Raw genomic sequence first — 55,606 nt, 5'->3', positions numbered from 1 at the left:
CCGTCACGCCCGTCACCGCGTTCGCGCGGCTGTGCCGGCCGGGGGAGACCGGCCTGCTGCTGGAGAGCGTCGTCGGCACCGACAGCAGCGTCGCCCGCTACTCCTACATCGCCTGCCGCCCGCAGCCGGTCGACCTCGGTGACGGGGACCCGCTGGCCGCGCTGCAGCCGCTGGCGGACCGGGACGTGGCGCCGCTGCCCGGGCTGCCGCCGTTCCACGGCGGGGCGGTGGGCTACCTCGGCTACGAGAGCGCCCGCCACTTCGAGCGGCTGCCCGTGGCCCCGGAGCCCGGACCCGGGATGCCGGAGTCCTCGTTCCTGCGCGCGGACGACCTCGTCGTGTTCGACCACGCCACCCGCCGCCTGCTGATCACCACGCTGTACGACACGGCCGGCGAACGGTACGAGGACGCGGTCGCCCGCCTCACCGCCATGCGCGAGCGGCTGGTGGGCGAGCTGCCGGCCGGCGTGCTCGACGCCCGGCCGCTCGCGCCCGCCCGCACCGCCGACGAGCAGGACCGTTCCGCCTGGCGCGCGCACACCGGCGAGGAGCGGTTCCTGGAGATGGTGGAGCGGGCCCGCGAGTACATCCGGGCCGGCGACATCTTCCAGGTCGTCCTGTCGCAGCGGTTCAGCAAGCCGCTGCGCGCCGAGCCGTTCGACGTCTACCGGCACCTGCGCGCCGTCAACCCCTCCCCGTACATGTTCCACCTGGTGCTCGGTGGCGGCCGTCACGTCATCGGCGCCTCCCCGGAACTGCTGGTGAAGGCCGAGGACGGCCGGGCCGAGACCCGTCCGCTCGCCGGTACCCGGTGGCGCGGCGTCGACGCCGCGGCGGACCGGGCGCTGGAGGACGAGCTGCTGGCCGACGCGAAGGAGTGCGCCGAGCACGTCATGCTCGTCGACCTCGGCCGCAACGACATCGGCCGGGTGGCCGCGCCCGGCAGCGTGCGGGTGGAGCGGCTGATGGAGGTCGAGCGCTACTCGCACGTCATGCACCTGTCCTCCACGGTCAGCGGCGACCTCGCCGAGGACCGCACCCCGCTGGACGCGCTGCGGTCCACCTTCCCCGCCGGTACCGTCTCGGGCGCCCCGAAGATCCGCGCCATGGAGATCATCGCCGAGCTGGAGGAGGAGCGGCGCGGCGTCTACGGCGGCGCGCTCGGCTTCGTCGGCACGGGCGGGCGGCTGGACACGGCGATCGCCCTGCGCACCCTCGTCATCGCCGACGGACAGGCATACGTCCAGGCCGGCGCCGGCGTGGTCGCCGACTCGGACCCGGCGGCGGAGTACCGCGAGACGCTGAACAAGGCCCAGGCGCTGTTCGCCGCCGTGGAGAGAGCGGAGGCGCACGCGTGACCGTCCTCGCCACCGCTCCCGCGCCCCGGGCCGCCCGGGCCGGCGGCGCGCCCCGCGTCGTCGTCGTCGACAACTACGATTCCTTCACCTACAACCTCGTCCAGTACCTGTCCGAGGCGGGCGCCGAACCCGTCGTCCGCCGCAACGACGCCGTCACCGTCGAGGAGCTCGCCGAGCACGACGCCGTGCTGATCTCGCCCGGACCCGGGGCCCCCGGCCAGGCGGGCGTCAGCCTCGCCGCGGTCCGGGAACTCAGCGGGCGCATCCCGCTGCTCGGCGTGTGCCTGGGACACCAGACGATCGGGGAGGCGTTCGGCGCCGCGGTGGTCCGGGTCGGACCGGTCCACGGCAAGACCGACCGCGTCCGCCACGACGGCACCGGCGTCCTCGCCGGGCTGCCCGACCCGTTCACCGCGACCCGCTACCACTCGCTGGCGGTCGACCCGGACACGCTGCCCGCCGAACTCGTCGCCAACGCCTGGGCCCAGGACGGCACGGTCATGGGCCTGCGCCACCGCGAACACCCCACCTACGGGGTCCAGTTCCACCCCGAGTCCGTGCTGACCGAGCAGGGCCGGGACATCGTCGTCAACTTCCTGCAGGAGGCAGCCCGATGAAGACGGCCCTGCGCACGCTGGCCGACGGAGGCCGGCTCAGCCGGGAACAGGCGGGCCGGGCGATGGCCGCCGTGCTGGGCGGCGAGGCAACGCCCGCCCAGATCGCCGGTTTCGCCATGGCCCTGTCCGCCCGCCCCGCCGACGTCGAGGAGATCGTCGGACTGGTCGCCACCGCACGCGCCTTCGGCACCGTGCTGCCCGGCGACGGACACGTCCTCGACACCTGCGGCACCGGCGGCGACGGACACGACACCTTCAACATCTCCACCACCGCGGCCGTGGTGGCCGCCGCCTGCGGGGTGCCGGTCGCCAAGCACGGCAACCGCAGCGCCTCCTCGTCGTGCGGCAGCGCCGACGTGCTGGAGGCCCTGGGGGTGGGCATCGACCTCGGCCCCGACGAGGCGGCCGCGTGTCTGACCGCGACCGGCATCACGTTCCTGTTCGCCCCGGTCTTCCAGCCCGCGTTCCGCCACGCGGCGGGCCCGCGGCGGGAACTGGGCGTGCGGACCGTGTTCAACGTGCTCGGTCCGCTGTGCAACCCGGCCGGCGCCCGCTACCAGACCCTCGGTGTCTCCGACCCGGCGCTCATGGACGTCATGGCGGAGGTCCTGCACCGCCTCGGCACCGAACACGCCCTCGTCTTCTGCGCCGAGGACGGCCTGGACGAACTCAGCACCTGCTCCCCCTCCCAGGTCGTCGAACTCGTCCGCGGCCGCACCACCCGCTACCGCCTCGACCCCGCCGACCTGGGCATCGCCCCGGCCACCCTCGCCGACCTGCGCGGAGGCGACGCGGCGGAGAACGCCGAGACCGTCCGCCGGGTCCTGTCGGGGGAGCCCGGCCCGCGCCGGGACGTCGTCCTGCTCAACGCCGCCGCCGCCCTGCGCGCGGCGGGGGTGAGCGAGGACTGGCGGGAGGGCCTCGCCCTCGCCGCCGACGCCGTCGACGGCGGACGGGCCCGGGCACTGCTCGACGACTGGATCACCGCCACGGCGAAGCCGGCCCCGGCCGCCGTACGACGAGAAAGGACCACCTCATGACCGCGGTGTCCTCGCCCCCGGCACCGGGGACCGCTGCGGCGGCGCCCGCCGACCTCCTCGCGCGCCTGGTGGAGGCCGCGCACCGGCAGACCGAGGAGCGGCGCGCCGCCGTCCCCCTCGCCGAGGTCGAACGCCGGGCCGCCTGGGCCGCCCAGGCGGCACCGGTACGGGACTTCGGCGCGGCCCTGCGGGCGCCGGGGCTGTCGGTGATCGCCGAACTCAAGCCGCGCAGCCCGCTCAAGGGCCCGCTGACCGACGACTACCGCCCCGCGGAGCTCGCCCGCCGTTACGCGGCGGGCGGCGCCGCCGCGCTGTCGGTCCTCGCGCACACCGAGGGCTTCGGGGGCCGCCCCGAGGACCTCGCGACCGTCCGGGCCGCCGTCGGCCTGCCGGTCATGCGCAAGGACTTCATCGTCGACGAGTACCAGATCGCCGAGGCGCGGGCGTTCGGGGCGGACGCCGTCCTCCTGGTCGTCGCCGCCCTGGCGCCCGAGCGGCTGTCCGCACTCCACGCGTACGCCCTCGGTCTCGGCCTGCACACGCTGGTCGAGGTGCACAGCGTGGAGGAGGCCCGCGCCGCGCTGCTCCTCGACGCGCCCAACATCGGCGTCAACCACCGCGATCTGCGGGACTTCCGCATCGACCTCGGGCTCACCGCCCGGCTCCGCGCCGTGGTGCCGGACGACCGCGTCCTGATCGCCGAGAGCGGCGTGCGGGGCCCGGCCGACGCCCGCAGGCTCCACACCGACGGCGCGGACGCGGTGCTGGTGGGCGAGACGCTCATGCGCTCCGCGGACCCGGCGGCCGAGGTGGCCGCCCTCATCCAGGAAAGGTCATGACAGCCGTGACGACAGGAGGCTCCTTCCACCCCGACCCGGCGGGTCAGGTCCCGAGCGCCGAGGGCTACTTCGGCGCCTTCGGCGGCAAGTTCATCCCGGAGGCGCTGGTCGCCGCCGTGGACGAGGTCGCCGTGGAGTACGAGAAGGCGAAGGGCGATCCGGCGTTCGCGGCCCAGCTGGACGACCTTCTGGTGAACTACACGGGCCGGCCGAGCGCCCTCACGGAGGTGCCGCGGTTCGCCGAACACGCGGGCGGCGCCCGGGTCTTCCTCAAGCGCGAGGACCTGAACCACACCGGGTCGCACAAGATCAACAACGTGCTGGGCCAGGCCCTGCTGACCCGGCGGATGGGCAAGACGCGGGTGATCGCGGAGACCGGCGCGGGTCAGCACGGCGTGGCCACCGCCACCGCCTGCGCGCTGTTCGGCCTCGACTGCACCATCTACATGGGGGAGATCGACACCGAGCGCCAGGCGCTGAACGTGGCGCGGATGCGGATGCTGGGCGCCGAGGTGGTCCCGGTGGCCTCCGGCAGCCGGACGCTGAAGGACGCCATCAACGAGGCGTTCCGCGACTGGGTCGCCAACGTCGACAGCACCCACTACCTGTTCGGCACGGTGGCCGGCCCGCACCCCTTCCCGGCGATGGTGCGCGACTTCCACCGGGTGATCGGCGTCGAGGCGCGCCGGCAGATCCTGGCGCGCGCCGGACGGCTGCCGGACGCTGTGGTGGCGTGCGTCGGCGGCGGGTCGAACGCCATCGGCCTCTTCCACGCCTTCATCCCGGACCGCGGGGTGCGCCTGGTGGGCTGCGAGCCGGGCGGGCACGGCGTGGCGACCGGCGAGCACGCGGCGACGCTCACCGCGGGCGAGCCGGGCATCCTGCACGGGTCGCGGTCGTACGTGCTCCAGGACGAGGAGGGACAGATCACCGAGCCGTACTCCATCTCCGCGGGCCTCGACTACCCCGGCATCGGCCCGGAGCACTCCTACCTCAAGGACTCCGGACGCGGCGAGTACCGGGCCGTGACGGACGACGAGGCGATGCGGGCGCTGCGGCTGCTGTCCCGCACCGAGGGGATCATTCCGGCGATCGAGTCGGCGCACGCGCTGGCGGGGGCTCTGGAGGTGGGCAGGGAGCTCGGCCCCGATGGCCTGCTGATCATCAACCTGTCCGGCCGCGGCGACAAGGACATGGACACCGCCGCCCGCTGGTTCGGGCTGTACGACGAGAGGGAGGGGACCGGCTGAGCGGAGTCTCCCCGGCCGCCGAGGCCGCCGGGGCCGCCGATCGATGGCCTGCGAACCGTTCGCCCCGGTTCGCGGGCCATCCGTGGTACGGCCGGTGGGATTCGAACCCACATGGACTTCCGTCCACAACATCCTAAGTGTTGCGCGTCTGCCATTCCGCCACGGCCGCGGGGCGGTGCCCCGCCATCGTACTCGGCGTCAGAGGGTCGCCGTGGTGCCCCGGGAGAGGACACTGGTGTCGAAGCGCTGCGCCATCCGGCGGTAGCCCGCGTCGTTGAGGTGCAGGTGGTCTCCGGAGTCGAGGTGCCCGGCGAGGCGGTGCGGGGCGTAGGGGTCGCGCAGGGCCGCGTCGAGGTCGAGCACGGCGTCGAAGATCTCGCCGCGGCGGATCTCGGTGTTGACCGCCTGCCGGGCGCTCTCGCGGACCGCGTCGTAGCCCGCGTGGCCCTCGAACGGCATCAGCGTCGCCCCGACGACCGGGACGCCCCGCGCGTGGGCGCGGGAGACCAGCGAGCGCAGTCCGGCGGTGACGGCGGCGGGGTCGGGCGTGCCGTCGGGGTCGCGGAGGATGTCGTTGATGCCGAGGACCACGACGACCGCCTTGGTGTTGGGCCGCGACAGAGCGTCCCGCTCGAAGCGGTTCAGGCCGCTGGGGCTGTCGGCAGGGCGGCCGAGGCCGTCGGTGAGGAGCTGGTTGCCGCTGATGCCCGCGTTGGCGACGCCGTGGCGGAAGTCCAGACGTTCGGCCAGCACGTCGGTCCAGCGGGCGTCCTGGCCCGTCGTGGAGGTGATGCCGTCGGTGAGGGAGTCGCCGATGACCACCACGGTGCCCCGGGAGTCCTTGCTGAGGACGTCTACGGCGGTGACGTACCGCCAGTGCGGGGTGGGCTCGGTGTAGGCCAGGGCGCGCGGGTCGAGGACGTGGTCCCCGGTGGCGACGTACGAGATCTGGCGGGCGTGCCGGTGGTAGGTGACCGGGCCGGAGGGCGTCGGGGAGTAGGTGGTGACCAGCAGGTCGCTGTCCGCATGCACTCGCAGGGCCACCGCGTCGCTGACCACCTGGCCGCCCGGTGGGACGGTCACCGCGGGGGCGCCGGAGAAGGTCAGCGGGCGCAGCGTGTCCGGGACGGCCTCCGCGGCGTTGTCCTGGGCGGCGACGCCGACCGAGGCGGAGGTGATGCGCAGCGGCAGCTGCCCGTAGTGGTTGGACAGGGTCACCCGTGCGGCCGAACCGCCGGCGCTGGTGTGGACGATGTTGCGCACGGACCGTCCGGCGATCCCCGTCAGTTCCGTGCCCGGTTCGGCTCCGGAGGGCGCGGCGGCCCAGCTGCCGACCCACGTGCCGGTGGAGGCCGGCGCGGCGGGGTTGTGGGGCACGCGGCCCCCGGACAGGCTGGTGTCGCGGGCCTCGGGCCGGGCACTCGCCTGGCGGGCCACGAGATATATGCCGGCGCTGACGGCGATTATCAGGGCGGTGAAGGCCGCCAGCAGGGCGCAAGCGTGACGCCTGGTCATGCGGGGCTCGGCTCCTCGGGCTTTTCGAACGACAGAACGACTGGAACGGCGGAAGGTGCGAGACATCCCCGGCGGCTTCCTGAGCGTCCTCGAGGACAGACGTCGGGAACGTTTGTTGCGTTCCCGGAGTCGGTCAAGCAGGGACGTTTCTTTCCTGACGGGGCATGTGACACAGGTGGACGGGCGACGAATGGGACGACAGGACGACAACGGCGGGCACCCCGCCGACCTCGCCGGGACCGCCGACGGCGGCGACGGGCGCGGCGGCGGCGCCGGCGGCATCGGTGGCACCGGCGGCGTCGGCGGTGCCGGGAGCGACGGTGGGGGGCACGGCGAGCATGCCCGCCCGCCCGGAGGCGGCAATCGCGGCGTCCCCCGTTCGGCCGCACGCACCATGGATGGTTTCACCCTCGCCGACGAGGAACGCCAGCGGGGTGTCCGTCGGATGAAGGCCCTGGCCACGGGGCTGCTGCTGGTGGTCGCGGTGATCTACGCGCTGGCCACCTGGGCGGAGCACCAGGGCGCGGGCGCCTGGGCGGGCTACGTCGCGGCGGCCGCCGAGGCGGGCATGGTGGGCGCGCTGGCCGACTGGTTCGCCGTGACGGCCCTCTTCCGGCATCCGCTGGGGCTGCCCATCCCGCACACCGCGATCATCCCCACCAAGAAGGACCAGCTCGGCGAGTCCCTGGGCGAGTTCGTGGGGGAGAACTTCCTCTCCGCGGACGTGGTGCGGACCCGGCTGCGCGCCGTCGGCATCGGCAACCGGCTGGGCACCTGGCTGGCCGAACCGGAGCACGCAGACCGGGTGACGGCCGAACTGGCGACGGCACTGCGGGGCGCGCTGACCGTGCTGAAGGACCGTGACGTCCAGGACGTGGTGGGCGAGGCCGTCACCCGCCGGGCGGAGGCGGCGGAGATCGCCCCGGTGCTGGGCAAGACGCTGGAGCGGGTGGTCGCGGACCACGGGCACAACCGGACCGTCGACCTGGTGGTGGCGCGGGCCCACGACTGGCTGGAGCTGCACGGCGACCGGGTGATGAACGCGGTGCAGGGCGGCGCCCCCGGCTGGACGCCGCGGTTCGTCGACCGGAAGGTGGGCGAGCGGGTCTACAAGGAGCTGCTGCGGTTCGTCACCGAGATGCGGGACATGCCGACCCATCCGGCACGGGACGCGCTGGACCGGTTCCTCGCCGACTTCGCCGTCGACCTGCAGTCCGACACCGAGACCCGGGCGCGCGTGGAGCGGCTCAAGAACGAGGTCCTGAACCGGGACGAGGTCCAGGACCTGATCGCCTCGGCCTGGTCGGCGGTGCGCCGGATGATGGTGGCCGCCTCCGAGGACGAGCAGAGCCGGCTGCGGCTGAGGGTGCGCGCCGGGCTGCTGTCCCTGGGCGCCCGGATGAAGGCGGACCAGCGGCTCCAGGAGAAGGTCGACGGCTGGGTCGAGGGCGCGGTCACCTACGTGGTCACCACCTACCGGGGCGAGATCACCGCCCTGATCACCGACACGGTCGCCGGCTGGGACGCCGAGCACACCACCCGGAAGATCGAGGCGCACATCGGCCGCGATCTCCAGTTCATCCGCATCAACGGCACAGTGGTCGGCTCGCTCGCCGGGCTGCTGATCCACACCGTGTCCCGCATGCTGGGGGCATAGCCGTAACGGGCGGGGCAACAGGGAGGGGAACCGCCGCTCGCTCAACGGAGAGGGAGACCACGCGATGGCAGTTGCTGCGACACCCGAACCCTCGGAGATCCCGGAGGAGACAGGAACCGTCACCACCGCCGTGCCGGCCCGCCTGGACCGGCTCCCGTGGTCCCGCTGGCACTGGATGATCGTCATCGGGCTGGGAACCGTATGGATCCTGGACGGCCTGGAGGTCACCACGGTCGGCAACATCGCCGGCCGGCTGGCCGAGGAGGGCAGCGGACTGCCCATCACCTCCGCCCAGGTCACCGGAATGGCGGCGGCGCTGTACGTCGCGGGAGCGTGCGCCGGAGCGCTGTTCTTCGGCTGGCTCACCGACCGCTTCGGACGCAAGAAGCTCTTCATCACCACCCTGGCGGTCTATCTGGGGGCGACGGCCCTCACCGCGGTCTCGTTCGACGTCTGGTGGTTCTTCCTCTTCCGCTTCCTGACCGGGTTCGGCATCGGCGGCGAATACGCGGCCATCAACTCCGCCATCGACGAGCTGATCCCCTCCGAGTACCGCGGCCGGGTCGACCTGATCATCAACGGCAGCTACTGGCTCGGCGCGATCGGCGGCGCGCTGCTGTCCATCGTGATGCTGGACACCGACATCTTCGCCGCGAACATCGGCTGGCGGCTGACCTTCGCGCTCGGCGTCGTGCTCGGCCTGGTCATCCTGCTGGTGCGGCGAAACGTTCCGGAGAGTCCACGCTGGCAGTTCATCCACGGTCAGGGAGACAAGGCGGAGGCGCTCGTCTCCGACGTCGAGCGGCAGGTCGAGGAGGAGAAGGGCCACAAGCTGCCCCCGCCGGCCGGCGAGATCACCATCCACCAGCGCAAGTCCATCGGCTTCGGGCTGATCGCCCGGACGGTCTTCACCAAGTACCCCAAGCGCACGGTGCTGGGGCTGGCCCTCTTCATCGGCCAGGCCTTCCTCTACAACGCGATCACCTTCGGCTTCGGCGCGATCCTCACCAAGTTCTTCGACGTCCAGGTGGGGCACACCGGCTACTACTTCGCGGTGATCGCGGCGGGCAACTTCCTCGGCCCGCTGCTGCTGGGCAGGCTGTTCGACACGGTCGGCCGCCGGATCATGATCTCTTCCACGTACATCCTCTCGGGCCTGCTGCTGTTCGTGACGGCGTGGCTGTTCGGCCAGGAGGTGCTGACGGCGACGACGCTGACGGCGTGCTGGTGCGTGGTGCTGTTCTTCGCCTCCGCGGGCGCGAGCAGCGCGTACCTGACGGTCTCGGAGATCTTCCCGATGGAGACGCGCGCGATGGCGATCGCCTTCTTCTACGCGGTCGGCACGGCCGCGGGCGGCATCGCCGGTCCGCTGATCTTCGCTGACCTCACGGAGTCCGGGGTCATCGCGGACACGGTGCTGGCGTTCCAGATCGGCGCGGGCCTGATGTGCGCGGCGGGGCTCGTCGCGGTCTTCCTCGCCGTCAAGGCGGAGCGGCGCAGTCTCGAGGACATCGCGAAGCCCCTCTCCACCGTCGACACCCCCACGGCACCAGCCGGCTGACCCACCGCACCTCCCTCTCCGGTCGACACGAGGCCGCGCCGCAGCCCCCACTGCGCCGCGGCCTCGCGTCGTCGTGCCCCCGGCCGCGCTCCCGAAGACGCGCCCGCCGGCCCAACACCCCCGCGCGCCGCACGGTGGTGCGGGGCAGGGACGTGGAGCCGGCCACCGCCCGGCGGTCCCGACGGGCCGCCCCGGTCGCCGCTACCGCCTCGCGGCTCCGTCGCCAGGTCGCCCCTGCCCCGCCGCCGCACCGCGGGGGCCGTGCGTCGGCCCCTGGCCGGCGCACCCGAAGACGCGCCCGCGCGCCTGACGCGCCCGCCGGCCCGACACCCCCGCGCGCCGCACGGTGGTGGGGGGGCAGGGACGTGGAGCCGGCCACCGCCTGGCGGTCCCGACGGGCCGCACCGGTCCCGTCGTGCCGCGTACTGCGGGCCGCCGGGGTCGAGGGGTGGGGACAGCACCCCCGCCTCCCCGGCTGTCAGCACCAGTGACCGCCCCCGGCCGCGGAAGGGAGGCTGACCGGTGCAGTCGTGGAGAGCGGTTTTCGGGAAGGGCATGCGATGCCGGGCGAGGAATCTGTCATGGTGCGGACGGCGAGATGGGGTGCCCGGCACCCGGGGCGCGCCGTCCTCGGGTGGCTGCTGTTCGTCGCGCTGTGCGTGGGCGCGGCGGCCGTCGCCGGCACGAACAAGGGCACGTTCGAGGACTTCTGGATCGGGGAGGCCGGGCGGGCCGAGTCGCTGGCCGCCGGGAGCGGACTCACGCCACCGCCCGTGGAACACGTGCTGATCGAGGGCCAGGATCCCGGACCGGCCGCCCGCGAGACCGAGCAGCGGATGCGCCGGCTGCCCGCCGTCGTCGCCGTCGCGGAGCCCCGTCCGGCCGAGGACGGGTCCGCCCTCCTGGTCTCCGTCACCCTGCGGGGCGACCGGGAGACCGCCAAGGAGGACGTCGGAGCGCTGCTCGCCCAGACCGCCGCGGTGCGGGCCGCGCACCCGGACGTCCGCGTCGGCCAGACCGGCAGTGCCTCGATCTCCGTCGGGGTCAACGACAAGCAGGGCCGGGACCTGCAGCGCACCGAGATGATCAGCCTGCCGGTGACCTTCGTCATCCTCCTCGTGGTCTTCGGCACCCTGCTCGCGGCCGGTATCCCCGTCATGCTGGCGCTCACGGCCTTCGCGGGAGCCACCGGGCTCTACGGTCTCGCCTCCTGGGTGTTCCCCGACGCCGGAGGCGCCGTGCTCAGCACGACGTTCATGCTCGGCATGGCCGTGGGCGTCGACTACTCGCTCTTCTACCTCAAGCGCGTCCGCGAGGAACGTGAGCGTTCCGGCGGGGCGCTGAGCCACCCGGCGGCCGTCGAACTGGCGGCACGGACGTCAGGTCGCGCCGTGGTCCACTCGGGGCTGGCGGTCGCCGTGGCGCTGGGCGGGCTGTACCTGATGGAGGACGTCGTCTTCTCCTCGATCGCCACCGGCGCGATCCTGGTGACCTGCGTCGCCGTCGCCGGTTCCGTGACCGTCCTGCCGGCCCTGCTGGCGAAGCTGGGGCCGCGGATCGACCGGAAGGCGGACCGGGCGCGCGGCGGGCGGCCCGCGGCCGGCAGAGGGAACGGCGGCGGGGTGTGGGCCGCAGCGCTCCGGCCGGTGATGCGCCGTCCGCTCGTCACGCTCCTCGCCACGCTCACCGCCACGGCGGCCCTGGCCCTGCCGGCGCTGTCCATGAAGCTCGGCACCGAGGGCAAGGAGACCTTCCCCGACAGCGTCCCGGCGGTCGCCACCTACGACCGGCTGGTGGACGCCTTCCCGTCGGAGGGGCCGGCGCATCTGGTCGTCGTGCGCGGCGAGGACCCGGCTGCACCGCTGCGCCGGCTCGTGGAGCGGACCCGCGGGGACGCCCTCTTCGCCCAGGACCGGACCCCCCGGCCGCGGATCGCCGAGGACGGACGCACGGCTCTGCTGGCGCTGCCCGTGCCGTACGCCCAGAACTCGCCGGAGGCGGCACGTTCGCTGCGGCACCTCAGGGGCGAACTGCTGCCGGCGACGGTGGGGCCCGCCGACGGGCTCGAGGCCGCCGTCACCGGTGAGATCGCGGCGGGGGCGGACTACGCGGCCCACCAGGGCGAACGGCTGCCCTGGGTCGTCGGGTTCATCGCGCTCGCCGCTGCCGTGATCATGTACGTGGCGTTCCGGTCCGTCGTCATGGCCCTGCTGGGCACGCTTCTGAACATGTCCACCGTGCTGGTCTCCTGGGGCGTGCTGACCCTGGTCTTCCAGTACACCTGGGCGGAGGAACTGCTCGGGTTCGAGTCCCTGGGCTTCGTGGGTTCCCGCACGCCGCTGATGGTCCTCGCCATCCTGGTGGGTCTGTCCACCGACTACCAGATCTTCGTGGTCAGCCGGATCCGGGAGGCGGTGCGACGCGGTGTGCCCACCCGTCAGGCGGTCGTCGAAGGCATCGCGGGATCCGCGAGCGTGGTGACCAGCGCGGCCGTGATCATGGTCTCGGTCTTCGTCAGCTTCCTGTTCATCGACCGCGTCGAGATGAAGCAGATCGCCGTCGGCCTCACGGTCGCCGTGCTCTTCGACGCGTTCGTGCTGCGCGTCCTGCTCCTGCCCGCGGCGATGGCGCTGCTCGGGGAGCGGGCGTGGTGGCCGGGGCCGAGCGCGGGGCCGGGGCCCGCGGGGGTGCCGTCGCCGCCCCGGGCGGTACCGGACGGGGCGGCCCGGGCGGGTGCGCACCGGGTTTAGCGCCGGGGCAGCGCCGGGTGTACGCAGGGGACAGCACCGGGGACCGGCCCGCGGGCGGCCCCCGGTGGCGGGGTCGGGCGGGGGTCAGGCGGGGGGCAGGCGGCGCTTCTTGGAGCGCTTCGTGCGGACGCCGACACCGCCCCACAACGCGAACCCGGTGACGACGACCCGCGGCGCCCCCGGTTCGGGGCCCGTGTCGTCGCCCCGTGTGTCGTGGTCGAAGCCGCCCATGAGCCCCGTGCCGCGCATCACGACCTCGACACCCGGCGGGACGATGACGTCCACCCCGCCCATCACCGCGACGCAGTTGAGCACGACCTCACGGTCCGCGAAGTAGGCGTCGCGGAGGTCGATCACCCCGCCGCCCATCACCGCCACCGCGTTGAACCGCCGCGGCGCCACCCACCGTCCGACCCGCTGGAAGCCCGACATCACCGCGATCCCCCAGTCGGAGGAACCCTCGCCGCCGGTGATCCGCGACGCCAGGTCCAGTTCGCCCCCGGCGTTGGCGGCGGGCCGCTTCACCAGCGGGACGGCGGGCCCGCCGGGCGCCGGCAGGTCCCGCGTGACCGGCTCCAGTTCCCCGTACGTCTTCGCCCGGTACACGACGTCCAGCCGTTCCTGGAACTCGTCCATGTCGAGCCGCCCCTCCGCGAGGGCGTCCCGCAGCCGCTCCGCGACCCGTTCACGGTCGGCGTCACCCGCCCGGAGCTCGGGCAGCGGCACCTCCCGCCGTTTCCCCCGTGCTGCCCCGTCCCCGTCCCCCTCGTCCCGCTGGTCCCGCTCGTTCCGCTCGTTCGACGCGTCGGCCATGGCGCGCAGCATACGAGTTCGGGACGGCCCCGGTAACGGGGGACCGGGAGGTGGACGCGACGCCGCGGCCCCGACACAGCCCAATTCTGCGGGCGCGTATCGGTCATACCGGTACATAGTGGGCGCATAGGGTATCGGCGGAACGCGGAGGAACGGGAGCCGGAGCACGCGATGAAGAACGACCGCAGGAAAGAGCCGTTCCCGGGCTGGGGCCCCGAGCGGCCTCCGGACACGCCCGCCACCGCCCGGGACCCGGAGAGGCCCGCTCCCGCCGCCCGGCGGAAGGGCTGGCGCCGCGCCCTTCCCACCTGGCGTTTCACCCTCCTGGGTCTGGTCGCCGTCATCCTGCTCGGCGCGGCCTCCCTGGCGGCCGGCTACCACCTGGTCAAGATTCCCCGCGCCAACGCCGCCGCCACCATGCAGAGCAACGTGTTCCTCTACGCGGACGGCTCCCGCCTGGCCCGCGACGGGGACGTCAACCGGGAGAGCGTGGAGCTGTCCCAGGTCTCGGAGGACGCGCGGCACGCCGTGCTGGCCGCCGAGGACCGGGACTTCTACGACGGTTCCGGGGTGGACCCGCAGGCGATGGTCCGCGGCGCGTGGAACACCGTCACCGGCAAGGGCAGGCAGTCGGGTTCCACGATCACCCAGCAGTACGTGAAGAACTACTACCTCGGCCAGGAACAGACCCTCACCCGCAAGGGCAAGGAGTTCTTCATCGCCATCAAGCTGGACCGGGAGAAGTCCAAGGACGACATCCTCCAGGGCTACCTGAACACCAGCTACTTCGGCCGCAACACCTACGGCATCCAGGCCGCCGCCCAGGCCTACTACGGCATCGACGCCTCCGAGCTGGACGCCGCGCAGGGCGCCTACCTGGCCGCGCTGCTGAACTCCCCGAACGCCTACGACGTCGACGCCCACCCGGAGAACCGGGAGAAGGCCCTGGTCCGCTGGAACTACGTGCTGGACGGCATGGTCAAGGAGGGCTGGCTGAGCCGGACGGAGCGGGCCACCCTGGCCTTCCCCGCCCCGCGCCCCAACCGGGCGAACACGGCGCTCTCCGGCCAGCGCGGCTACGTCGTCAACGCCGTCAAGGCGTACCTGGCGGAGCACGGCATCCTCCGGGAGGCCGACCTGGAGGGCGGCGGCTACCGGATCTGGACGACGCTCCGCAGGCCCGCCCAGGAGGCGCTGGTGGCCGCGGTCGAGGAGGAGGTGCTGGAGAACCTGAAGCCGGAGGTGCGGGACGCGGACAGGAACGTGCGGGCCGGGGCCGCCGCGATGGACCCGCGCACCGGCAAGGTCGTCGCGATGTACGGCGGCACCGACTACGTGAAGCAGTACACCAACAACGCCACCCGCCGGGACTTCCAGGTCGGCTCCACCTTCAAGCCGTTCGTGCTGGCGGCCGCCCTGGAGCACGGGGCGCACACCCACGACGGACGGCCCATCACCCCGCAGACCATGTACGACGGGACCAGCAAGCGGGCCGTGGAGGGCTGGCCCGGGGCCCGGTACACGCCGGAGAACGAGGACGACCAGAGCTACGGGGAGATCTCCGTCAGCGAGGCCACCGACAAGTCCGTCAACGCGGTGTACGCCCAGATGGCGGTCGACGTGGGCCCCGACCGGGTGCACCGGACGGCGGTGCGGCTCGGGCTCCCCGAGCGCACCCCGGACCTGATCGCCTCGCCGTCGATGGCGCTGGGCACGGCCACGGCGAGCGTGCTGGACATGACGCAGGCGTACGCCACGCTCGCCGACCACGGGCGGCACCGGCCGTACACGCTGGTCGAGAAGATCACCCGGAGCGGGTCGGGGACGGTGTCGCTGCCGGACCGGAAGCCCAGCCAGGCGATCGACCGGGTCGCGGCGGACACCACGACCTCGGTGCTGCGCGGGGTCGTTGCCGGGGGCACCGCCACCGCCGCGCAGGCGGCGGGGCGGCCCGCGGCCGGCAAGACGGGCACCGCCGAGGAGGACACCGCCGCCTGGTTCGCCGGGTACACGCCGGACCTGGTCGCCGTGGTGTCGGTGATGGGGCAGGACCCGAAGACCGCCGCGCACAAGCCGTTGTACGGGGCGATGGGCCTGGGACGGATCAACGGCGGCGGAGTGCCGGCGCGGGTCTGGGCGGAGTTCGTGAAGGACGCGACGAAGGGCGAGCAGGCCGGCGCGTTCGACCTCCAGGTGCGGTCGGGGAGCGGCGACCTCAAGCTGCCCTACGCGGTACCGAGTGACGGGGCGTCGGCGTCCGCGTCGCCGTCCGCGGAGCAGGGCGACGGGTTCCCGGAGTCCGGTACCCCCGAGGGCGACGGCGACGGTTCCTCCGAGGACCAGGGCGAGGCCTCGGAGTTCAGCGGCGACGGCCACGGCGACGAGGACAGCACCGGCCCGGCCGCCGGACCCGACGGCGAGGGCACGGTCCTCCCGTCGCCCGGGTACGACCCCGGGTACGACCCCGGACCCGGCGCCGACGGCGTCCCCGGCGACGCCGCCCCGCCGGCCCACCAGGCGTCGCCCCCGGGGGAACACCACCCGCACGGCCACCAGCCGCACGACCAGCCCCCGCACCACCAGGCCCCGCACCACCCGTCCTCGCAGGGCGGCGCGCACCTCCCGCCCCACGAGCAACAGGCGTGGCCCTGGCCCCACCTGGCCCTGTAGCCCGCCCGCCGGGACGCCGAAGGGGCCGGTGACCGCCGCGGCGGTCACCGGCCCCTTCGTGCCGTTCGCTAGAGGTACAGGCCCGTGGAGTCCTCCGCGCCCTCGAAGCGGTCCGCGGCGACCGCGTGGAGGTCCCGCTCCCGCATCAGCACGTAGGTCATGCCCCGCACCTCGACCTCCGCCCGGTCCTCCGGGTCGTACAGGACGCGGTCGCCGGGCTCGACGGTGCGGACGTTCTGCCCCACCGCGACGACCTCCGCCCACGCGAGACGCCGGCCGACCGCCGCCGTCGCGGGGATGAGGATGCCGCCGCCCGAGCGACGCTCACCCTCCGAGTTGTCCTGACGCACCAGCACGCGGTCGTGCAGCATCCGGATCGGAAGCTTGTCGTGCTGGGTGTCGCTCACAGTTCTGTTGACGCTCACGGTGTGAACCTACCTGCCCCTCGCCCCCGGCCGTCCGATCGGGTGGGGGGTCAGCGGCGGCGTCGGCAGCGTCCGCCGCGCGAGCGGCCGGAGCCGCCCGGGCCACGGGTGCCGCCCACCATCAGCAGCCCGACCACGCCGACCGCGACCAGCGCCACCGGCAGGATGCGCTCCATCCGCGGCGACCCCTCCTCGTCGACGAAACGCCCCCGCACACCGGTCAGGGTCCGGTTGACGCTGACGTAGGCCCGCCCCAGGGTCTGGTCGACCTGGCCGCGTGCCCGGGCCTTGGCGTCGTCCACCACCGTCTTCGGGTGCATCCGCACCCCGATCTCCTCGAGCGTCTCGGCCAGCAGTGCGCGGCGCCGCTCGATGTCCGCCTTGATCTGCGCCGGTGTCCTGGTGTCCGAGGTGTCCGCCACCGTGCCGCCTCCGTGATCGTCTCGCCGTCGGATGTCCGTACGTACTGCGTACTGCTTCCCGTGTTGCTGCCCACCAGTCTGTCAGCTCGTGGCCGCGCCGCATGGTCAAGCCCCCGGTTACGCTCGTACGCGCCCACCGGTAACGAGCGACCCAAGGAGCACGACCCGATGTCCGAGCGACTCCAGCCCGGCGACACCGCCCCCGCCTTCACCCTTCCCGACGCCGACGGGAACGAGGTCTCGCTGGCCGACTACGCGGGCCGCAAGGTCATCGTGTACTTCTACCCCGCCGCGCTCACCCCCGGCTGCACCAAGCAGGCCTGCGACTTCACGGACAACCTGGAGCTGCTGGCCGGCGCCGGGTACGACGTCGTCGGCATCTCCCCGGACAAGCCGGAGAAGCTGGCGAAGTTCCGCGACAAGGAGTCGCTGAAGGTGACCCTGCTGGCCGACCCGGACAAGAAGACGCTCGAGGCGTACGGGGCGTTCGGCGAGAAGAAGCTGTACGGCAAGACCGTCGTCGGCGTCATCCGCTCCACGGTCGTGGTCGGCGAGGACGGCACGGTGGAGCGCGCGCTCTACAACGTCAAGGCCACCGGTCACGTCGCCAAGATCATCCGCGATCTCGGGGTCTGACGGGCGGTCCGACGCCCCCTTCGACGGCCCTTCGACGCCCCTTCGGCGTCCCGGGCGCGGGCCCGGGACGCCGGGGCCGCGCCCGCCGGGGCCGCCTCCGCCCGGGGTCAGGCCTCGCGGCGGTCGGCGAGGACCCAGGAGGCCGCGGCCACACCGGCCGTGACGGTGAGCACGGACGTCCACGCGCCGAGCCGCTTGGCCAGGGGGTGCGACCCGGCGAACGCGGCCACGTACGCCGTGGTGAGCCCGGCGGCCACACCGGCGCCCGCCTGCCGCCGCCACCGGTTCGCCGCCGCGGCCCCGGCCGCCGCCAGCACCACTCCGCCCAGTTCACGCCGCTTCGTCCAGCGGGCCACCCCGTACCCGCCGACCAGTCCGGTCGCCGCCAACGCGGCCGTGGGCACCGTCGCCATGTCGTCCTCCTCTGCAGGTGTCTCACGGCCAACGATGCCGACCGGCCCGTCGGCAGTCAAAGCGTGCCGGGCGGGGTGTGAGCCGCCGACCCCGTCCCGGCCGGCACCCCGCCCCCGCTGACGCCCCTTGGGGCCCGCCTCGCGGTCCGCACGCCGTGTGCACGGAGGAATACGCGCGGCGAAGGGGGGCATACGGGCGCAGTACCGGGCCGGGACAGGCCGCCGCCCGGCCCGGCAGTCATCTGACGGGAGCTGAGGAGGAGCAGTCCCCTTGACCATTCCCATGATCCGGAGCGACGCCACCATGACCGCCACCGCCACCGCCACCCCCACCGACACCATGCTCGAGACCCCCGTCGCCGTGCCGGAGCCGCGTGACGCCGGGGTCGTCGACGTGGTGGCGGGTCACTCGTGGGACGACCTGGTCGCCCAGGTCCGCGAGGCCGGGCTCTACCCCACGCAGGAGCAGGCCGAGCGGGTGACCCGCGCGGTGCTCGCGGCGCTCGGTGAGCAGGTCGTCGGTGACGAGCGCGTCGACCTGGCACGGGCGCTGCCGGAGGAGGCGGCGCGGATCGTCGCCGCCCAGGTTCCGGCCCACCGGCCGCCCGCCGCCGCGGAGTTCGTGGACGAGCTGTCCCGCCGGCTGCCCAACGCCACGCAGGCCACCGCGCGCTGGGACACCACGTCGGTGCTCGGTGTGCTTCCCGGACTGGTCGGCGACGACCTGACCCACCGGCTCCTCGCCCAGCTCCCGGCCGGCTACGCCCTGCTGTTCGGCCAGGCCGAACTGTCGCGCGCCGTCTGAGGACCGACGCCCCTCGCCGTGGCCGTCGGCCGCCGGACGGCCTTCAGCCGAGGTAGTCCCGGGCCAGCAGTCTCCGGCAGGAGGTGCGCCACCCGGCCCGGTACCACCGGACCTCCCGGCGCAGTTCCAGCCCGTCCGGGCGCGGGACCAGCAGTGCCACCGCGCACGCCCCCACGGGGGCGTGCGCGGTGGCCCGTGCGGGGTCCAGCGGGACGCGCCAGGCCCGGCCCGGTCCGGCGGTGAAGGCGGCCTCGGCGGGGAGTTCGCGGAGACCGGTGGCTCCCTGGGCGACGTCGACGTAGAAGAGCAGCCGATCGAAGCGGTTCCCGCGCCCCAGCGCGACGTCCACCGCCGCCCCGTCGGGCGAGAGGGAGACGTACGGCCAGGCGTCCAGGGCCCCCGCTTCCGCCGTGGGGCCGGAGGCGGGCCGGGGCGAAGGGTGCACGGCGCAGGTCCGGCCGTCGCGGGTGCGGACCAGGCATCCGGGACGCACGGCCGCCTCCGCCGGAGGGACAGGGGGGTGCAGCGCCATGCGCAGCACGCCCCGCGCCTCGGTCAGGGCGAGCGGTGCCTCTTCCGTGAGGGTCACCGGGCCGGCGTCGGCGGCCTTGAACAGGGCCGGCGTGAGCCGGATCGCCCTGCGCGGCGCGCGCCCCTCTTCTCCGCCCATGCCTCTCCCGGAACTCGCCTGCGGGAGATCCATCATGCCTGCCGCCGTACGCCGGGCGTACGCGGGGAGCACGGAGGAGGACGCCGGAGCGGCGGAGCGGCGGGACGCGGCGGCGGCGTCACCTGGCGGGTGGTCGGGCGAGCGGGTGATCACGCGAGCGGGTGGTCGGGCGAGCGGGTGGCCGGGCGAGCCGGTGGTCAGGCGAGCAGGTGGTCCATCTGGCCGGCGGCCTCCCGCATGCCCTCGGCCATGCCCATGTCGGACATCTGCCGCATCTCCTCCTGGCTGCGGAACCGGGACGAGAGCTCCATGTGGGTGCCGGTGCCCGAGGTGCCCCGCCGGGTGAGGGTGACCCGCGTCTCGATCTTGGGGGAGTCGGACAGCGGCCGCCCGTCGTCGTCGGCGAACCCGTCGGTGAACTCCAGATGGGTCGGCGGGGCCACCGAGCCGACCCGCCACCAGCCGTGCGGCTGATCCCCCTCCGGACCGGTCATGTGATAAGTGACCGTGCCGCCGGGGTTGAGGTCGAAGTCGTCCACGGTGGCCGGGTAGGTCGGCGGCCCCCACCACCGCTCCAGCTTCCGCGGATCGGCCCACAGCTGCCACACCCGCTCCACGGGGGCGTCGAAATCGGCGGCCAGGGTGAGATTGAGCTGGTCGAAGTCCTCGTTGACGCTGGTGACGGTCATGATCTCCAGTCCTTCGGCGCGGGACGCGGACGTGCTGCTCCTCCCAGGAGAACTCCGCGTCCGCGCCCCCGCCACTCGATCACGGCGCCACCGCGGTCAGGGCGCCACGCCGTCGATCTCGTCCCGCACGAACTCCCGGAGCCAGCCGCGGAACTCCGGACCCAGGTCCTCCCGCTCGCTGGCGAGCCGCACGATGGCGCGCAGGTAGTCGCTCCGGTCGCCGGTGTCGTAGCGCCGCCCGCGGAAGAGCACGCCGTGCACCGGCCCGCAGATCTTCTCGTCGACGGCCTGTGTCTGGAGGGCGTCGGTCAGCTGGATCTCACCGCCGCGGCCCGGCTCGGTCCTCCGCAGCACGTCGAAGAGGCCCGGGTCGAGCACGTACCGTCCGATGACCGCGTAGTTCGACGGCGCGGTCCCCGGCGCCGGCTTCTCGACCAGGCCGGTCACCCGGACGACGTCGCCCTCCTCGGTCGCCTCGACGGCGGCGCAGCCGTAGAGGTGGCTCTGCGCGGGGTCGACCTCCAGCAGCGCGACCACGCTTCCGCCGTGCCGCGCCCGGACGTCGATCATGCGGGAGAGCAGCGGGTCGCGCGGGTCGATCAGGTCGTCGCCGAGGAGCACGGCGAACGCCTGGTCGCCGACGTGCGGGGCGGCGCAGAGCACGGCGTGGCCGAGCCCCCGCGGGTCGCCCTGGCGGACGTAGTGGATGGTGGCGAGGTCCGTCGACTCCTGCACCCGGGCGAGCCGGTCGGCGTCGCCCTTGCGCCGCAGGGCCGACTCCAGCTCGTAGTTGCGGTCGAAGTGGTCCTCCAGGGGGCGCTTGTTGCGCCCCGTGATCATCAGGACGTCGTCGAGCCCGGCGGCGACGGCCTCCTCGACGACGTACTGGATCGCCGGCTTGTCGACGACCGGGAGCATCTCCTTGGGCGTCGCCTTGGTGGCGGGGAGGAACCGCGTGCCGAGACCGGCCGCGGGGATGACCGCCTTGCTGATGATGGAACGCATCGGGTGTCCTTCGTGGAGGCCCCGGCCCGGCCGGGGGTGGGGGTGACCCGCCTGCGGAGAAGTGTCGCAGGGTCACGGCGCGATGATCGGGCGTTGCCCGATTCACCCCGCTCCCGCCCCGCTCCCGCCCCGCTCCCGCCCCCCCGGCCGAAGGCGCGAGGGCTCGGTCAGAGGGCCTTGGTCATGAAGACGCTGTTGGGGTCCTCGGTGTAGTCGGCGAACGGTCCGCACTCGGTGAACCCGTGCCGCGCGTACAGCCGCCGGGCCGCCGCGAAGTAGTCCTCGACGCCGGTCTCCAGGCTCAGCCGCCGGTACCCGCCGCGCTCCGCCAGCGCGGTGAGGTGCTCCAGCACCGCGGAGGCGACCCCGCGGCCCCGGGCCGCGGCCGTGGTGCGCATCGACTTCAGCTCGCCGTGGCCCTCGCCCAGTTCCTTGAGCGCTCCGCAGCCCAGCAGGGCGCCGTCGGCGGCGCGCGCGGTCACGAAGACGATCCCGTCACCCGCCAGCGTGCCGTGGTCCAGGGCGTGCACGGACTCCGGCGGGCTGGTCGCGTACATGTCCTGGAGGTGTTCGTCGAGCAGCGCCGCCACGTCCTCCCGCAGGGGCGCGTCGGCGGCGATCTGTATTCCGGTACCGGTCAGCATCAGACCATGTTCGCAGGTCCGGCGGCACCGGGTCCGCGGGTGCTCGGGTGGAGCCGGGCCGCGTCCAGGAGCCGGGCGGCTCCGCGCACCGCCGCCGTGTGCGGGGCGGGAACGACGTGGACGGGGGCGTGCAGCCGGCCGGTGAGGCGGTACGTGATCTCCGGCCGGAGCGCGCCGCCGCCCGCCAGCAGCACCCCGCGGGCGAGCGCGGCCGGCACCAGCGAGGCCTCGTCCTGCCGGAGCGTCGCGGCCACCATCCTGGTCACCGCGTCCACGAGGTCGCCCGGCGTGACGGCGCCGAGGTCGCCGGTGCCCAGCGCGACCCGGCGGGCGTCGGTCACCGCGCCGTCGTCCAGCAGCACGACCTCGGTGAGGTGCGCGCCGACGTCCACCACCAGCAGCGGCCGGGACAGGTCGGCCCCGGCCGCCACCGCCACCGCGCGCGCCCCCGGCACGGTGAGCACGCCGCGCGGCCGCAGCACCTCCAGCACGGCCCGGGCGGACGCGCGGTAGGCCGGCAGGTCCAGCACCGGCGCGGTGAGCACCACCAGCGGACGGGAGGCCCGGGGCAGCCGGTGCCCGAGCAGCCGCCCCAGCAGCGCCGCGCATCCGGCCTCGTCGACGATCGCGCCACGGCGCACCGGATGCCGGCCGGCGTCGGGGAAGGCGACGGTGGGCACGTCGAGGACCTGCCCGCTTCCGGTGAGCAGCGCCCGGGTGCGGGCGCTGCCCAGGTCCAGGGCGACGTCCCAGGCCGGGCGCGCCGGCCCGGGGCGGCGGCGGAACGCGGCGTCCGCGCCGTCGAGCCCTGGCACGGTCACCGGCCCGTCACCCGGTGGTCCGCCGCCGCGGACCGGGTGCCCCCGCGCTCCGTGCCGGCCCGGTGGACGGCCCGCACCCGCTGGCAGGGCGCGCAGTAGCGGGCCTGGGGCTCGACCAGCAGCCGCTGCCGGTCGACCGGCAGCCCGCACAGGTGGCAGCTGCCGTACCGGCCCTCGTCCATGCGGCGCAGGGCGGCCTCGACGTCCGCGAGGACCATGCGCGCCGGAGCCGGGGCGGCGCGGCGGCCGCTCCTGGACCGCTCCCGGTGGAACCGGAGCTGCTCGTCGAGGCCGGCGCGCAGGCCGGAGAGGTCCTCGGGGGTCAGGTGCCGCGCGGCGGTGTCACCGGCGACGGTCGGGGAGTTCACCACTTCTCCTCTGGTGGGCAGAACGGGGCCGAAGGGAACGACGGGCGCGCGGGGCGCCGGTCAGGCGACCCCGCGGCGGCAGCCGACGCAGTGGTGGGTGTACGGGAGGATCTCCAGCCGCTCCTCGGGGATCGCCTCACCGCACCGCAGGCAGCTCCCGTAGCTGCCGTCCTCGATCCGGGCGAAGGCGTCCTCGATCTCCCTGAGGACCTTGGCGATGGCCTCCTTCTGGGTGGACATCAGGTGGTCGTCCGCCGTCTGTCCGTTGCCGGTGAGGGAGCGCAGCTGGGCCAGCCGGGTGCCGCGCTCGTGCTCGAGGCGCTGCCGGGCACGGTGCGAGTCGGGGTGCTGGGGGCGGGGTTCGGGAGGGGCGGCGTCGAGGGCCATGGGGTGTCCTTTCCATCGGGTGCGACCGGCCGCGGCACGTCGCGGCGGGCGGTCGGCGGTCGGTGTGCGGTCGGTGTGCGGGGTGGGCGTCGTGGAACGGCCCGGCGGGGCCGGGCGCACGTCGCCCGGCCCGCGGCGGCGAGGGACCGACGGCAGGAGGCGGCGGACCCCCGGCGGCGGGGCCGAGTGCCTGGGTCCGACGGCCGTGCGGGCCGTGGACCCTCTCCACCCTGGCCGTCCGCCCGCCCGGCGGCCATCGGCCGCACAGCCCATTTCCGCCCGTCGGCCCCCACACCGGCATGGGTGCCGCGACCCACCCGCAATGGGTGCCGCGACCCATCGACGCGGGCCCGGCGGCCCGGCAGGCTGGAGGGCCGGCCCGGCCGCCCGCCGGCCGGCCGGGGCGAGCCCTCCGGGGAGCCGTCCGGGGAGCCGCGGCGTGTCCGGCGACCGCGATGCCCGAGAGTGGTGGGCGACGCATCGCTGAAGGAGGCGTGACCCCGGTGTCCCTGTTCTGGCGCATCTTCCTGCTCAACGCCGTGGTGCTGGGCGCCGCCACGGCGCTGCTGCTGTGGGCGCCGGTGACCGTGTCCGTCCCCGTGCTGCTGACCGAGGCGGTGATCCTGGTCGGCGGTCTGGCGGTCATGCTGGTGGCCAACGCCGCCCTGATCCGCTGGGGACTCGCCCCGCTGGTCCGCCTCACCCGCCGGATGACCACCGTGGACCTGCTCCGCCCCGGGCAGCGGCTGCCCGAGCACGGCACCGGCGAGGTCGCCGACGTCATCCGCACCTTCAACGCCATGCTGGACCGCCTGGAGCAGGAGCGGGTCGCCAGCAGCGCCCGCGTGCTCATCGCCCAGGAGTCCGAACGCCGGCGCGTCGCCCAGGAGCTGCACGACGAGGTGGGGCAGAGCATGACGGCGATCCTGCTGGCGCTCAAACGGGCCGCGGACACCGCCGAGCCGCCCCTGCGGGACGAGCTGCGGCTGATCCAGGAGGCCACCCGCGGCAGTCTGGACGAGGTCCGGCGCCTGCTGCGGCGGCTGCGCCCCGGCGTCCTGGAGGACCTCGGCCTGGTCAGCGCGCTCACCGCGCTGGCCGGGGACTTCGCCACCCACACCGGTCTGGCCGTGCGCCGTGACTTCGACGGCGACCTCCCGCCGCTGGAGCCCGGGACCGAACTGGTCGTCTACCGCGTCGCCCAGGAAAGCCTGACCAACGCCGCCCGCCACGCCGACGCCGAGACCGTGACCGTGCGCCTGCGGCGGCTCGCGGACGCGGTCGAACTGTCGGTCACCGACGACGGCCGCGGTGTCGGGCGGCTGAGCGAGGGCGCCGGCATCCGCGGCATGCGGGAGCGGGCGCTGCTGGTCGGCGCCTCGCTGGAGGTCCTGCCGGGGCAGCCGGGCACCGGCACGCCGGGTGCGGGGACGACAGTGCGGCTGACCGTGCCGGTGCCGTCCACGGCGCCCACCGCGGCGGCCTCCGTGCCGTGGGCGTTCCCCGTGCCGCCCGGGCTGCCGGGGATACTGCGGCCGCCGCCGGCGTCCGGCGGGCGCGTGCCGCCGGGAGGTGAGCCGTCGGCCCACGGCCCGACCGCGGGAACCCCGCCCGGGGACGTCCCGCCCGCCGGGGACCCGCGCGCGGAGCCCCGGTCCGAGCCGTCCGATGCCGCCCCACCCGACGCCCAGGACACCTGATGCAGCACGACAACCCCGTCACCCCGCTCACGCCCGAGCCCGCCGAGACCCCGGCGACGCCCGGCACCCGGCCGGCCCGCATCCTGCTCGCCGACGACCACGCCCTGGTGCGGCGCGGCGTGCGGCTGATCCTCGACCAGGAACCGGACCTGGAGGTGGTCGCCGAGGCCGGCGACGGGGCCGAGGCGGTGGAGAAGGCCCGCGCCCTGGACCTGGACCTGGCCGTGCTGGACATCGCGATGCCCCGCATGACCGGGCTCCAGGCCGCCCGCGAACTGGCGGCGCTCAAGCCGGACCTGCGGATCCTCATGCTCACCATGCACGACAACGAGCAGTACTTCTTCCAGGCCCTCAAGGCCGGGGCCTCCGGGTACGTGCTCAAGTCCGTCGCCGACCGCGACCTGGTCGCCGCCTGCCGGGCCGCGATCCGCGACGAGCCCTTCCTCTACCCCGGTGCGGTGACCGCCCTGATCCGCCACTACCTCGACCGCGTCCGGCAGGGGGAGGAGGCCCCCGGGCAGATCCTCACGCCTCGGGAGGAGGAGGTCCTCAAGCTGGTGGCCGAGGGGCACTCCTCGAAGGAGATCGCCGAGATGCTCTTCATCAGCGTCAAGACGGTGCAGCGCCACCGCGCCAACCTGCTGAGCAAGCTCGGCCTGCGCGACCGGCTCGAACTCACGCGGTACGCCATCCGGGCCGGACTCGTCGAACCCTGACCACCCGGGGCTCCGGCACCACTCCCGGGCCGGAGCCCCGGGTCCCTCCAGCGGGCGTCCCGGCACGCCCGCCCGCCAGCGACCCGGAACGTCCGGAGAGGAGGACGACGCCATGCCGCCGCGCCCGCGGCCCCCGCGCCGCCGCCGTGCGACCGCGTTCCTCCTGCCGGCCGTTCCCCTGCAGAACGTTCCCCTGTCGGCTGTTCCCCTGTCGGCTGTTCGCCTGCCGGTCGTGCTGCTGCCGGTCGTTCTCCTGCTGGCGTTCCTCACCGCCCTCGCCCCCGGCGCCCCGCACCCGGTTCCGGCCCTGGCCGGGGCCGTGCGGACCGGGGCCGTGCAGACCGAGGCCGTGCGGACCGGGGCCGGCGCCGTCCACGGCACGGTTCCGCACGCCGGCGACCCGTGCGCCGCGGCCTGCCTCACCCCCGCGGCGATCCGCCAGAAGCTCCCCGGCGACCACCCACCGTCCCCGGGTCACCCGGCCCTTCCGCGCACCGCGGCCACCCTGGTCCCGCCCCCTTCCGCCCACGAGGCCGCCCGGTCCGCCGCGCGGCCCCCCGCACCCCGCGAAGCCCTGCCGCACCGCGGACGGTCACCCCCCCCTCCGGCGTCTGACCGCCCCCGACCCTTCCCCGTTCCCTGACGTGCCGCGGCCGCGCCGGCCGCCGCCGAGGCATGCCCTGCCGGAGGCTTCCGTTGTCCAGAACGAAACGTTCCACCCGCGTGAGGGCGCTGATCGCCCTCGCCGTGGTCGCCCTGTCCGTCCTCGTCACCCTCACCGTGCCGGTCCGTCTCGGGCTCGACCTGCGCGGCGGCACGCAGATCGTGCTGGAGACCCGTTCCCCGTCCGCGTCCACCGCCGAGTCCGACCGCGAGGCCACCGACCGCACCCTGGAGGTGCTGCGCGGACGCGTCGACGCGCTCGGCGTGGCCGAACCGACGCTCCAGCGTTCGGGGGACCGGCGGATCATCGTCGAACTGCCCGGTGTCCAGGACCCCGCGGAGGCCGCCGAGGTCCTGGGCCGCACCGCCCAGCTCACCTTCCATCCGGTCCGCGGGGTCGAGGACCCGGACGCGGCGAAGGACCCGGACGCGGCGAAGGACCCGTCCGCGACCCCCGCCGCGGGCGAGCCCGCCTCCGGCGAGCGGGTGCTGGCCGGCGAGGCCGGGGAGCACCTCCGGGTCGGTCCCGCCGCCCTGACCGGCGGCGACGTCGAGACCGCCGAGGCCCGCCACGACGCGCAGACCGGCGCCGGCTGGCACGTCACGGTCGACTTCGACCGCGCCGGAAGCGACCGCTGGGCCCGCCTCACCGGCGAGGCGGCCTGCGCCGTGCCCGGTGACCCGGCCCGCCGCGTCGCCATCGTCCTCGACGACCGGGTCATCTCCTCCCCGCAGGTCGACCCCTCCGTGGCCTGCGGCGACGGCATCCCCGGCGGCGCCACCCAGATCACCGGCGCCTTCACCGACGCCGAGGCCCGCGAACTGGCGCTGCTGATCAGCGGCGGCGCGCTCCCCGTGCCCGTGGAGACGGTCGAGCAGCACACCGTCGGCCCCACCCTGGGCGCCCGCGCCATCGAGGCCAGCGCCTGGGCCGCGGTCATCGGCACCGCGCTGACCGCCCTGTTCATCGTCCGGGCCTACCGGCTGCTGGGCGTCCTGGCCGTCGTGGCGCTGCTCTGCTACGGCGTGATCTCCTACGCCGCGCTGGCCGCGCTCGGCGCCACCCTCACCCTGCCCGGCCTGGCCGGCTTCGTGCTCGCCATCGGCATGGCGGTGGACGCCAACGTCCTGGTCTTCGAACGCGCCCGCGAGGAGCACTCCGCCCGCCTGCGGCCCAGCGTCCGCTCCGCGCTGACGGCCGGGTTCCGCAACGCCTTCAGCGCGATCGCCGACTCCAACGTGACGACGCTGATCGCCGCCGCGCTGCTCTTCCTGCTGGCGTCCGGGCCGGTGCGCGGCTTCGGCGTCACCCTCGGCATCGGCGTGCTCGCCTCCATGGTGAGCGCGCTGGTGGTCACCCGCGTCCTCGCCGAGTTCGCCGTCTCCCGCCGGTGGGTGCGCCGCCGCCCGGCGGTCACCGGCATCGCCACCGCCGGACGCGTCCGCGAGGCCCTCGCCCGCCGTGACCCCCACCTGATGCGCCGCCCGCGCCGCTGGCTCGCCGCCTCCGCGGCCGTGCTGGTCCTGGCCGGTTCCGGCATCGCGGTGCGCGGCGTCGACCTCGGCATCGACTTCACCGGCGGCCGGCTCCTGCAGTACGCCACGACGCACCCCGTCGACCCGGAGCGCGCCCGGGCCGCCCTCGCCGACGCCGGCTTCCCGCAGGCCGTCGTCCAGTCCTCCGGCGACACCGGCCTGACGGTGCGCACGGAGCGGCTGACCGACGCCGAGGCGGACACCGTCACCCGCACCCTCGCCGGACTGGGCGCCGAGGACGCCAAGGGCGGCGGGAGCGGCGGGAGCGGCGGGAGCGGCGGGGGAGGTGCGGGCGACGCGGGCGGCCCGGGCGGCCCGGGCGGCCCGGGAGACGTGGAGAAGGTCCGCGACGAGCTGATCGGCCCCAGCCTCGGCGAGGAGCTGAGCCGCAACGCCCTGATCGCGCTGGCCGTCGCCCTCGGGGCCCAGCTCCTCTACCTCGCCGCCCGTTTCCGCCGCCTCTTCGGCGCGGCCGCGGTCGGCGCGCTGGCGCACGACGTGGTCGTCGTGGTCGGCGTCTTCGCCTGGCTCGGCAAGCCGGTCGACGGCGTCTTCCTCGCCGCGCTGCTCACCGTCATCGGCTACTCGGTGAACGACTCCGTCGTGGTCTTCGACCGGGTCCGCGAACTGCTGCGCGGCGGTCGAGGGGGAGAGACGGGGAAGACGCGGGCCCTGCCGGACCTGGTGAACACCGCGGTCCTGCAGACCCTGCCCCGCACCGTCAACACCGGCCTGGGCGCGGTCCTCGTCCTCACGGCGCTGGCCGTCCTCGGCGGGGACACCCTCACCGACTTCGCCCTCGCCACCCTGATCGGCGTGGTGGTCGGTACGTACTCCTCCGTCTTCGTGGCCGCGCCGCTCGCGCTGGAGACGGTCCCCGGCCCGGCCACCGCCGCCGGCGGCGTCCGCCGGGCCCGCCGCCGCCTCGCGCGGCGGGCGGTGGCGCGGACCGGCGTGCGGTGAGGCGGGGCGGCCCGGCCGAGGGGAGCGTGCCTCCCCGGCTGCCGGGCCGCCGTGCCGCGCGTGGCCACGGCCCGAGCGCCGCCGGACGGTGCTCGGGCCGCGGTGCCGAGGCCGCTGTTGTCGGGCCGCGGCGCTGAGGCGGTGGCGCTGAGGCGGTGGCGCTCAGGCGGTCGCGTCGGGGGCCGGGAGGACCCCGACCCCCTCCCGCCGCTCGAAGATCAGATGCGTCTCCGTCTGCCGTACCACCCGGTGGACGGTGACGTGCTGGAGCACGAAGTCCCGCAGCGCCTCGGCGTCCTCCACCGCGACGTGCAGGTAGAAGTCGTCGGCCCCGGCCACGTGGAAGACCTGGATCACGCCGGTGGTGCGCACCAGGCTCGCGTAGAGCCGGTTCACGTGCTCCGCGTTGTGCCGCTCCAGCCGCACCTTGATGAGCGCCTGGAGCGGGTGCCCCAGCGCCGCCAGGTCGAGCCGCAGCGTCGTCCCCTCCACCACGCCGCGCTCCCGCAGCGCCCGCACCCGGTAGGCGCAGGTCGACTCGGCGAGACCCAGGCGGCGGGCCAGGGCCTTGTTGGTCAGCTCGGGATCGTCGGCGAGCAGACCGACGATCCTGCGGTCCAGCTCGTCGACGAGTGGCCGCTGCTCTCGCTTTTTCAACGAAATCCCCTGGGCGACGGACGGCCGGTCTTGTCGGCGACCTCCGATGTCGCCGTGTTCGCCGCCGATTCTGCAGCGATCATGCTGCGATCCTGTTCCCGGTGCAACGCTCCCGCCATGGGCATCTCTTCTGAGCGCTTCGAGACGCTGGCCGTCCACGCGGGCCGCGCGGACCTCACCGGACTGGGCGTGCACGCGCCCCCGATCGACCTGTCGTCCACCAACCCGCTCCCGGACATCGAGCGCGGCGGGGACTCCTACGAGTCGATGGCCGGCGGCGGCCGCCCGCTCCCCGACGGCGGCGCCGTCTACCAGCGCCTGTGGAATCCGACCGTCGCGCGCTTCGAGTCCGCCCTCGCCGACCTCGAACAGGCCGAGGCGTCGGTCGCCTTCGCCTCCGGCATGGCCGCCACCACGGCCGCGATCCTCGCCACGACCGGCGGGAGCGGCAAGCGCCACGTCGTCGCCGTCCGCCCCCTGTACGGCGGCACCGACCACCTGCTGGCCTCCGGTCTGCTCGGTGTCGAAGCGTCCTTCTGCGGCCCCGCCGAGGTGGCCGGCGTCCTCGCCGCCCGCCCGGACACCGCCCTGGTGATCCTGGAGACCCCGGCGAACCCGACCCTGGACCTCGTCGACATCGCCGGTGTCGTACGGCAGGCGGGCCCGGTCCCGGTCATGGTCGACAACACCTTCGCCACCCCCGTGCTGCAGAATCCGGTCACCCTGGGCGCGGCCATGGTCCTGCACAGCGCCACCAAGTACCTGGGCGGGCACGGCGACGTCGTCGGCGGCGTCATCGCCTGCGACGAGGCCACCGCCGAGGCGCTTCGCAGGGTCCGGGCGATCACCGGGGCCCTGCTGCACCCGCTGGCCGGTTACCTCCTGCACCGGGGCCTCGCCACCCTGCCGACCCGGGTCCGCGCCCAGCAGGAGACCGCCCGCGAGCTGGCCGGCCTGCTCGGCCGGCACCCCGCCGTGGAGCGCGTCTTCTACCCCGACCTGGACGCCGCCGTGCTGGCCGACGGCCGCACCGGCTCCCTGCGGCACCAGATGCGCGGCCCCGGCGCGATGATCTCCGTCGCCCTGCGCGGCGGCTACGAGGCCGCCGAGCGCCTGACCTCCTCGCTCTCCCTGTTCACCCACGCCGTCTCCCTCGGCGGCGTCGACTCCCTCGTCCAGCACCCGGCCGCCCTCACCCACCGTCCGGTCGCCCCCGAGGCCCGCCCGGCGGCCAACGTGGTCCGGCTCTCCATCGGCCTGGAGCACGTCGACGACCTGGCCGCCGACCTGGAGTCCGCCCTCGCACCGGCGGCCGCCGGGCCCTCCCTCCCGCCGCGGGCGGCCCCGGTCCTCCCCCTGGCCGCCCACGCGGCGCGCACCCCCGTGAGCTGACCGACCGCGTCGACGGCGGCAGGGCATCGCAGGAGGGGAATGCCCCACCGCCGTCGGCGCCCCCACCCGCCCGCGGGGGCCGCGGGGGTGACGGGTCACGGGGGGTCACGTGTTCTCGACGATCGTCCCGGCCCGGCCACAAGTCGGCCTCAACCGCCGTACACCGCTAGCCAGTTCTGCCATGCTCACGACCTCAACCGATGGCGTCGCGGGCAGACGGAGGGCCGATGAGGGGCAAGCGAACGGCACGCTGGAGCTGGGTGGTCTGGCTGCTCCTCCCCACCCTGTTCCTGGTGGGCTGCGGCAGGAGGGGCGGCGGGAACGACCGCGGCGGGGGCCTGGAGATCCCGGGGATCGGGATCGAGATCACCAGCGGCGGCGGCAGCAGCGGCGGCGGCGACACGAGTGGCGGTGACACGAGTGGCGGCGGCAGTGGTGGCGGTGACGCGAGCGGCGGCACCGTCGGCGGCTCCGGTGGCGACCCCGGGGACGCCACCCGGGCACCCGCCGCGGAACGGACCGACCCGGCCCAGGAGGCGTTCCGGGCGGTCGACAGCGGCAGCTGCCTGCCGGTGCACAGGAACGGCGAGGAGTGGAGCGCCGACGTCCCGCCCTCCCCGGTGAGCTGCCACACCGAGCGGGCCGACCTCTTCCACGTGACGGCCGCCCACCCCACGTCCACGAGCTGTCCGACCGGCGTGGGCCGCACGGCGTGGAGCCACCGGTCGTCCGTCACCGGCGAGAGCACCACCCTGTGCCTCAACCGGGTCTGGGTGAAGAACTACTGCGTGCTCGCCCAGCAGGAGGGCGACGCGATCACCTCCATCGGCGACACCAGCGCCGTGGACTGCGACGCCACCCAGGTGCCCGTCCCCTACAACCAGGTGCTCGTCGTCGACGCCGCGTACAAGGCCCCGGCCGGCGCCGACGCCGACAACTGCGTGACCGGGGCCAACGACCGCCGCCGGTACTGGTCCCTGATCGCCGACGGCGGCGACACCCTCGTCTGCTTCCGGGGCCGCTCGTAGGTCCGCCACGCCCGCCCGCCGGGCCGGGGACCGGTTGACCGAGGGCCCCTCCCTGCCCCTAAGGTCGTTGCCCTGCGGGGAAGTTGGGGGTGGGGCGGATGAACCGGGGCGGACCGGTGGGGCCGACGTGGCGGAAGCCGTCGCCGCTCGGCTTCGGGGCGGCCGTCGACGCGGTCACCAACGTCGCCGCGCCGCTGCTCGCGGGCTTCTCGGTCGCCGCGATCGGCGTCGTCGGCGCGGACAGCGACAAGTTCCGCTGGCCCGGCCCCTCCCTGCTGTGCCTGACCGTGTCGGCGCTCCTGTTCGTCACCTGCGTGCAGTTCGGCTTCCACGCCCGGCGGCACCTGTACTCGTACGCGGACCTCACCGCCTGGTGGACCGAGGAGGAACTCGCGGACGACGACCGCAGGCGCCTGCTCCGCGCGGAACAGCACCACAACTTCGACCTGTGGGACCGCTGGCGCGGCCGCGCGTACGTGGCGTACAGCGGCGGGCTGGTGATGCTGTGGACGGGGGTGGCGCTGGTTCTCGCGCCCCCGGGCTCGGGTACGGCCTCCGGGGCGGCCTTCCGATGGGTGGCCTCCGCGGTCGCGGCGTGCGCCGCCGTGGGCGAGGTCGTGTGGAGCACGTACGAGCCCCTGCGCCGCGGGCTCGGCAGACGCCGGCTTCTGCGAGGGAACCCATGACCGACGACCCGACGGTGCCGGCGGAGCGGGACGACGAACCGTCCCCCCGGGTGACACGGCGGACCGCCCCCTACGGAGGGGCGTCCCCGGTCGTCCCGTGCCCTGCCTGCCACCACGCGCGGACGCACCACCCCGACTGCGAGCTGGCCTCCCTCCCCGTGGCGGAAGCGGCCCTGCTCGGCCACGAGGAGGCGCTCCGACGCGTCCGGACGCCGCGGGACGACGGGTCGCGGGTCACCGGGGCGCCGCCGCCCGGAGCGCAGTGCCCTGCCTGCCACCACGACGTGACGCACCACCCCGGCTGCGAGCTGGCGGCCCTGTCGGTCGAGGTCGCGGCGGCCCTCGGGTACGAGGAGGCGCGCCACCGCGTGTGGCTCCTCGACGGCGTCGTCTCCTGGGGCGCGCCCCCGCCCGCGCCGCAGTGCCCGGGCTGCCACCACTCCGGCGACCACGGTCCCGGCTGCGACCTGGCGGCCCTGCCCGTCGGCGACGCGGCCCTCCTCGGGTACCAGGCGGCGCTGCGACGCGTCCTGGAGCTCCGCGGCTCGCGGCCGCCGGCCGTCGGCGCCGGTGAACCGGTCTGCCCCGCCTGTCTCCAGGAGGGCCGACACCGGGGCGGGTGCGAGCTGGAGGCGCTGCCCGTGGTGACGGCGGCCCAGCTGGGCCACGAGGAGGCCCGCGCCCGCGTCCGCAACCTCACCGGGACGCCCGCCCCCGGGCCCGAGGCCCCCGCGCCCGGGCCCGAGGCCCCCGCGCCTGGTCCCGAGGCGCCCGCGCGGCCCGCCCCGCCGCCCTCGGGCGGCATCCGTGCCCGGCTCCGCCGGCTCCTGCGGCGCTGACCTCTCGTCGACCGGTCCCCTGATCAGCCCGTGGTCGTTCCTGGTCCTGGTCCTGGTCCTGGCCCCGGTCCTGGCCCCGGCCCTGGCCGGCCGTGCAGCAGCAGGCCCGGGCATCGCCGACGGCATCGAGACCGAACCCGGCGTCCTCAACATGACCTTCGCCCGCAAACGGCGCCTTCCTCCACCTCGCCGGCCCCGGCGGAAGGGTCTGGTGGGCGGCACAGATCCCTTCTCCCGCCCAGCCGGACCTCACCCTCACGGACGAGGAACACCCGTGACCCGCACCGGGCCGGTGGCGCAGCCCTGTGACCCGCACCGGGCCGGTGGGGCACGCCGGGAGCCGGGGCCGTGCCCGCACCCGCCCGGTGCGGAAACCGGCCGTGACGTCCGGTCACACACCCCGCACATTTCCCCGGTCCCGTCACCGCCCCGTGCGGCTTCCCCACATCGCTGGGCGGGTGCGCCGAACCTTGCCATGGTGATGGCCGTCGGAGGTCACACGCGGCCCCCGGTGAACGGCGACCACTCCCATTCCTGCTGCGACGGCTCGAGTCGGCCTCCGCACACGAGAGATCCCGGGGTAACCATGTCTCTTCGCACCAAGCTCACGCGCCGTGCCCAGGTCGCGCTCGTCGGAGTCACGGCAGGCGGTCTCGCGGCCGCCGCGGTCGCCTTCGGGCCGTCGCTCGTCGGCGCCGACGCGGACACGAAGCCGGTCGCCGCCGCGGAGGCCGCCTACGGGCCGGAGCCGGAGGCGGACAGCGCGCTCGTCACCCAGGCCGACGCGGTGCAGACCATGGCCGCGGCCACCATCACCCGCGACCAGATGATCGCCCGGGCCAAGACCTGGCTCACGGCCAACAACGGCAAGCCGGTCCCGTACAGCATGGAACGCAACTGGAAGGACGGCTACCGCCAGGACTGCTCCGGCTACGTCTCCATGGCGCTCGGGCTCGGCAAGCCCGGCCTGAACACCGTGGGGCTGGCCACCACCAGCAGCGTCACCAAGCGGCTCAGCAGCGTCAGCCAGCTCAAGAAGGGCGACCTGCTGATCGACTACAGCACCTCCGACGGCGACTTCCGCCACGTGGTCATCTTCGAGAAGTGGGCCAACACCTCGCACACCGCCTACTGGGCGTACGAGCAGCGCGGCACCTACGGCACCACCCACCGGCAGCTCAAGTACGGCATAGGCAGTGACAACTACGACCCGTTCCGCCCGGTCAAGTTCGGTGACGGCAGCGGCGGCGGATCGGCCCCGGCCCCGGCCCCGAGCGTCGCCTGGCCCGTCCTCAAGAGCGGCTCCCAGGGCGCGGACGTGCGCTCCGCCCAGCACCTGCTGACCGCCCAGGGGTACAAGGTCGACGCCGACGGCAGCTTCGGCCCGAAGACCAGGTCCGCCGTGATCGCGTTCCAGAAGTCCCGCTCCCTGGCCGCCGACGGCGTCATCGGGCCGAACACCTGGGGCAAGCTGATCAAGACCGTCAAGTCCGGCTCCACCGGCTCGGCGGTCAAGGCGGCCCAGACGCAGCTCAACGTCTACAACTACGGCCTCGCCGTCGACGGGTCCTTCGGCACGAAGACCAAGTCCGCGACGACCGCCTTCCAGTCCAAGCACAGCCTCGCCGTGGACGGCGTCATCGGCCCGAACACCTGGCGCACCCTCCTCGGCAGCCGCTGACCCCGCGCCCACCCGCCCGCCGGCGAGCCCCTCCCCTCCCCACCGCACCGCGGCCAGGAGGCGAGGGGCTCGCCCCCGAGTGGGCGGGCCGGCGCATCACTCCGTACCTCACCGCATTTCCCCCGCTTTGCCCATCGATGGGAGACTGTCCAGGGGCGGCTGACGGACAATCAGCGGTCCGTGAAGACGGGGACGGAGGGGAACGCGTGAGCCGCTGGTACCAGCCGCACGAGCAGTGGCCGAAGCACTCGAAGCCTTGGTGGCGGGAGACGATCCAGGAGGCACGGTCCGCCGGCTGGCGCCTCAAACGCCTTGACGGACACACCTGGGGCCACCTGGTCTGTGATCCGAGCCTCGACGAACCGTGCAAGATCCCGATCTTCAGCACCGGTGCCGCCGGTGAGAGCGCGGCGCGCAACAAGCGCCTCCTGATCAAGCGGTGCCGTCACGGCGTCGCCGCGGGCGCCACGCAGACCCTGGCGCGAGCCGCCGCCCTCCTCGACCAGGCCGAACGGCTGCTTCAGGCCGCGGCCCACTGCCTGGAGGCCGCGGACAAGCAGGACGAGTTCGACGACCTGGTGAACGCCGCGCTCTCGGCCGGTGCCGAGGCAGAACGGCGCCTTTCCGAGGCGGAGGCCAGCGAAGCTGACGGGGACCGGCTGCTGGCGCAGGCCTTCGCCGTCCTTCCCGACGGCAGCACGCTCGACTGCCCTCCTTCCGAGCCCCAGATCAAGGTCCTGATCGCCGACGCCGGGGCGCGTGCGGAGGAGGCGGAGCGCTTGATCGACGACATGCCGGGCGGTCAGGATCAGGACGCCCTCAGGGGCAGACTGCTCCAGGTCAGGCAGAGTGCGGACGATCTCTCCGTCCGGATGGCCCAAAGCCGGAGTGCGAGTGGGTCGTCTGCCCGTTAACGTGTTGGAGAACCCCAACATCTGGGTATCGTGTAGCCAGGAGCGAGGGGGTACTCCGTGGAAACGCACATTCCTCTGATCGTCCGTAACGTCGACATCGATGACGACGCGACCGCCGAGCAGATCGCACTGCGGTTGTCCGACCTCGGATGGCACGAGGCGGCCGGCGAGACCGTGGCCACCGTCTACACGACCGGCGCGGACCCGGTGACGGACGCCGCCGCGGGGGCGACCAGCATCCGACGCGCGCTTCCCCAGGCCGTCATCGAGCGTGTCGACGAGCAGTTCGTCTCGCTGGCCGACATCGCCGAGCGTACGGGGCTGAGCCATGAGGCGATCCGCCTGTGGGCCGCCGGCAAGCGCCGCTCATCCGGCGTGCCGTTCCCGCGGCCACGCGCCCAGGTGGGGGGCCAGGGGCGGTCCGCGACGAAAATCTGGTCGTGGCCGGAAGTGCTGGTATGGCTCAAGGCGCAGTACTGCCTCGACGTGGAGCCTGACACGGCCTACCTCACCCCGCAGCAGGTCATGCGGGTGAATGCCCTGCTGTGCGACCCCTCGCCGTGGCAGCGCGTGCAGTGCGCCGATCGCACGCCGGCAGTGGTCGACGAGACGCTCCGGGAAGCGACAGCGACTCCACTGGGGCGCCGCTTCGCGCTGTCGGGCAACGGGTCATGACCACCACGCACCCTGCCGCGGACCCGTCCGTCGAAGCGTCGGACGCGTTGGCGGCGCAGGTCCGGGAGTTGCACGAACGTCTCCACCTCAGTGATGTCCGGGTACAGCGGCTGAAGGCGGAGGCGTTCGAGGATCCGCCGGTGGCGGTCGACCGCATCCAGGTGCGCGTCAGCCCGTACGAGGTCCGGCTCGAGCCGCCGCGCCTGGCTGCCCGCTTCACGCAGACAGTGACGCTGCGCGGCGGCGACGAGCAGCCGCTGGCCGAGGTCGAGGTCGTGCTGGTGATCGACTACGAGCTGGACGACGGACCCGCCCCCTCCCAGGAGGCGGTCGGCGCGTATGTCGAGCACAACAGCTACTTCACCGCGCACCCCTACCTGCGCGAGACCCTCCAGAACGCCACGCTGAAGCTCGGCTTCGAGCCAGTGGTGCTCGGCGTCCTGAGCAGGGACAAGGACAGGCCGGCGGAGATCACCCTGGTGCGCCGTCGGCCCTCCGACGAACGTGGCGGAGAGCTGCCGACGTCGGCGGCCGACGGCGAGGACTGAGCGCCCGCACCGGGGGAGCGGGCGGAACAGTCCTCGCCGGGGTGGTCAGGTGGGGCGGCCGAGGACGCAGAACTCGTTGCCCTCCGGATCGGCGCGGACGACCCACGGAACGCCGGCGTCACCGAGGTCGACCTCGGTCGCGCCCAGTGCCTTCAGCCGGGTCAGCTCCGCCGGGCGTTCCTCCGCGGGCCTCGGCAGCAGGTCCAGGTGGACACGGTTCCACACGGTCTTCGCGTCCGGCGTGCGGACGAACTCGAGGTACGGGCCGACCCTCTCGGCAGAGCGCAGCGACGCGTGGTCGTCGGCCACCTCCCGCACGTTCCACCCGATGGCCTCGCCCCAGAACCGGGCCATGGCCCGCGGATCCGCGCAGTCGACCACCACGGCGGCGATCGGCCCGGTGTCCCGGTAGATCTCCCGGGGCTCCAGCACGCAGAACTCGTTGCCCTCCGGGTCCGCCAGGACCGTCCACGGCACGTCGTCGCCCTGGCCCACGTCCGCGGGCGTGGCGCCCAGCTCCCGCAGGCGCGCCACCAGTTCCTTCCGGTGGGCCTCGGAGGTGCTGGGGAGGTCGAGGTGCACCCGGTTCTTGACCGTCTTGGGTTCGGGATTCGTGACGATGTCGATGCACACGGCGGTGGGGTCCGGCCAGTCGAAACCGACGGGCTCGAGGTTGAGCACGCCGGGCTCCTCGACGGAAACCGCCCAGCCGAGCGCTTCCGCCCAGAACTGCCCGACCTTGGCGGGGTCCTGCGCCTTCATGTTCACCTGGACGAGTTGCAGCGTCATGCGGGCGATCCTAGGTCGGTCGCGCCCACGGGTCGACGCCTCGTCAGCAGCCTTCGGCGGAGTCCCCGGAGCTGTCCCCGTTCCCTCCGCAGGCCCGCGCGGGCACCCAGGTCGGCTTGAGTACGGGTGCTCAGGCGGGGCCCTCTCCCCGGCGGCGAGGATCGGTGCAACGGCGCGGCACCAGGGCGCCGGCCACCACCGTCGCGCCACCGCACAAGGGAGTCACGTCATGTCCCGTCGCACCGTCGCCTTGTCCATGGCCGTCGCGGCGCTCGTCCTCGGCGGCGCGGGCGCCTTCGCCGTCACCCACACCGGGGACCGGTCACCCGCGCTCCGGAACACCACCGTCCGCTACACGGCCCCCACCGCGGACCGTGACGGTTCGCTCGTCCTCACCACCGAGGTCACCGCGTCCTCCGGCGTGCAGAGCCTCAAGGTGCTGGCCTGGCCGGAGGCGGGCGCCTTCGCCGAGTCGGCGCCGACCGAGAAGGAGATGACGGAGGTCGAGTCCGCCACCTGCGCCCCGGCCGGCGACGACACCGCCCGCTGCACGTACAAGGTGCCGGTCACCCCGGAGGAGGCCGCCGACTCCCCGTCCGGCCCCTGGCACATCGCCACCCTCGCCACCGCCGAGGACGGCGCCACCGCCTTCTCCGCGAAGACGGCCCGCTTCACCGTCGCCTGACGGCGCCCGACGACGGCGCCCGACGACGGCGCCCGACGACGGCGCCCCGCAGCGAGCGAGCGAGGAAGCGGGCGGACGCCGCCGTCGGAGTGCCCCCTTCGGGCCTGAGGCCCGGAGGATCAGGAAGTGGTCCCGATGGGGATCTCTGTGACGTAGTAGCCGCCGTCCGAGACGAGGGAGCCCGCCGGGCAGTACACGGTGTCGCGCGAATCCGTCTTGACCCACTCGCCGAGGACGGTCCTGCCGGGCAGCTTCGGGTCGAGGTTGTCGCAGCGTGCCCACACCTTGAAGTACCCGGTGCCGCCCTCGCAGCTCACGGTCACCCCGTTGGAGATCCGGCCGAGGGAGGTCTCACAGGCCTTGGGCAGCGCCTGGGCCGGCCCCGCGGTGAGGCCGACCAGGGCTAAGGAGGAGGCGGCGGCCGTGGCGAGGGAGAGTATGAGGGCGCCGCGGGTGTGTCGTCCGTGCATCGGAACGTCCTTCCGGTCGAAGTGGACGGGAGGTGCCAACCGTGCTGGTTTTCCTGGCTGTTCGGTGCAGCCAGAGCTTAGGGCCCGAAGGCGGCCGGGCGGAGGCGTCGCGTCCTTGATTCTTCCCGCAGACGGCGGCTGCGGCCCCGGCGCCGAAGCACCACCGCGCTCCGCCGGAACGGTCGCCCCCGCGAGGGCGTCCGCTCCGACGGAGCGCGGCGCGGCCGGCCCGGTGACGGATCACCGGTGCCCGACGGCGGACGGCGTGCCCGCCTCCGCGTCAGCTCAGCCGAAGTCCACGTCGCTGCACATCAGGTAGGCCTGGTCGAGGTGCGAGGCCTGCCAGATCGTGAAGACGATGTGGTGTCCGCTGTAGCCGGAGGTCTGGACGGGGAACGTGATGTCCTGCGCCGGGGCGAAGCGGCCGGTCTGCGTGATGAAGTCGAGGTCGTCCCAGCCCAGGCTCTGGGTCTTGGGGTCGAAGCCCTGCTTGCTCACGTAGACCTTGAAGTAGTCCGCACCGTGGGACGCCTGGTCGTGCAGGTGGACGGAGAAGTTGTCGCCGACGGTGGTCGTCTTCCACGCACCGGGCTTGTTGAGGCTCTCGAAGTTCGCGAGGTTGTTGCTGCAGAGCTTCCCGTCGGGAATCCGCGACTCGAACTGGCCGCCCAGACCGTCCTGGAGCATGCTCATCCAGTTCCACATGGTGTTGGAGTTGGCCTGCCAGGCCTGCCAGCACATGGGGTCTTCCTGGGCCATGGCCGGGTTCATGTGGTCGTCACCCCACTCCTCCCAGCAGTGGTACGAGCGGGAGGCGGGACCGACGACGGAGCCGTGAGCCTGAGCGGTGCCCGTCCAGGTCAGCGCGCCGGCGATCACGGCGAGCAGCAGGACGACTGCCTGGAGGGGACGGCGGAGGGCCGACCGGGAACGCCCGGAGGGTAAGTGGGACCTACTCATGTGGGGGGACTCCAATTCCAGTTGACGAAGAACGGTTGGGAGCGCTCCCAAAGCTACGTCGAGTGGCGTGAGGGGCGGAACAGCGAATTCCCAGACCTCACATGCCCCATACAACTATGTGCGGTATGCGCATGCCTTCTGGACGGGAGGTGAAGATCCATCCGGCGGAGTCGGGCGCGCCCGTACGCCCGCCGGCGGAGTCGGGCGCGCCCGCCCGGCAGCGGTCAGGTGCTACCCGCACGCCGACGGGCGTACGGGCGGCGTCATCCACGACGTCACCGCGGCGCGCGGGCGGCACCGGCCGTCGAGGTCCGGGCCCGGGGCAGGGTGATGCCCTGTTCCTGTGCCGCCGGCCCCGGGCGGAGGGTCCAGGGCACCTGCCCGGTGGTGGTCAGCCACCCGTTCGACGTCAGGCGCCCCACGGCGAAGGCGCGTAGCTGGGGGCGCTTGGGCACGTCCCAGCCCAGCTCCGCGAACAGTTGTCTGAACGACGGCCCGTGCCCGTGCTCCGCCCGGAAGGCGACGGTGAACTCGGCGGACCGCGGGCCCCGGTCCGGGTGCGCCTCCTTCCACCGGCCGTAGGCGCTCTCGGTGCTCGGGCGGAACACCACGGGCTCCGCGGGGACCATGAACGCCTCCGCGACCCGATCCCGCGGAAGAGCGCACAGGGGGCAGCCCTCGACGCTCTCCACGTGCCGGCGCAGGGCGGGAGTGCCCGCGTCCTTCCACGCCGCCCAGGCCTCTTCGGTGAACACGAAGGCCCGGGCCTTCGTGGGGTCCGCCTTCTGCTGCTCCTCCTCGTACGGACGCAGTCCGTTCAGGTGACGTACCTGCGGGGACAGCCGGTACCGGTCACCGGAGAGTTCGGCGAGGAAGCCTCTCTCCAGCAGCTCGGGCAGGAGGGGCCGGCACGCCTCGGGAAGGTGGGGCGGGAGCTCCCCGGGGAGTTCGGGGGCGCCGTGGGCGGCGAGGAACAGGCCGGCCAGCCGCCCGGCGGGCGGCAGTTTCCTGACCGGCTTGGCGGACAGTGTCCGCGACACCCACCCGGACACCCGCGAACGCATGTCCTTCCCGAACGGCAGCGGGTGTTCCGCCGTCCTGGCGGTCAGTTCGGGAACGACGACGGTACCCGCCGGCGCTGCGGGGTCGCCGTCGAAGACCGCCTCGTCCACCTGCCAGCCGACGCCGCGAAGGGCGTCGACGGCCGCCCGGGCGTCGCCCAGGCGCAGCGCGGCCAGGTCGGCCCCGGTGACATGGCCGACCCCACCGCGTGCGGCCCTGATGGCTGCCACGACGGCCAGGAGCTGTGCGGCGGGTCCGGGCAGTGGCAGCGAGGTCACGTAGCTCAGCAGGGTGCGCGCCGCTTCGCCCTGCCGGGCGGTCAGGAGGAAGGGACGGGGCTGGGTCTTGTCGGACGGGGCTGTCGTCGTCCTGCTGGTGCTGGCGGAAGGATGTGGCACAACACCTCCAACGCGGTTCGTCGGCCGGGGGTTACCGGTTCCGTTGGTTCTCGTCCTGGTTCTGGTCCGGGGCCTCGTCCGTGAAGACGTGGTGGGTCGTGGCGGCGGTGATGGCGCGGGTGAACCAGGTGTCGAGGGTGTCGAGGTCGGTGCAGCCGGTGACGCGGCTGCGGTCGTCGGGGGAGATCTGCAGGCCCCGGTGCTCGAGCAACTGGAGGATCAGCTCCGCCTTGCCTTCCGCCTTGCCTTCCGCCTTGCCCCGGGCTCGGCCCTCGTCGCGGATCTCCTCGGAGAGGGGGGAGGTGAAGAATGAGAGGTCGTGGGCCACGAGGTTCCTCCAGATGTCGCCGGCCCAGCCGTTGCCGAGGCCTTGAGCGGTCAGTTCGGTGTAGCAGCGGGCCTGTTCTGCGTCGACGCCCTCCAGGTCGTGGAGGGCCTGGGAGAGGGCTTTCAGTATGGCGGGGCAGGCCTCGTCGTCGCGGTGGAGAATCGCCGAGAGCACGGTGATCGCGATGTCCTGTGCTGCCTGCTCCGGGCTGGTGACGACCGCGGTGTTGTGCGGGCCGAGGACCATCGGTTCCAGCGTCAGCGTGGGCCGCTTCCCGATCCCGATGCGCACCGGTTCGCGGGCCCATGCGGCGGTGGACGCCTTGTTGCAGACGACGAGGAGAACCGGCGGCACGCGGTACTTGGCGTAGAGGTAGCCGAGGTAGTAGGGCCAGCTGAAGTGCTTGTCGGCGTCCTCCTTGCCCTGGGCCTCCACGACCAGCAGGTAGTCGCTGCCGTCGGGGTCGGTCAGACGGAGGACGGTGTCGATGCGCCGCTCCAGCGGCTCGACCGTGGTCGCGTCCGTGGGCAGCTGCGTGCAGGAGACGGGCTCGGCGATGTCCAGGCCGTGGGGCCGCATCGCCCGGGCGAACAGCCCGGGATCCTGGGCGAAGATCCGGTGCATCGCCTCGTGTGGGGAACTCACCATGACCGCAACGTAGGCTCTGCCCCGCCGTCGCCACCGGCATATGCCCCTGGCTCACCTGATCGTGTGAACCCGCCTTGCGCGCGCCTGGGAGGGAACCTGACGCTCGTCACCCCTCGGGAAGCTCGAGGAACCGGCCCGCCCATGCCCGGAACCGGTCGTCGAGCCCCTTCCGCCCGGCCCGGCCCGGCCCGGAGCGCGTGCGGGCCCTCCGGTGGCCGCAGGCTGAAGTTCTCCTCCAGCCAGTCGAGCAACTCCGCGTGCCCTGACGCCACCTCGCCGGCTACTTCGTCGCCCACACCCACTCGAGACCGAACCCGTACGCCCGGTCGATCTGCTGCTGGTTGGAGGCACCGGACAGCGGGCTGAACCATCGGACCTCACGCGTCAGGTCGAGGCCGTCCGTCCCGGGCACGAGGCGGGCGATGGCGCATGCCGTCGCACCGGCGGGGGAGTCGTCGAGGTGGATGCGCCAGGTGCCGCTCGGCGCGGTCACGGTGACCACCCCGCCCAGGGTGCGGAAGTCCACCGCGCCCTCGTAGACGTACACGTAGACGACGAGCTGCTCGAACTCCCGCCAGTGCTCGAGGTTGACCCGCAGCGTCTCACCGTCGGACTCCCCGCCCGTGCGGTCGTCCTGGTCGAGCTCCACGTACGGCCGGCGCTGGTACGAGCCGAAGTTGGCGCCCAGCGGCTGGACGGCCTCCCCCTGGCCGTCCCGGGTGCGTACCAGGCATCCGAGGTCCAGGTCCGCCGACGCGGACGCCGACCAGTTGAGGTTGACCTGGAGTCGTCCCCGCCCGGCGATCCTGGCGTGCGGTGACCGCGAGGTCAGCTCGACCGTGCGCCCAGGGCCCGCCGGCGCCCGCCCGGACAGCTCGGGCGCCCGCCCGGACCGCTCCGGCGCGCGCTCCGGCTCGGCCGGCGGAACGACGCCCCGCGGCCTGTCCCCCGTCGGCTTCAGCTGGATGACTCCGCGCCGCCGTCCGTCACCGCTCATGATCCTCACGCCCCCTCAGCAGCAAGCCCGAGCAACCGAGTTGCGGCTTCTCGCGTATCTCATACAACCCTGTATTACTCTCGCATGTCTCATGTGGAGGACGTGAAGATCCGTCCGATCGAGGTTCATGCGGCATGGGGGGACATGCGCGAACCGACCAGTCGCGCCGACGTCGCCCGAACTTCGATCCGTCACGACTGCCGGCGTCGGAGCCGGAGGCAAGGCAGGGGGCCCTGTGGGGGTTTTGCACGAAAAGCTGGTGGCCTCGCACCACCTCGAGGACCGGGCCCAGGACCCGGCGCTGGCCCCGCGACGCGAGGAACTCCGCGCCCTCGCACGGGCGATGGCCTCGCACGACGAATCCGCGCTCGACCCCTGGGCCGACCTCGACCTGATGGCCAACTTCGCCCGCCCCGAGAGCGTGGCGCGTGACGTGGCCCCGGTGGAGGGCCGCCGCGCCAGGTGGCTGTCGAAGACCGTCGACGGACTGGACTGGTTCCTCGGCGCGCTGGTCTTCCTCCCGCTCCTCTTCACCTGGACCGGCCTCGCCATGGCGACGAGCGCCTACGGTGATCTCACCGCCCAGAGCCCGAAGGCGGCCGCGCGCCCCTTCCTGCAGCTCTGGCAGACCGGCTTCGAGGGGCACCTCCACAGCTGGTTCGAGTTCGGCCATGTGGCCGTCTTCGGCTGCGTGGCCCTCCTGGCCCTGCTGACGCTGACGCTGCTCCACGGCAACCGGCGCGCCGCCGCCGACCGCGCCGAGGAGAAGGCGGAGCAGGACACCCGGGCCGCGCTGGCCCGTCTCGTGCCCGTGCTGACCGAGGCCCAGCTGATCCTCAACGCGCACCGCTTCGCCTCGCCCGTGCGGTTCGCGGAGGAGCTCAACAAGGCCGGCGGCAAGATCCAGCGGATGCACTCCAAGGCGCTGACGACCCAGCAGCAGCTCACCGAGGCCGCCGCGGCGGTCCGCGAGTCCCTGGAGAAGGCGGAGGAACGCCTCGCCCGCGCCGACGAGAAGATCCGTCCGCTGGAGGACGCCGTCACGCGGATGGCCGACACCGTCCGCGACAGCGGCACGATGATCCGCACGGCGGTGCGCGAGCTGGACCAGCCGCTGTCCCGGCTCGGCGACGAGCTGAAGGGCGCGGTCGACGGCCACCGCGAGGCACTCGACCGCAGCCGCGACAGCCTGGTCACGGCCGGCGAGGAACTGCGCGACAACGTCCGCGCCGCCTCCGGCGACCTGCGGGACGTCCTCACCGGCACCGTGGACAGGCTGGAGGCCACGGTCTCCGGCAACGGCGACGACGTGCGCACCGCACTCACCGACGCGGCCCAGCGGGTCGAGGACTCCCTCACGCTGCTGGCCGCCACCCAGCGCGGCTTCACCACCAGCGTGGAGGTCGTCGGCGACCTGCACAGCCAGCTGATCGACGGCCTCAAGGCGGTCGCCGCCCGCACGGAACAGGCGGCCGGGGACTCCCGGCAGGCCGTCTCCGGCATCGCCGACCGCACCCGCTCCCTCGACCAGGCCGCGCAGCGCTTCACCACCGTGGTCGACGCCCTGGACCGTGCCGCGAAGGGTGGCGAGGCCGCCACGGCGGCCGCCGAGAGGGCCCGCCGCCGCACCGAGGAGGCGCAGGCGCAGGCCCGGGAGACACTCGCCGAGGCCGAGGCGCGGGCACAGGAGGTGCTCAGGCAGGCCGAGGCGCACGCGCGGGAGATGCTGGCGCGGGCCCAGGAGGTCCTCGACCGGGCCGCGTCGTCCGCGTCGCAGGCATCGCAGGCATCGCAGGCACCGCCCCCCTCGCCCGCGTCGTCCGCGCCCACGTCGTCGCCCGCCTCCTCGGCCTCGCCGACGCCCGCGGGCAGTTCGCCGGTCCCGTCACCCCCGCAGCAGCGGTCGGAGGCTCGGCCGCACCCGTCGTCCGAGCCCTCCTACGCCCAGCGGCAGCCGGTGAGCCTGGACAAGGCGTCGTGACGGCGTCGTCCAAGGCCGCCCGCAGGGGGCGCCGGTTCAACCCGCTGCACCTCGCCGGATGGCTCTTCGCCGACATGCTGCTCGTCCTGGCCCTGGTCTCCATGGGCGACCGGGCCGATCCGCTCGCGGCGGAGACGGCGGCCAGGCCGAAGCCGTCGGCGTCCGGGCAGGCCTCCGCCTCCCCCTCGCCCTCCCCGACGCCCACCGGGCCCCGTTCGCTCGAGCTCAAGCCGGTGAAGATCCGCGTCGTGGCGGCGGCGGGCGACCGGTCCGCCATGGTCGCGCGGCTGCGCGAGGCCACCGAGCGCCACGACGGCCGTGAGGCCGCCCTGATCCTCACCTTCGGCGAGGCCCCGGACACCGGACAGGGTCAGGCCTACGCCGACGAGATCAACAAGGCGCTGGAGAAGGCCCGTCCGGACATGTTCGGCGAGGCCGTCAAGCGCTCCTTCTGGCAGGGCAGCCGCAGCTCCGGCAGTGCCGCGCTCGAAATCTACTTCTACACACGCTGACGGCCGGGCGCCGTCGTCACCGTCGTCACCCACGTCTCCCACATCCGAACGATCCAGGAGAACGCAATGCAGCTTCTTCCCTTCTACCTTGTCTGCGACGAGTCCGGCTCCATGGCCGCCGGCGGAGTCGACGCCATCAACGGCGCCCTGCCCGATCTCCACGACGAGATCAGCTCCAACCCGGCCGTCGCCGACAAGGCGCGCTTCGCCATGATCGGCTTCTCCACGGACGCGACCCTGCTCCAGCCGCTGGTCGACCTCAGCGAGATCGACTCCCTGCCGTCGCTGTCGGCGGGCGGCGTGACCTCCTTCGCCGCGGCGTTCCGGCTGCTCAAGTCCACCATCCAGACGGATGTCGACCAGCTGAAGGCCGAGGGCCACTCCGTCTTCCGGCCCGTCGTCTTCTTCATGTCCGACGGCGGTCCGACCGACACGGACGCGGACTGGCGGGGCGCGCTGAAGGAGCTCAACGAGTCCCGCTACGCCCCGAAGATCATCGCCTTCGGCATCAGCACCGCGGACGTCGCCACCATCACCGAGGTCGCCAACTTCAAGGCGTTCATCCAGGAGAGCGACAACATCTCGCCCGCCGCGGCGCTGCGGGAGTTCGCCTCCAGCCTGACCCGCTCGATCGTGAACTCGACGACCAGCATCTCCGCCAACGGCGGGGAGGGCTTCGACCTCCAGGTCGACGACCACGTGCCGGGCTTCACCAGCCTTTCCCTGGACAAGATGTGAGCGGCCCGGTGGACCACCAGAGCCAGAGCCAGGGCCACGACCTGGGCCAGGGCCACGAGCTGGGCCAGGGCCAGAACCCGCACCAGTACCAGCGCCAGCGCCCCGACCGGCCGGAGGCGGCCGACGAACTCTCCACGCACTACGCGGACATCACCGCGGTGCTGCGACCGGAGCCACCGGATCCGCGGCGGTCCCTGGCCGCCGGGCCGATGCCGGAGGCGGCCGCCCCGTCGGCCTCGCCGCCCGGGCCCGTCGGCGGGGACGTGGTGCCGCGGCCGCCGCAGTCGCGGGTTCCGGCGGCCCTGACCGTGATTCCCGTGGTCCAGGCCGTGCCCCCGGCGTCCCTGGCCGCGGCTCCCGGGGCCCTCGGGGCGCCGGGGGCGCTCCCAGGCGCGGCTCAGGGTGCGGCTCCCGGTGCGACGACCGGGCCGACGGGGTATCCGGCGACCCCTCTGGCGCACCACCCGGAGGGGGCGGGGCCCGCCCCGGACTCGGCCACCCTGACCGGGCCCTCGGCGGACCCGGCGGCCATGGCGGCGCCTTCGGTGGCTTCGGCTCCGACGGCCGCGCCGCCTGCGTCCGTGCCGGCCGTCCCGACCGCAGCCGCAGCCGCAGCCGTGTCGACCGACGCGACGGGGTTCCCCGCGACGGCTTCCCCGGACCCGGCAGACCGGGCAGACCCGGCGGCACCTGCCGGGGCCCTGCCGACGCCTTCGGCGACCCCGCCCGCGGTTCCCGCGTCCTCCGCGTCCCCCGCGACTGCCGGGGCCCCGGCGGCCCCAGAGGCAGCTTCGGTGAACCCGGCGGGCCCGGTGAACCCGGCGGACCCGGTGAACGCGGCGGACCCGGCCGCGCCCCCCGGCACGCCCTCCGCCGCTCCCGAACCGGAACTGCCGGCGGTCGTCCCGGAGCAGGTGCGGGGCCTGCCCGAGCACGTCGGCAAGCGCCCCCCGGCGTACCCGCCCTACCCCAAGGCCAAGCCGTCCCTGAACGACGGCGACACCTTCGCGGCGCTCACGCCGGAGATCGTGCTGGACGGCCTGCTGACCGACGGGCTGGCGGTCCGGGGCGTCTCCGTACGCGGCGACTCCCACCGCTGGGACGGCAGCTGCCGCCAGGACGCGATGACCATCACCCGCATCGGCGCGCCCGGCAAGGAGCTGCTGGTCCTCGCCGTCGCCGACGGCGTCGGATCGTCCAAGCGGTCCCACGTCGCCGCCCACGACGCGACCCGCAGGGTGGCGGGCCGGCTGCACCAGTTCGCCGCCGACCTGCACCAGGCGTTGGCGCAGGAGGACCTCGCCACGCTCAACGGCCTGGCGAACCGCGTGATCGCCACCTCGGTGGAGGATCTCCGCCGCTCCTGGGGCGCGGGTTCCGACCCCGACTACAGCGACCGGGACTACGCGACCACCCTGCACGTCCTCCTCGTGCCGTCCGACCCGGCTCTGCGGCAGCGCGCGCTGATCGGCGTCGGCGATGGCGGCCTGCTGATCCTCCGCGACGGCCGCTGGTACGGCGGGAGCGGGACGGGCGCCGACGAGGCCATGGTCGACACCCGCACCGCCGCCCTGCCCGCCTCCTACGGCAGCGCCGTCACCAACATCGTCACCACGGCCCCCGGTGACGTCCTGGTGCTCGGCACCGACGGCATCGTCAACCCGATCAACCAGGAACGCGAGGTCGCCGAGCGTCTCGCCGGCTACTGGGGCTCGGGCGAGGTTCCGGCGCTCTCCGACTTCCTCTGGCAGGCCCAGCTGCGTGCCAGGACGTACGACGACGACCGCACGGTGATCTGCGTCTGGGAAGGGGCGACCCGATGAGCGCCGACGACGGCCAGGACGTGCCCCGCACGTCGCTCGTCCTACGCGACCGGATGGGCAGCGGCGGCCAGGGCGACGTCTACCCGGTCGAGGGCGCCGGCGACCTCCTGTTCAAGGAGTACAAGAACCCCCACACCGTCGACCAGGCGGCCCTGTCGGTCCTGCCCGCCTTCCGGCAGTCGCTCGCCGCGGCCGATCTCGCACGCCTCGACGCCGTCGCCGCCTGGCCCCTGTGCCGGGTGACCGACGGCGGCCGGGCCGTCGGCTTCCTGATGCGGCGCGCCCCCGACCGGCTGACCTGGCAGGCGCCGAGCGGACGGACCAAACTGCTCGAGCTCCAGCACGCCCTCCACCCGCCGAAGGCCGGCACCCGGACCGTGCCGCAGCCCTCACCGGAGCAGCGCCGGGCACTGGCGGCGGCCTGCGCCGACGCCGTCGACTGGTTCCACGCCGCCGGCATGGTCATCGGGGACATATCCCACGCCAACATCCTCTGGTCCCTCTCGCCGGAACCGTCGGTCCACTTCCTCGACTGCGACGGCTTCCGGCGCGTCGGCGGCGCCGCCGTCCAGGCCCAGGCCGACACCCCGGACTGGGGCGACCCGCTGACCCCGCCGTCCCAGGCGTGCGTGGACAGCGACGCCTACAAGACGGCGCTGGCCGTCGTCCGCATCCTCACCCAGGATCCGTACGTCACCCCGGGCGCGACCCTGCGGCTCGTCCCCGGCTGCCTCAACGACCGCCAGGAGGACGCCGTCCGCAGCCTCTTCCAACAGGCCACCGGCCCGCGCGGCACCCGCCCCAAGCCCGCCGAGTGGCGCAACGCCCTCAGCGACCGCGGCACCATCCAGCTCCGCGCCACCACCCCCCGCCAACGGCCGACCGTCGACACATCCGTCCTGGACGGCGTCCGCAACCGCAAACCGATCCCCTTGCGGGGGCGATAACCGAATGGCCGGAGGGTTGCGGCGCCCGCCCGACCTGTTCGACGTCTCGTGGATCGGACAGTGATCGTTCGGGGCTGACGGCTACCCGGGAGGCACAACCATTCAGCCCGACTGCGGGCAGAATGGTTGTGTGAGTAGTGCAGCTCCGTCCACTCCCGCCGTCTCGGCCCGCATGAGTCGGCAGGGCCGTCGTGACACGGCACCGGAAGTAGCGGTAAGGCAACTGCTTCATGCGGCGGGGCTGCGTTACCGGGTCAATGTGCCGGTACCGGGGATGCGGCGGCGAACCATCGACATAGTCTTCACCCGCCTCAAGATCGCTGTCTTCATGGATGGGTGCTTCTGGCACGGTTGCCCGCAGCACGCCACGCAGCCGAAGTCCAACGGGGAGTGGTGGCGAGTGAAGATCGCGACGAACAGGGCGCGGGATCTGGAGACGACCAAGTACCTGCAAAGCGAAGGGTGGACCGTTTTCCGCTTCTGGGAGCACGAGCCGTCGGGTGAGGTTGCTCGAGTGGTACGAGAGTCGGTCATGTTGGCGAGGGAACCGAAGGATCGCTGATCGCGGGCAGCCGACCAGGAATCGACCCGTCCAGCCATGGCTTCATCGCGGGGTCCGGTACACATAGGAAATCGGTGTGAGGTCTGCTTCCTCCACCTCCCACCCGGTGGTGCACTCGACCACCCCGCCGAACGCCAAGAGCCTTCCGTGCCTGCGATCCAGCTTGATCGAATGGACTACCGCCAATGCGTTGTGCGGGAAGTACCGCCGCTGTTTCTCCACCTCCGCGCGAGTCAGCACGACGTGATGTCCGCGGCTGGTTGTCCCTTTCACCTCTGCTCGGCATTCCTCGTTGCCTCGACGCAGAAGAAGGTCGAAGGATTCCACCGCGCCCACGTCCTCGACCGACCATCCGAGCTTCTCGAAGTACCCGGTCGCCATGTGCACCGCGTGCAGCTCGATCAGCTTCCGCTCGGGCCCGGTCAGCCCGAAACCCTGCCCACGGGCGGCCGTGCCGCTCATGCGACGGCCAGCGGCGCGAGCCGCGCTTTCCTCAGCCTCCACCACCTCGGGCGCCGGCATCTCCGGACGAGGTGTGATCTCGGCCTCGGCTGCGTAGAGACGGCCGAGCAGGCCTGCCATGAACCGGAGGTCGTTCCGAAGGACTGACTCCGGTGGGATGGCGTCCCAGGTGTACTCGAAGGCCACCAGATTCCCCGGAGGGTAGGTCTTTCCTACCTTGGAGCTGGAATCAAGGTGTACCTCGCTGATCAGATCCGTCCGATCGGCCATCGCATCGCTGACAACGGGTCTGGCCCAGTTGGCTCGAGTCCTCAGGTCATGCTGGGGCCGCGACTTGTAGACCTTGTCCTCGCGAATCCACATCGTGGTGCTCTGCATCAGGGACAGGTAGGCCCGCTCACCTGTGGCGCTGAAGAGGTAGACGATGCACCAGCCCTCCCGCACGCTGGGTGACTGCTCCAGACCGAACACGCGGACCCACGGTATTTGGCTCTTGGCCCCCGTTGCGTCCCGGCCTTCCACGCCCAATTTGTCGAGCGGGAGACCGATGGCGTCGGCCAAAAAGGGCAGGTCGGCCGTGATGGCTCTCGGAAGATCCAGCCGGATCAGCTTGCCGCGCTCGTCCATCTCCGGTGTGTTCTTCGCCGACCACGACCGCTGAAGCCCAAGCACCTTGCGAAGAAGTACGTCCACGGGCGAATACTAGATCCAGAAACTATGATTGACAGCTCATCAGTCGAAGTGCGGTCGTGCAAGCGGGGGTGGGCTGTGGCCAAGACGGACTGGACGCATGACGAGTTGATACTCGCTGGCGCCCTCGTGGTGCGTAACGGATGGCGTGAATTGCGCACGGCCGACCATGAGGTCGTGGCCCTGTCCGTGCTGCTCCGCTCTCTCCCGATCCACGACCCGGACGCGCTGGCCGATCCGAAGTTTCGGTCACCCGGCAGCGTCAGTCGTAAGACAGGCGATTTCGCCTCAAATCACCGGACCTATGCAGGCAAGCCCACCCGGTGCGGCGAGGCGACCCGGCTGATGGTTACCGAGTTCACCGCTCGTGAGACTGAGATGCTGGAACTCGCACGCACCATTGAGGAGAACGCGCTCTCGGGGCGCTTCGAGGGTCTGCCGTTCGAACCGGAAGAGGTGGAGGAAGAGGCCTCCGGTCTGGAAGGTGTTCTGCTGGCCCGCCTTGTACGGCAGCGGGAGAGGGACCCGAAACTTCGTAGGAAGAAGATTGAACAGGTTCTCCGCAGCCGTGGTTCGCTCGACTGCGAGGTTTGCGGTTTCAACTTCGGTAGGAGTTATGGGCCGCTCGGCGGCGCGTACATCGAGGTCCACCACGTAACGCCGTTGCACGTCGTCGGCAAGCGCGAGACGAAGCTCGGTGACTTGGCTTGCCTGTGTTCCAACTGTCACCGCATGTGCCACCGACCTCGCAACGGCGAGCGCTGGCGTACCCCCGACGCGCTTCGGCGGATGATGAGGGATGCGGCTGGTGGAGTCTGAATGCCCTCTGGGGTTGCGGTCCGACGGCCCTGGCTTGACCGTTGCGCGTCCGGCACCCTGCGAAGAGTCCACTTGGTGGTAGTCCGGGACGACCCTGGTCGAGACACCTGAGGAGGCAAGGCGTCGAAGTGCGCAGGTGTGGCTCAATGTCATTACCCGTGTCATGGCCTTGGGCGTGAAACGTGAGAGGTGTCCGAGATCGTCGCCTTCTCGCGGTCGTTCATGTGTCCCTCCCCCCCCCATGCGCGGGCGAAGGGGGCCTGCTCCGTCAGACCGGCCATCACCCGCGCCCGCAGGCAGTGGTGGTGGAGTCGACACGCTGGCCGATAATCGGAGTATTTCGGGAAATTCGCCCATGCGGCAAAGGCTTGGCAGTATGGCCTAACAAGACGCGCGAGAGCGCGGCCACAGGTGACCCCGGCGGTGCTACCAACACCCCGGGGCCCGGCATCAGGAGCAGGACCTCCCCATGCAGATTCATCGTATCCCGGTGCATGACCGGGACTTCGTGATCATCGCCAACCAGGCCATCCAGGACCGGCGGCTATCCCACACCGCGCGTGGCATCCTCGCGTTGATCCTGTCCCTCCCGAACGGCATCGGGGAGAACGTCCGGACCCTGAGCGACGACTACCCGCAGGGCAGGGGCGCCGTCGCCAAGGCGGTCGCGGAGCTGCGGAAGCTCGGGTACTGGGTGACGAGTACGCGCCGTGACGGCGAGACCGGGCGGATCCTCTCCCGGGTGGACGTGTACGAGCTGCCTGGCCTCGCCGGGGCGGTGGCCGTGAGCCCGGCGGGCGGGCCGGCCCCGGCGGCCGGGCTGCCGGTTGCCACCCGTCCGGGTACCGGTGACGTGGGCGCCGGGAACGCGGGCACGTCCCCTTGCGCGGGAAAGGAACGGGGGAAGGACGGGGAAAAGCCCTCCCTGATCCGCCGGCGGCGACGGGACCGGGGGAAGCGGGACCGCGGGCAGACGGACCGGGGGACCGGGCGGGCGGCGGCGGACGTCGAGGGCGCGGCGAAGGCCGTCGTGGGTGGCGGGGAGGGAGGGGCGGGCGAGCGGTGGGGCCCGAGCGGGGTGGAGGAGGACGATACGGCCCGGGCGGCGCACGAGGTGGAGGCCGCGCGGGTACTGAGGCGGCTCGAAGCGGTGGAGCGCCCGGCTGCGGCTCGGTGAACGGCAGGTCCGCGAGCTGGTGCCCGCCGTGTGCCGGTGGCTGGTGCGCGGTGCCACCGTCGTCGAGATCACCGACGCGCTGACGCAGGGCCTGCCGGGCAAGGTCTACAGCGTGGGGCGTCTGCTCGCCGACCGCCTGGAGCGCAAGCTGCCCGCTGCCCGGCGGCGGTGGAAGAGCTACGCCGAGTGCGGCAGCCCTGGGTGCGGCGGCCTTCTCCCCGACGGGCAGGAGACGGGGATCTGCACCGGCTGCGCGGTGGGGGGCGTCGAGTACTTCGCGATCGACTGTGCCACCGGGGTCGTGACCGATCGCGCGACGGATCGCGGGGCGGATGCCGAGCTGCCGGGTGGGGTGCCCGTACCCGTGCCTCTGCCCGCACCCGTGCTTCCGCCCGCGGCCTTGCCTCCGCTCGAGCCTCCGCACGTGGCGGCGCCCGTCGAGGTCGGGCGGGAAGCGGGTCCGGTCGTCCCTGATCCGGCGGGACGGGTGGCCGAGCTGCGGGCTCTGCTGCGGGGGGCCGCGGCCCGGGCGGCTACCTGACCCATCGCCCACCCTCGGTGCCCGCGACGTCCTCGCAGCCGGGCCCCGCCGACCGCCCCGGCCTGCCGACCGCCCCGCCCCGCCGACCGCCCCGGTCCCGCTAACCGCCTTGGTCGTCCTGGCCGCCGTGGCCGTCCCGATCGTCCTGGCCGTCGAACCACGCACCGGTGGGCGTGTTCAGGGTGTCGGGGTGGTCGGGTCCCAGGACGCGTTCCCGGTCGGCGCGGACCTCGGCCAGCAGTCGCGCCGCCTCCGCGTGCTCGCCCGAATATCCCAGGCTGGAGGCGTGCAGGCTGCGGGCCGACAGCGTGTCGGGGTCGTCGGGGCCGAGGGCGCGCGCCGAGTCGACGGCGATCCCGGCGTACAGGCGTGCCGCCTCCGGGTGCTCTCCCGCGCGGTGGAGTTCCCAGGCGTGGTGGTGGCGGGTGAGCAGCGTTTCCCAGTGGTCGGGTCCCAGGACGCGTGCCCGGTCGGGGGTCAGGGCGGCGTGCAGGCGGGCCGACTCCGTGTGGTCGCCGGTTCCTCCGATCTGCGAGGCGTGGCAGGAGCGGGCGTACAGGGTGTCGGGATGGTCGGGCCCCTGGACGCGCGTGCGGTCCGCGACGATCCCGGCCAGCAGCCGCGCGGCCTCGGCGTGCTGCCCCGACTCCCCGAGGTTCCACGCGTGGGCCTGGCGGGTGGCCAGGGTGTCGGGGTGGTCGGACCCCAGTCGGCGGGTCCGGTCCGGGATGAGTTCGGCCAGCACGCGTGCGGCCACGGCGTGCTCGCCCGCCTTGCCGAGGTTCCAGCCGTGGAAGTGGCGGGCGCGCATCGTCTTCTCGTGGACGGGGCCGTCCACGCGGACCCGGTCCGCGACCAGGACGGCCAGCAGGCTCGCGGATTCGGCGTGTCGTCCCGCGTCTCCGAGGCTGACGCAGTGGAGGTGTCGGGTGTCGAGGGTGTCCCGGTGGTCCGGACCGCGTCGGCGGACGAAGTCCGGGACGAGGTCGGCCAGCAGGCGCGCGGCCTCCGCGTGCTCGCCCGCGTCCGCGAGGACCCGGGCGTGGTACTGACGGACGTTCAGGGTGTCCCGGTCGTCGGGGCCGCGCAGTCGGGTGAGGTCCGAGACCAGGTCGCCCAGCAGGCGCGCGGCCTCCGCCGCCTGTCCCAGCTCCCACAGGGTCAGGGCGTGGTGCTTGCGGGCGTTCAGGGTGTCGGGGTGGTCGGACCCCTGGACGCGCGTGCGGTCGGCGACGACGTCGGCCAGCAGGAGCGCGGCCTCGGCGTACGCGCCCGACCGTCTGAGCCGGAGGGCGCGCCAGTGGCGGCGTCCCACGGCGCGGCGACGGTCGGCCCTCGGCGTGTGCGACGAGTGCGCGGCCGCGGGGCGGGCCGGCCGGCCCGGGTCCGGGGGCCCCTCGTCCGGCCGCGTCGGGGGGTGGGGCGGGGGAGCGGTGGCCGTGGCCGCGAAGTGGTGGGACAGAGGCGGGGGCGGCGGAGGGCTGCCGTGCTCGGTGTACCACGCCGTGGCGGGCGTGGCGGGCGTGGCGGGCATGGCGCCCTCGTCACCCGCGGCGGGCGTCCCGGGCTCGGCGGGTGCCCCGGGTGCCCCGGGGCCTGGTGCGGCCGGGGCCACGGGTGTCGTGGGCGCGGCGTGCGTCCGGATGAGGCTGGTCACGGCCTCG

At 73.7% G+C, this 55,606-nt stretch carries 53 protein-coding genes and 1 tRNA gene (2 of these 54 cut by a window edge); 32 read left to right on the top strand and 22 right to left on the bottom strand.

Annotated features, from left to right (window positions below; all coding sequences use genetic code 11):
* The 5 genes in view from GBN72_RS30015 to trpB are tightly spaced (each overlapping or abutting the next) and all read left to right on the top strand, a layout consistent with a single transcriptional unit that may run on beyond the window.
* Nucleotides 1–1,358: the 3' portion of an anthranilate synthase component I family protein gene (locus GBN72_RS30015; protein ID WP_151775090.1), read on the top strand. 169 nt of this gene lie to the left of the window's left edge; 1,358 of the gene's 1,527 nt are visible here — the last part of the coding sequence; its start codon lies off the left edge, out of view; it ends in the stop codon at nucleotides 1,356–1,358.
* Nucleotides 1,355–1,975 (top strand): anthranilate synthase component II, encoded by a 621-nt coding sequence (locus tag GBN72_RS30010; protein ID WP_151775089.1) that lies wholly within the window; start codon nucleotides 1,355–1,357, stop codon nucleotides 1,973–1,975. Before GBN72_RS30015 ends, GBN72_RS30010 begins: the two co-directional genes overlap by 4 nt.
* Nucleotides 1,972–3,015, top strand: coding sequence for an anthranilate phosphoribosyltransferase (trpD, locus tag GBN72_RS30005; protein ID WP_151775088.1), 1,044 nt, complete (start codon nucleotides 1,972–1,974; stop codon nucleotides 3,013–3,015). The genes GBN72_RS30010 and trpD overlap by 4 nt, the downstream gene beginning before the upstream one ends.
* Complete coding sequence (gene trpC, locus GBN72_RS30000; RefSeq protein ID WP_151775087.1) at nucleotides 3,012–3,854, top strand: indole-3-glycerol phosphate synthase TrpC; 843 nt, start codon at nucleotides 3,012–3,014, stop codon at nucleotides 3,852–3,854. The genes trpD and trpC overlap by 4 nt, the downstream gene beginning before the upstream one ends.
* Complete coding sequence (gene trpB, locus GBN72_RS29995) at nucleotides 3,851–5,104, top strand: tryptophan synthase subunit beta (RefSeq protein WP_151775086.1); 1,254 nt, start codon at nucleotides 3,851–3,853, stop codon at nucleotides 5,102–5,104. The genes trpC and trpB overlap by 4 nt, the downstream gene beginning before the upstream one ends.
* Before the next feature lie 83 nt (nucleotides 5,105–5,187).
* Here the strand turns inward: trpB and GBN72_RS29990 are convergent.
* Nucleotides 5,188–5,273, bottom strand: a tRNA-Leu gene (locus GBN72_RS29990).
* 29 nt (nucleotides 5,274–5,302) lie between these two features.
* Complete coding sequence (locus tag GBN72_RS29985; RefSeq protein ID WP_151775085.1) at nucleotides 5,303–6,619, bottom strand: SGNH/GDSL hydrolase family protein; 1,317 nt, start codon at nucleotides 6,617–6,619, stop codon at nucleotides 5,303–5,305.
* 190 nt (nucleotides 6,620–6,809) lie between these two features.
* Here GBN72_RS29985 and GBN72_RS29980 point away from each other — a divergent pair, with 190 nt between their 5' ends.
* From GBN72_RS29980 to GBN72_RS29970, 3 genes are all read left to right on the top strand, one after another.
* Nucleotides 6,810–8,276 (top strand): DUF445 domain-containing protein, encoded by a 1,467-nt coding sequence (locus tag GBN72_RS29980; RefSeq protein WP_439959831.1) that lies wholly within the window; start codon nucleotides 6,810–6,812, stop codon nucleotides 8,274–8,276.
* A gap of 64 nt (nucleotides 8,277–8,340) precedes the next feature.
* Nucleotides 8,341–9,837: an MFS transporter gene (locus tag GBN72_RS29975; RefSeq protein WP_151775084.1), complete on the top strand. Its 1,497-nt coding sequence runs from the start codon at nucleotides 8,341–8,343 to the stop codon at nucleotides 9,835–9,837.
* 581 nt (nucleotides 9,838–10,418) lie between these two features.
* Nucleotides 10,419–12,587, top strand: a complete 2,169-nt coding sequence (locus tag GBN72_RS29970) for an MMPL family transporter (protein WP_246212996.1) — start codon at nucleotides 10,419–10,421, stop codon at nucleotides 12,585–12,587.
* 84 nt (nucleotides 12,588–12,671) lie between these two features.
* Here the strand turns inward: GBN72_RS29970 and GBN72_RS29965 are convergent, their stop codons facing one another.
* A complete protein-coding gene (locus GBN72_RS29965) occupies nucleotides 12,672–13,400 on the bottom strand; it encodes a DUF1707 SHOCT-like domain-containing protein (RefSeq protein ID WP_151775082.1) in 729 nt (242 codons plus the stop codon).
* Between the two features lie 171 nt (nucleotides 13,401–13,571).
* Between GBN72_RS29965 and GBN72_RS29960 the strand changes: the two genes are divergently transcribed.
* A complete protein-coding gene (locus GBN72_RS29960; protein ID WP_151775081.1) occupies nucleotides 13,572–16,070 on the top strand; it encodes a transglycosylase domain-containing protein in 2,499 nt (832 codons plus the stop codon).
* Between the two features lie 68 nt (nucleotides 16,071–16,138).
* Here GBN72_RS29960 and GBN72_RS29955 read toward each other — a convergent pair whose 3' ends face one another.
* The gene (locus tag GBN72_RS29955) at nucleotides 16,139–16,441 is read right to left on the bottom strand and encodes a GroES family chaperonin (protein ID WP_151775204.1); all 303 of its coding nucleotides are present in this window, start codon (nucleotides 16,439–16,441) and stop codon (nucleotides 16,139–16,141) included.
* A gap of 104 nt (nucleotides 16,442–16,545) precedes the next feature.
* On the bottom strand, nucleotides 16,546–16,917 hold the full coding sequence (locus GBN72_RS29950; RefSeq protein WP_151775080.1) for a DUF3618 domain-containing protein: 372 nt from the start codon (nucleotides 16,915–16,917) through the stop codon (nucleotides 16,546–16,548).
* Between the two features lie 168 nt (nucleotides 16,918–17,085).
* On the opposite strand from GBN72_RS29950, the gene bcp reads away from it, so the two are divergent.
* Nucleotides 17,086–17,553, top strand: a complete 468-nt coding sequence (gene bcp / locus GBN72_RS29945) for a thioredoxin-dependent thiol peroxidase (protein WP_151775079.1) — start codon at nucleotides 17,086–17,088, stop codon at nucleotides 17,551–17,553.
* A gap of 107 nt (nucleotides 17,554–17,660) precedes the next feature.
* Here bcp and GBN72_RS29940 read toward each other — a convergent pair whose 3' ends face one another.
* Entirely contained in the window at nucleotides 17,661–17,966 is a 306-nt protein-coding gene (locus tag GBN72_RS29940) for a hypothetical protein (RefSeq protein WP_151775078.1), read from the bottom strand.
* A gap of 271 nt (nucleotides 17,967–18,237) precedes the next feature.
* On the opposite strand from GBN72_RS29940, the gene GBN72_RS29935 reads away from it, so the two are divergent.
* On the top strand, nucleotides 18,238–18,771 hold the full coding sequence (locus tag GBN72_RS29935) for a DUF2267 domain-containing protein (RefSeq protein WP_369695911.1): 534 nt from the start codon (nucleotides 18,238–18,240) through the stop codon (nucleotides 18,769–18,771).
* A gap of 43 nt (nucleotides 18,772–18,814) precedes the next feature.
* On the opposite strand, the gene GBN72_RS29930 is transcribed toward GBN72_RS29935, so the two are convergent.
* The 7 genes from GBN72_RS29930 to GBN72_RS29900 form a co-directional block, all read right to left on the bottom strand.
* Nucleotides 18,815–19,441 (bottom strand): hypothetical protein, encoded by a 627-nt coding sequence (locus GBN72_RS29930; protein WP_151775077.1) that lies wholly within the window; start codon nucleotides 19,439–19,441, stop codon nucleotides 18,815–18,817.
* Nucleotides 19,442–19,638: 197 nt separating this feature from the next.
* Nucleotides 19,639–20,130, bottom strand: coding sequence for an SRPBCC family protein (locus GBN72_RS29925; protein WP_151775076.1), 492 nt, complete (start codon nucleotides 20,128–20,130; stop codon nucleotides 19,639–19,641).
* A gap of 96 nt (nucleotides 20,131–20,226) precedes the next feature.
* Nucleotides 20,227–21,135, bottom strand: a complete 909-nt coding sequence (gene galU, locus GBN72_RS29920) for a UTP--glucose-1-phosphate uridylyltransferase GalU (protein ID WP_151775075.1) — start codon at nucleotides 21,133–21,135, stop codon at nucleotides 20,227–20,229.
* 167 nt (nucleotides 21,136–21,302) lie between these two features.
* The gene (locus GBN72_RS29915; RefSeq protein ID WP_151775074.1) at nucleotides 21,303–21,779 is read right to left on the bottom strand and encodes a GNAT family N-acetyltransferase; all 477 of its coding nucleotides are present in this window, start codon (nucleotides 21,777–21,779) and stop codon (nucleotides 21,303–21,305) included.
* A complete protein-coding gene (locus tag GBN72_RS29910; protein ID WP_151775202.1) occupies nucleotides 21,779–22,594 on the bottom strand; it encodes a rod shape-determining protein in 816 nt (271 codons plus the stop codon). The genes GBN72_RS29915 and GBN72_RS29910 overlap by 1 nt, the downstream gene beginning before the upstream one ends.
* Nucleotides 22,595–22,596: 2 nt before the next feature.
* On the bottom strand, nucleotides 22,597–22,968 hold the full coding sequence (locus GBN72_RS29905) for a TraR/DksA family transcriptional regulator (RefSeq protein ID WP_369695910.1): 372 nt from the start codon (nucleotides 22,966–22,968) through the stop codon (nucleotides 22,597–22,599).
* A gap of 60 nt (nucleotides 22,969–23,028) precedes the next feature.
* Nucleotides 23,029–23,355, bottom strand: coding sequence for a TraR/DksA family transcriptional regulator (locus GBN72_RS29900; RefSeq protein ID WP_151775072.1), 327 nt, complete (start codon nucleotides 23,353–23,355; stop codon nucleotides 23,029–23,031).
* 503 nt (nucleotides 23,356–23,858) lie between these two features.
* On the opposite strand from GBN72_RS29900, the gene GBN72_RS29895 reads away from it, so the two are divergent.
* From GBN72_RS29895 to secD, 3 genes are all read left to right on the top strand, one after another.
* The gene (locus GBN72_RS29895) at nucleotides 23,859–25,055 is read left to right on the top strand and encodes a HAMP domain-containing sensor histidine kinase (protein WP_439959836.1); all 1,197 of its coding nucleotides are present in this window, start codon (nucleotides 23,859–23,861) and stop codon (nucleotides 25,053–25,055) included.
* Complete coding sequence (locus GBN72_RS29890) at nucleotides 25,055–25,771, top strand: response regulator (protein ID WP_246212995.1); 717 nt, start codon at nucleotides 25,055–25,057, stop codon at nucleotides 25,769–25,771. The genes GBN72_RS29895 and GBN72_RS29890 overlap by 1 nt, the downstream gene beginning before the upstream one ends.
* A gap of 675 nt (nucleotides 25,772–26,446) precedes the next feature.
* The gene (gene secD / locus GBN72_RS29885; RefSeq protein WP_151775071.1) at nucleotides 26,447–28,933 is read left to right on the top strand and encodes a protein translocase subunit SecD; all 2,487 of its coding nucleotides are present in this window, start codon (nucleotides 26,447–26,449) and stop codon (nucleotides 28,931–28,933) included.
* A 162-nt stretch (nucleotides 28,934–29,095) separates the two neighbouring features.
* Here secD and GBN72_RS29880 read toward each other — a convergent pair whose 3' ends face one another.
* Nucleotides 29,096–29,590, bottom strand: coding sequence for an Lrp/AsnC family transcriptional regulator (locus tag GBN72_RS29880; protein ID WP_151775070.1), 495 nt, complete (start codon nucleotides 29,588–29,590; stop codon nucleotides 29,096–29,098).
* Nucleotides 29,591–29,707: 117 nt separating this feature from the next.
* Between GBN72_RS29880 and GBN72_RS29875 the strand changes: the two genes are divergently transcribed.
* From GBN72_RS29875 to GBN72_RS29840, 8 genes are all read left to right on the top strand, one after another.
* Nucleotides 29,708–30,982, top strand: coding sequence for a trans-sulfuration enzyme family protein (locus GBN72_RS29875; RefSeq protein ID WP_174887228.1), 1,275 nt, complete (start codon nucleotides 29,708–29,710; stop codon nucleotides 30,980–30,982).
* 227 nt (nucleotides 30,983–31,209) lie between these two features.
* Nucleotides 31,210–32,010, top strand: a complete 801-nt coding sequence (locus tag GBN72_RS34685; RefSeq protein WP_174887227.1) for a hypothetical protein — start codon at nucleotides 31,210–31,212, stop codon at nucleotides 32,008–32,010.
* Nucleotides 32,011–32,108: 98 nt separating this feature from the next.
* On the top strand, nucleotides 32,109–32,696 hold the full coding sequence (locus GBN72_RS29865) for a hypothetical protein (RefSeq protein ID WP_151775068.1): 588 nt from the start codon (nucleotides 32,109–32,111) through the stop codon (nucleotides 32,694–32,696).
* Nucleotides 32,693–33,535, top strand: coding sequence for a hypothetical protein (locus GBN72_RS29860; protein ID WP_151775067.1), 843 nt, complete (start codon nucleotides 32,693–32,695; stop codon nucleotides 33,533–33,535). The genes GBN72_RS29865 and GBN72_RS29860 overlap by 4 nt, the downstream gene beginning before the upstream one ends.
* Before the next feature lie 586 nt (nucleotides 33,536–34,121).
* The gene (locus GBN72_RS29855; RefSeq protein ID WP_151775066.1) at nucleotides 34,122–35,216 is read left to right on the top strand and encodes a peptidoglycan-binding domain-containing protein; all 1,095 of its coding nucleotides are present in this window, start codon (nucleotides 34,122–34,124) and stop codon (nucleotides 35,214–35,216) included.
* Between the two features lie 206 nt (nucleotides 35,217–35,422).
* On the top strand, nucleotides 35,423–36,130 hold the full coding sequence (locus GBN72_RS29850; RefSeq protein WP_151775065.1) for a hypothetical protein: 708 nt from the start codon (nucleotides 35,423–35,425) through the stop codon (nucleotides 36,128–36,130).
* A gap of 57 nt (nucleotides 36,131–36,187) precedes the next feature.
* On the top strand, nucleotides 36,188–36,805 hold the full coding sequence (locus GBN72_RS29845; RefSeq protein WP_151775064.1) for a hypothetical protein: 618 nt from the start codon (nucleotides 36,188–36,190) through the stop codon (nucleotides 36,803–36,805).
* Nucleotides 36,802–37,353 (top strand): hypothetical protein, encoded by a 552-nt coding sequence (locus tag GBN72_RS29840; protein ID WP_151775063.1) that lies wholly within the window; start codon nucleotides 36,802–36,804, stop codon nucleotides 37,351–37,353. The genes GBN72_RS29845 and GBN72_RS29840 overlap by 4 nt, the downstream gene beginning before the upstream one ends.
* 45 nt (nucleotides 37,354–37,398) lie before the next feature.
* On the opposite strand, the gene GBN72_RS29835 is transcribed toward GBN72_RS29840, so the two are convergent.
* Nucleotides 37,399–38,142, bottom strand: a complete 744-nt coding sequence (locus tag GBN72_RS29835) for a VOC family protein (RefSeq protein WP_151775062.1) — start codon at nucleotides 38,140–38,142, stop codon at nucleotides 37,399–37,401.
* Between the two features lie 229 nt (nucleotides 38,143–38,371).
* Here GBN72_RS29835 and GBN72_RS29830 point away from each other — a divergent pair, with 229 nt between their 5' ends.
* A complete protein-coding gene (locus GBN72_RS29830; RefSeq protein ID WP_151775061.1) occupies nucleotides 38,372–38,827 on the top strand; it encodes a DUF5707 domain-containing protein in 456 nt (151 codons plus the stop codon).
* Between the two features lie 119 nt (nucleotides 38,828–38,946).
* On the opposite strand, the gene GBN72_RS29825 is transcribed toward GBN72_RS29830, so the two are convergent.
* From GBN72_RS29825 to GBN72_RS29805, 5 genes are all read right to left on the bottom strand, one after another.
* Nucleotides 38,947–39,297 carry a hypothetical protein gene (locus GBN72_RS29825; protein WP_151775060.1) on the bottom strand — a complete coding sequence of 117 codons (351 nt, stop codon included), beginning with the start codon at nucleotides 39,295–39,297 and terminating at the stop codon, nucleotides 38,947–38,949.
* A 285-nt stretch (nucleotides 39,298–39,582) separates the two neighbouring features.
* Nucleotides 39,583–40,257 carry a lytic polysaccharide monooxygenase auxiliary activity family 9 protein gene (locus tag GBN72_RS29820; RefSeq protein ID WP_501207499.1) on the bottom strand — a complete coding sequence of 225 codons (675 nt, stop codon included), beginning with the start codon at nucleotides 40,255–40,257 and terminating at the stop codon, nucleotides 39,583–39,585.
* A gap of 275 nt (nucleotides 40,258–40,532) precedes the next feature.
* Nucleotides 40,533–41,717: a hypothetical protein gene (locus GBN72_RS29815; protein WP_164540957.1), complete on the bottom strand. Its 1,185-nt coding sequence runs from the start codon at nucleotides 41,715–41,717 to the stop codon at nucleotides 40,533–40,535.
* A gap of 31 nt (nucleotides 41,718–41,748) precedes the next feature.
* Entirely contained in the window at nucleotides 41,749–42,693 is a 945-nt protein-coding gene (locus tag GBN72_RS34355) for an RpnC/YadD family protein (RefSeq protein ID WP_164540955.1), read from the bottom strand.
* Nucleotides 42,694–42,973: 280 nt separating this feature from the next.
* Nucleotides 42,974–43,690, bottom strand: a complete 717-nt coding sequence (locus GBN72_RS29805) for a tellurium resistance protein (protein ID WP_246212994.1) — start codon at nucleotides 43,688–43,690, stop codon at nucleotides 42,974–42,976.
* A gap of 235 nt (nucleotides 43,691–43,925) precedes the next feature.
* Here GBN72_RS29805 and GBN72_RS29800 point away from each other — a divergent pair, with 235 nt between their 5' ends.
* The 6 genes from GBN72_RS29800 (at nucleotide 43,926) to GBN72_RS29770 (ending at nucleotide 50,253) form a co-directional block, all read left to right on the top strand.
* Entirely contained in the window at nucleotides 43,926–45,671 is a 1,746-nt protein-coding gene (locus GBN72_RS29800) for an apolipoprotein A1/A4/E family protein (RefSeq protein WP_174887226.1), read from the top strand.
* Nucleotides 45,668–46,183: a hypothetical protein gene (locus tag GBN72_RS29795; protein WP_246212993.1), complete on the top strand. Its 516-nt coding sequence runs from the start codon at nucleotides 45,668–45,670 to the stop codon at nucleotides 46,181–46,183. The genes GBN72_RS29800 and GBN72_RS29795 overlap by 4 nt, the downstream gene beginning before the upstream one ends.
* Nucleotides 46,184–46,249: 66 nt before the next feature.
* Nucleotides 46,250–46,921, top strand: coding sequence for a vWA domain-containing protein (locus tag GBN72_RS29790; RefSeq protein WP_151775059.1), 672 nt, complete (start codon nucleotides 46,250–46,252; stop codon nucleotides 46,919–46,921).
* 794 nt (nucleotides 46,922–47,715) lie between these two features.
* Nucleotides 47,716–48,744 (top strand): protein phosphatase 2C domain-containing protein, encoded by a 1,029-nt coding sequence (locus GBN72_RS29780; protein ID WP_151775058.1) that lies wholly within the window; start codon nucleotides 47,716–47,718, stop codon nucleotides 48,742–48,744.
* On the top strand, nucleotides 48,741–49,691 hold the full coding sequence (locus tag GBN72_RS29775) for a hypothetical protein (RefSeq protein WP_151775057.1): 951 nt from the start codon (nucleotides 48,741–48,743) through the stop codon (nucleotides 49,689–49,691). Before GBN72_RS29780 ends, GBN72_RS29775 begins: the two co-directional genes overlap by 4 nt.
* Before the next feature lie 172 nt (nucleotides 49,692–49,863).
* The gene (locus GBN72_RS29770) at nucleotides 49,864–50,253 is read left to right on the top strand and encodes a very short patch repair endonuclease (protein WP_151775194.1); all 390 of its coding nucleotides are present in this window, start codon (nucleotides 49,864–49,866) and stop codon (nucleotides 50,251–50,253) included.
* A gap of 42 nt (nucleotides 50,254–50,295) precedes the next feature.
* On the opposite strand, the gene GBN72_RS29765 is transcribed toward GBN72_RS29770, so the two are convergent.
* Nucleotides 50,296–51,408 carry an MrcB family domain-containing protein gene (locus GBN72_RS29765; protein ID WP_151775056.1) on the bottom strand — a complete coding sequence of 371 codons (1,113 nt, stop codon included), beginning with the start codon at nucleotides 51,406–51,408 and terminating at the stop codon, nucleotides 50,296–50,298.
* Between the two features lie 75 nt (nucleotides 51,409–51,483).
* Between GBN72_RS29765 and GBN72_RS29760 the strand changes: the two genes are divergently transcribed.
* The 3 genes from GBN72_RS29760 to GBN72_RS29750 all read left to right on the top strand — a co-directional run bounded on the left by GBN72_RS29760 (nucleotide 51,484) and on the right by GBN72_RS29750 (nucleotide 53,942).
* On the top strand, nucleotides 51,484–52,224 hold the full coding sequence (locus GBN72_RS29760) for an HNH endonuclease (RefSeq protein ID WP_246212992.1): 741 nt from the start codon (nucleotides 51,484–51,486) through the stop codon (nucleotides 52,222–52,224).
* 469 nt (nucleotides 52,225–52,693) lie between these two features.
* The gene (locus GBN72_RS29755; RefSeq protein WP_151775054.1) at nucleotides 52,694–53,401 is read left to right on the top strand and encodes a helix-turn-helix domain-containing protein; all 708 of its coding nucleotides are present in this window, start codon (nucleotides 52,694–52,696) and stop codon (nucleotides 53,399–53,401) included.
* 19 nt (nucleotides 53,402–53,420) lie between these two features.
* Nucleotides 53,421–53,942 (top strand): hypothetical protein, encoded by a 522-nt coding sequence (locus GBN72_RS29750; RefSeq protein ID WP_151775053.1) that lies wholly within the window; start codon nucleotides 53,421–53,423, stop codon nucleotides 53,940–53,942.
* A gap of 100 nt (nucleotides 53,943–54,042) precedes the next feature.
* On the opposite strand, the gene GBN72_RS29745 is transcribed toward GBN72_RS29750, so the two are convergent.
* Nucleotides 54,043–55,606, bottom strand: partial view of a serine/threonine-protein kinase gene (locus GBN72_RS29745; RefSeq protein WP_164540953.1) — the 3' portion only. Its footprint extends 839 nt past the window's final position; 1,564 of the gene's 2,403 nt are visible here — the last part of the coding sequence; its start codon lies off the right edge, out of view; the stop codon is at nucleotides 54,043–54,045.

Source organism: Streptomyces abyssomicinicus (assembly GCF_008974245.1).
Taxonomy (GTDB): domain Bacteria; phylum Actinomycetota; class Actinomycetes; order Streptomycetales; family Streptomycetaceae; genus Streptomyces; species Streptomyces abyssomicinicus.
Note: the sequence above shows the minus strand (reverse complement) of the source record. Positions and strands in the feature narration are given on the sequence as shown.

Excerpts from the sequence above, each read along its gene's own strand:
- GBN72_RS29965 (WP_151775082.1), bottom strand. The coding sequence starts at position 13,400 with ATGGCCGACGCGTCGAACGAGCGGAACGAGCGGGACCAGCGGGACGAG.
- GBN72_RS34685 (WP_174887227.1), top strand. The coding sequence starts at position 31,210 with ATGAGGGGCAAGCGAACGGCACGCTGGAGCTGGGTGGTCTGGCTGCTC.
- GBN72_RS29925 (WP_151775076.1), bottom strand. The coding sequence starts at position 20,130 with ATGACCGTCACCAGCGTCAACGAGGACTTCGACCAGCTCAATCTCACC.
- galU (WP_151775075.1), bottom strand. The coding sequence starts at position 21,135 with ATGCGTTCCATCATCAGCAAGGCGGTCATCCCCGCGGCCGGTCTCGGC.
- GBN72_RS29830 (WP_151775061.1), top strand. The coding sequence starts at position 38,372 with ATGTCCCGTCGCACCGTCGCCTTGTCCATGGCCGTCGCGGCGCTCGTC.
- GBN72_RS29980 (WP_439959831.1), top strand. The coding sequence starts at position 6,810 with ATGGGACGACAGGACGACAACGGCGGGCACCCCGCCGACCTCGCCGGG.
- trpC (WP_151775087.1), top strand. The coding sequence starts at position 3,012 with ATGACCGCGGTGTCCTCGCCCCCGGCACCGGGGACCGCTGCGGCGGCG.
- GBN72_RS29970 (WP_246212996.1), top strand. The coding sequence starts at position 10,419 with ATGGTGCGGACGGCGAGATGGGGTGCCCGGCACCCGGGGCGCGCCGTC.
- GBN72_RS34355 (WP_164540955.1), bottom strand. The coding sequence starts at position 42,693 with ATGGTGAGTTCCCCACACGAGGCGATGCACCGGATCTTCGCCCAGGAT.
- trpD (WP_151775088.1), top strand. The coding sequence starts at position 1,972 with ATGAAGACGGCCCTGCGCACGCTGGCCGACGGAGGCCGGCTCAGCCGG.
- GBN72_RS29755 (WP_151775054.1), top strand. The coding sequence starts at position 52,694 with ATGCAGATTCATCGTATCCCGGTGCATGACCGGGACTTCGTGATCATC.
- secD (WP_151775071.1), top strand. The coding sequence starts at position 26,447 with ATGCCCTGCCGGAGGCTTCCGTTGTCCAGAACGAAACGTTCCACCCGC.
- GBN72_RS29875 (WP_174887228.1), top strand. The coding sequence starts at position 29,708 with ATGGGCATCTCTTCTGAGCGCTTCGAGACGCTGGCCGTCCACGCGGGC.
- GBN72_RS29985 (WP_151775085.1), bottom strand. The coding sequence starts at position 6,619 with ATGACCAGGCGTCACGCTTGCGCCCTGCTGGCGGCCTTCACCGCCCTG.
- GBN72_RS29860 (WP_151775067.1), top strand. The coding sequence starts at position 32,693 with ATGACCGACGACCCGACGGTGCCGGCGGAGCGGGACGACGAACCGTCC.
- GBN72_RS29915 (WP_151775074.1), bottom strand. The coding sequence starts at position 21,779 with ATGCTGACCGGTACCGGAATACAGATCGCCGCCGACGCGCCCCTGCGG.
- GBN72_RS29835 (WP_151775062.1), bottom strand. The coding sequence starts at position 38,142 with ATGACGCTGCAACTCGTCCAGGTGAACATGAAGGCGCAGGACCCCGCC.
- GBN72_RS29975 (WP_151775084.1), top strand. The coding sequence starts at position 8,341 with ATGGCAGTTGCTGCGACACCCGAACCCTCGGAGATCCCGGAGGAGACA.
- GBN72_RS29790 (WP_151775059.1), top strand. The coding sequence starts at position 46,250 with ATGCAGCTTCTTCCCTTCTACCTTGTCTGCGACGAGTCCGGCTCCATG.
- GBN72_RS29770 (WP_151775194.1), top strand. The coding sequence starts at position 49,864 with ATGAGTCGGCAGGGCCGTCGTGACACGGCACCGGAAGTAGCGGTAAGG.
- GBN72_RS29930 (WP_151775077.1), bottom strand. The coding sequence starts at position 19,441 with ATGGGCGGAGAAGAGGGGCGCGCGCCGCGCAGGGCGATCCGGCTCACG.
- GBN72_RS29955 (WP_151775204.1), bottom strand. The coding sequence starts at position 16,441 with ATGCTGCACGACCGCGTGCTGGTGCGTCAGGACAACTCGGAGGGTGAG.
- GBN72_RS29840 (WP_151775063.1), top strand. The coding sequence starts at position 36,802 with ATGACCACCACGCACCCTGCCGCGGACCCGTCCGTCGAAGCGTCGGAC.
- GBN72_RS29820 (WP_501207499.1), bottom strand. The coding sequence starts at position 40,257 with ATGAGTAGGTCCCACTTACCCTCCGGGCGTTCCCGGTCGGCCCTCCGC.
- GBN72_RS29805 (WP_246212994.1), bottom strand. The coding sequence starts at position 43,690 with ATGAGCGGTGACGGACGGCGGCGCGGAGTCATCCAGCTGAAGCCGACG.
- GBN72_RS29940 (WP_151775078.1), bottom strand. The coding sequence starts at position 17,966 with ATGGCGACGGTGCCCACGGCCGCGTTGGCGGCGACCGGACTGGTCGGC.
- GBN72_RS29865 (WP_151775068.1), top strand. The coding sequence starts at position 32,109 with ATGAACCGGGGCGGACCGGTGGGGCCGACGTGGCGGAAGCCGTCGCCG.
- trpB (WP_151775086.1), top strand. The coding sequence starts at position 3,851 with ATGACAGCCGTGACGACAGGAGGCTCCTTCCACCCCGACCCGGCGGGT.
- bcp (WP_151775079.1), top strand. The coding sequence starts at position 17,086 with ATGTCCGAGCGACTCCAGCCCGGCGACACCGCCCCCGCCTTCACCCTT.
- GBN72_RS29900 (WP_151775072.1), bottom strand. The coding sequence starts at position 23,355 with ATGGCCCTCGACGCCGCCCCTCCCGAACCCCGCCCCCAGCACCCCGAC.
- GBN72_RS29855 (WP_151775066.1), top strand. The coding sequence starts at position 34,122 with ATGTCTCTTCGCACCAAGCTCACGCGCCGTGCCCAGGTCGCGCTCGTC.
- GBN72_RS29825 (WP_151775060.1), bottom strand. The coding sequence starts at position 39,297 with ATGCACGGACGACACACCCGCGGCGCCCTCATACTCTCCCTCGCCACG.
- GBN72_RS29960 (WP_151775081.1), top strand. The coding sequence starts at position 13,572 with ATGAAGAACGACCGCAGGAAAGAGCCGTTCCCGGGCTGGGGCCCCGAG.
- GBN72_RS29775 (WP_151775057.1), top strand. The coding sequence starts at position 48,741 with ATGAGCGCCGACGACGGCCAGGACGTGCCCCGCACGTCGCTCGTCCTA.
- GBN72_RS29890 (WP_246212995.1), top strand. The coding sequence starts at position 25,055 with ATGCAGCACGACAACCCCGTCACCCCGCTCACGCCCGAGCCCGCCGAG.